Raw genomic sequence first — 56,389 nt, 5'->3', positions numbered from 1 at the left:
CTCCGGCTGGCCGCTCTTCGCGCTCTTTGCGCTCTGGTGCGCCGGACGCGCCGTGCTGCTCGTGCCGGATGCGGTCGGCGTGACCACGGCCGCTATTATCGACGCACTCTTTCTGCCGGTGCTGCTTGCCATCTGCACGCGCGAGGTCGTGGCGGGGCGCAAGTGGAAGGACCTGAAGGTGCTCGGCGGCCTCCTCGCCTTGTCGATCGCCAACGGCATCTTCCATGTGGCGGCGATCGACGGCGAACATGACCGCATGGCGATCCGCCTGGCCGTTGCCGCCTATGTCGTGTTGGTGATGATCGTCGGCGGCCGCATCCTGCCGAGCTTCACCCGCAACTGGCTCAACAAGTCCGGCCGCACGGATTTTCCCGTGCCTTACAACCGCTTCGACATGGTCGCGATCCTTGTCGGCGTCGGCGCGCTTGCCGCCAGGACGCTCGTGCCCGAACACCCCGGCACCGCCGGCCTCGGCCTGGGTGCAGCCGTGCTGCATTGCATCCGTCTTCACCGCTGGCGGGGCTGGACGACGCGGCCGGAAAAGCTGCTCGTCGTCCTGCACATTGCCTATGCCTTCGTGCCGATCGGCTTCGCCTCCATCGCCCTCAGCGCACTCGGTTTCCTGGAGGAGCGCTCCGTCCTGCATCTCCTCTCGGTCGGCGCCATCGCCTGCATGATGCTTGCCGTCATGACGCGGGCGAGCCTCGGCCATACCGGCCGGCCGCTGCAGGCCTCGCGCCTCACCGTCGCAGCCTATGGCGCGCTTATCCTCTGCGCGCTCATCCGCCCGCTCGGCGAGGTTTTCCCGGAAGCGAGCCACCTCGTCTACGCCGCCTCAGGACTTCTCTGGATCGCAGCCTTTGGGCTCTTCTGCCTGGAATATGCGCCGATCCTTGCCTGCAAGCGCCGCACACCACTCTGAACGCGAAGCGGCCCGGAAGCATTTCCGGGCCGTTTTCCTTACCTAGAGTTCCGCCGCCATCATCTCCGGCGTCCAGGGTGGCTCATAGGTCAGCCGCACCTCGGCATATTCGACGCCCGGCACGTACCAGACGCAATTGCCCACGGCATCCTTGAGGTAATCGCTCGCCGGGCAACCGCGTGTCGTCGTCGTCATGGCGATGCGCACAATGCCACCTTCTTCCACCGAAATCTCGTAGATCAGGCCGAGATCGACGATGTTGCGGCCGATCTCCGGGTCAATGATCATGCGCAGGGCATTGCGGATGGCCTCGGTCAATGCGGCCTTCTCGTCCTCGTCCATCGGATCACCCCCTCGCCCGGCCGATCCGCACGAGAATGCGGTAGGCCGAACCCGTCTCGTCGAAATTGCCGGCCCACTGGTGGCCACGCTTCGTCAGTTCGGGGAACAGGAACAGCGGCTCGCGGGACAGGAGCGCGAAGAGAACCTCTCCCGGCTCCAGCGTCTCGGCCGCTGCAAGGATACGGACCATGGGCTCGGGCGGGTCTAGGTCGCTGAGGTCGAGATGGAGGGAGGGATCGGGCCAGGCTTCCGGACGGTCCGCATCGCCGGAGGTTTCGACGGGCGCCGTCACCTGCTGCGGCGTGAAGAGGACCTCCCAATCGCCGCCCTCGATCTCATGGGCATCGTGGTCGAAACCGCGGCTTGCCATGACGCGGAACAGCGGTTGTGGGCGGAAGGTGGCGAAGAGCCGGAGCCCCTGCCCGGGGCCGAGCGACTGCACCGCCTCCATGATCGCCTGGAACGGCTCGCCGCCGCTTTCCAGGATCGGCCGCACATCGAGGGTCTTGGGGGCAGTGGCGTTTGAAACGTCGGACATCAGTTATCTCCTTGAAACAGGTAAAGGCAGGAAGAGATGGGGGCGCACCATGCCGGCCGGCACTCGCAGCGCCTGCGGCACGACACAAAGCCGGCGCGCGCGAATGAATTCTCCGATCAGCCCCAGCGTCGCTGCCAGTTGCACGAGGACCGCCCATCGGAAAGCACCGGAAGCCTCCGCGAAAAGTGCGAGCGTGGCCGCTGCAACCGCGCCGTAGTAGAACCAGAACAGGACACGCCCGCGCCGTTCATCGACAAGATCCTGCACGCGCGGCACCGGGGCACGGCCCAGCACCGGCCCATAGGCCTCCAACCATGTCAGGAAGGCGACGATCTTGTAGAGCTGGGCAAGCCCCAGCCCCGTCAGCCAGCCGAAGACGAAGAGGTAGACGGCCGCTGCAAGCCCCCCGCCCGCCCGGACGGCCGGCAGGTTGACGAGGGCGACGGACAGCACAAGTGCACCAAAGGCCGCGAATGTCGCCCGGATGTTCAGCTCCGCCTGCCTGCGCTTGCGCGTCCGGTAGAGATGCACGACATCGCCGCCATAGAGCAGCACCGCGGCAAGCGTCAGGAGGAGGGCGACGGCAAAGAGCACCGTCGCGCCGGGGGCGGCAACAAGGGCGACGGGAATGCCGGCCGCGACAAGCCCGATGGCAAGGCTTGCCGCCCACCAGACGATGCGGCTCGTCAGCCGCTCCGTCTCTGGCGCCAAAAGGAACATGGCAAGCAGTCGGTAGCTGACGCCGACCGCGGTAACGCTCAGCCAGCCGCCAAGGCCAAGCGCCGCATGCAGATCCACGCCATCGGCGACGAGCCGGACAAGCAAGAGATTGTCACTGGTGCCGGAAAGAGCCAACGTGAAGGCGAAGCCGGCAAGCGCCGCCCCAATGAGCGCCGCCAGCCCGACGGCGACGAAGCGCGCAGGTAGCGGCAAGGGCCGCGCCGCAAGAAGCGTGGCGGCCAGGATGGCGGCGAGAAGAACGAAACCGGCCAGCAGCAATCCGCCCCCCAACGGCAGAAGGGCAAGCGGCAGGTCGATGGCGCCGGACAGCGCCACGAAACCGCCGACCAGCGCGCAGAGCCCGGCGACAAGCAGCAGCAGAGCGGGCGCCGCAAACCGCCCGCCGACCAGCGGACGGGCGATCAGCACCGGCACGAATTGCAGGAGCGCGCCCGCCATCAGGAGGCTCAGCCAGCCGATGGCGAGGACATGCACGAGCACCAGGGTTTCCGGCGCACTGACGGCAGCGCCCGGATAACCGTAGCCCGCCAGCATCAGGCCCTGTCCCGCAACGAGCATCAGGCAGGCCAGGGCGAAATAGGACATGGTCCAGCGGGAGAGCGTTGCACCCTGCATGTGGTTTCCCTTTCGCCGTACACCGTCTGCCGCCTAGTGGTCCGAGCCGCAGCAGCAATCGCAGCCACGGTCCTCGATCCGGTCGATCTCGACGCGCCAGACCTCCGGCCCCTGTTCGAGATAGTCCCAGCCGAACTGCCCCGGAAAATTCGTCTCCAACTGGTAGTGCAGCGGCCGCGGGTCATGATCGCTGGTGATCAGTATCGATTTGCCCGGAAGCAGCGCGCCGAGCATGCCAAAAATCCGCGGATGACGCTCGCGCGGGGCAATGGTGCGGACATCGATGGAGGGCTTGGCCTGGTCGTCGTCTGACATGGTTTTCTGTTCCGTCCCGGCCGTTCCGAATCTCGTTCCGGAAGGCACGGCTCGACCGACCGGAACCAGCCGACGCTAACCCCGCGGCCGGCCCACCACTTTGACGTTGCGCAAACAATTCCGGAAATACGCGACCGCGATGCCCTGCTGCTTGGCTTTTCGCAAAGAAGCACTCCCGTCTGGCCCCTAGGCTCCTGCCACCATCCATTCCGGACAAAGGAAAGCGCCATGCAACAGGCCCTGATCGAAAAATACGGCGAAGCGCGGCTACCGCGCTATACGAGCTATCCGACGGCTCCGGGCTTTTCGCCTACGGTCGGTGCCGGCACCCACAGCGACTGGCTTGCCGCCATCAAGCCCGGCACCGATGCCTCGCTCTACCTGCACATCCCGTTCTGCCGCTCCATGTGCTGGTACTGCGGCTGTCACACGGCAATCACCCAGCGCGACGAACCGATTCTCGACTACATCGACATGCTCCGCAAGGAGATCGACCTCGTCTCCAGGACGGTCGGTGGTCGGCCGAACATCCGCCACGTCCACTTCGGCGGCGGCACGCCCACCATCATGCAGCCGGAGGAATTCCGCGACCTGATCGGCCTTCTGCGCGCCCGCTTCGCCTTCGCCGCCGGCGCGGAAATCGCCGTCGAGATCGACCCGCGCACCCTCACCGCCGAGATGGCGACGGCGCTCGGCGAGGCGGGCGTCACCCGCGCGAGCCTCGGCGTGCAGAGCTTCGACCCCGTCGTGCAGAAGGCGATCAACCGCATCCAGAGCGAGGCGCAGACGGCCGAAGCCGCAACAAGACTGCGCAAGGCCGGCATCACCGGCATCAATTTCGACCTCATCTACGGCCTGCCGCACCAGACGGTGGCTTCCTGCATCGAGACGGCCCAAGCGGCGATCCGCATGCGGCCGGAGCGTTTCGCCGTCTTCGGCTATGCGCATATCCCCTCCTTCAAGAAACACCAGCGGCTGATCGACGAACGGGCGCTGCCCGACGCCGCCATGCGCAGCGAGCAGGCCGAGGCGATCGCCGAAACGCTTGCCGGCACCGGTTATGTCCGTATCGGCCTCGACCACTATGCCCTGCCGGACGATAGCCTCGCCCTTGCCGCCAAGCGCGGCCGGCTACGCCGCAATTTCCAGGGCTATACGACGGATGCCTGCACCACCCTCATCGGCTTCGGCGCCTCGTCGATCGGTCGCACAGCGGACGGTTATGTGCAGAACGAGGTGCCGCCCGGCCTCTACGCCCAGCGCATCGCCTCCGGCCGCCTCGCCACCGCCAAGGGCTACCGGCTGACGGCGGAGGACCGGCTGCGCGCCGAGATCATCGAGCGCCTGATGTGCGATTTCCGCGTCGACGTGACGGGCATCGCCGCGCGGCACGGTTTCGACTCGGCCCCGCTTCTCGACGGCAATGCCCGGCTGGCGGCGCTGAAGGAGGATTGCGCGATCGATATCCGCGGCGGCACCGTCACCGTGCGACAGGACCATCGCTTCATCATCCGTGCGGTCGCCGCCGCCTTCGACGCCTATATCGACCAGTCGGCCCGCACGCACAGCAAAGCAGCTTGAGACAAAAAGGGCCCGGCATGGTGCGGCATGCCGGGCCCTTCCTCGCCGATCTTGCGCCTCTATCCGACAAGACCGCGATAAATCGCCGGCAGCGCCGCAGGCAGCCGGGCGATATTGCTGACGATGGCATAGCCGTTGCGGCCGAAGATCGCCGGCACATAGGCCTGTGCCTCCCGGTCGACCGTCACCCCGAACACGCTGACGCCGGTGCGTCGCGCCTCGTTCACCGCCCGGCGGCTGTCCTCCAGCGCGAAGCGGCCCTCATAGTGGTCGACGTCGTTCGGCTTGCCGTCGGTGAGCAGCAGGAGGAGCTTTCGGCGGTTCGGCTGCTCGCGCAGCTTTGCCGCCGCATGGCGGATCGCCGGGCCGATCCGGGTATAGAAGCCCGGCTTCAGCGCCGCGATGCGCGCCTCCACGGCGTGGTTCATCGTCTCGCCGAAATCCTTGACCGTCTCGACCCGCACCCAGGAGCGGCGGCGCGAGGTGAAGGTGAGGATCGAATGGCTGTCGCCACAGGCCGCAAGACCGTGCGCGAGAACCAGCAACGCCTCCTTCTCCACGTCGAGCACCCGGCGGTTGTCGAACCAGGCGTCCGTCGAAAGCGAGACATCGACGAGGATGGTGACGGCAAGATCATGCGCCTGCGGCCGGCTCATCAGGTGGATGCGGTCGCTGCCCTGTCCGCCGGCGGCAAGGTCGCACCGGGCGCGCACCACGGCGTCAAGGTCGAGTTCCACCCCGTCGAGCTGCGCGCGCAGCATTTCATGGCGCGGCCGCAGCACCTCGAACTGCCGGCGCACGCGGCGGATCAGGCTCTTCGTGTCCGCATCGGCCTCGGGCACGGCGGCCATATCCGGCGCCGGAGAGGCAACCACACGGCAATGATCCGGCAGATAGGTGCCCGTACGGAAATCCCATTCGGGATAGGTGTGTTCGCCAGTCAGGCGCGTACGGTCGAGCGCTTCCGGCGGCAGGTCGAGATCGAAATGGAAGCGGGCGGAAGGTCGGCCCTTGCGCTCGCCGAGCGTCATGTCGTCCAGCTCGTCGGCAGCACTCGAATCGTGGTCGTCGCTGTCATCGCCGGGACGGTCGACATTGACCATCTCCGCCATGGCGAGGATCTTCTCGAAGCGGTTGAGGATAAAGGGGCTGCGCTCGTTCTTACGGTTCTCGGCCTTTTCGCGCAGCGCGACATGGCGACCGGTCTCCGGCGTCTCGGGCGTGCCGCCCGTCGCGGGCTGATCCTCCTCGCCACGCCCCTCGCCCTCTTCGCGCAGAAGCGCATCCGGCCACAGCGGAACCGGCAGCATCGGCAGGTAGCCGGCCGGTGCGCGGTGCGGGAAGATGACCGGCAGCGTATCGTCCGCAAGACCGGCGCCCTTCCTCAGAAGGCTGAGGATACGGCTCTCCACATGCCGCTCGATGGAGGGCAGCGGCCGGCTGCGACGCGCGTCCAGCACGGCGGCCGAAAGCCGCCCGTAACGCCGCGCAAGACCCGGAAAGGCCAAGAGCACCGCCTTCACCGTCGCCTCCGCCCGCTGGAGAACAGCAAGGTCGCGCTGGAGCGGATCACTCTCCGTGACCGGATCCAGCGGCATCACCGCCATCGCCGCAGCGAGCCAGACATAGAGGTCCCGGTTAAGGCCGCGATCGGCGAAGAGGTCGATCGCGCCGGGCAGCATCAAGGCCGCATGGTCGCGGCCGGGCTGCACCAGCTTTTCCTCGCCGAGCCCCATACGCTGGCGCAACCGGAGGCGATGCGCCGAGGTGCGCCCCCGGGCGGGCGCGATCTGCACCGCCCCCTCGCCGCCGAAACCGCGGAAGCATACGGCGAGCACCGGCCGGACATCCTCCAGCCGCACGGCATGCTCCGGATAGCGCGGCCAGGTGCCGGTCTTGCCGACGAGCCGGTGCCAGGCCCGGCCGACCGTTTCCTCAAGCTCCAGGAAATCCAGCATGGCGGTTCCTCAGCGGATCATCGCATCGGCGATTTCAAGAAGGGCGACGCGGACATCCGGCTCGTCGGTCAGCGGCTCGACCATCGCCGCTCGCACCGCCTCGCGCATGGTCATGCCGCTGTCGATGAGGCAGGCGCAGTAGACGAGGAGACGGGTGGAAACGCCCTCTTCCAGGTCGTGACCCTTGAGAGCCCGCAGCCGATGCGCCAGTTCGACGAGCGGCGCGACCTGCGCTTCGTCCAGCCCGCTTTCCGTGGCGACGACGACGATTTCCTGGGGCTTCGGCAGAAAATCGAACTCGATGGCGACGAAGCGCTGGCGCGTGGAGGGTTTCAGCGCCTTCAGGAGATTCTGGTAACCGGGATTGTAGGAGACGACGAGCATGAAGCCGGACGGCGCCTCCAGTACCTCGCCGGTGCGCTCCAGCGGCAGGATGCGCCGGTCGTCGGTAAGCGGATGCAGCACGACGGCAACGTCCTTGCGCGCCTCGACGATCTCGTCGAGATAACACACGCCGCCCTGGCGCACCGCGCGGGTCAGGGGCCCGTCCACCCAGACCGTATCGCCACCCTTCAGCAGGTAGCGGCCAGTGAGGTCGGCGGCCGAAAGGTCGTCATGGCAGGAGACGGTGGAGAGCGGCAGGCCAAGCCTTGCCGCCATATGGCTGACGAAGCGGGTCTTGCCGCAGCCGGTCGGCCCCTTCAGGAGCAGCGGAAGCTGACGCGTCCAGGCCGTCTCGAACAGGGCGCATTCATTGCCGGAGGGGCTGTAGGCCGGGATCTCCGAAACGGGACGGGGCGTATCCTTGAGCAGGACGTTCATTCTGATCTCCAAGAAACTGTCGGGAAAAGGTGCCGGCCCCGTGGGATGACGGGACCGGCCAGCACTCACTCGGCCGGTTGGACCATGCGGGTGAGGCTGTCGCTACGCTCCCGGCCTGGCACGAGCACCGCCCAGATGAACATCAGCGCCGAGACGAGCACGACGACGCCCGAGCCGAGGCGGACCCAGTAGAACAGCGCAAGCTGGTCCTGGACGTCCATGAAGCCCTCGCCGAGCACGCGCTGCAGGTGGACCTGCACGACGCCGGCAAAGGTGAGCGCGAAGGTCATCACCGACATGGCCGTGCACATGATCCAGAAGCTGGCGATCGAGAGCCACTGGTTGAACGGCGCCCGGCCGCGGATCTCCGGGATCGCATAGGCCATCATGGCAAGGTTCAGCATGACATAGGCACCGAAGAAGGCGAGGTGCCCGTGCGCGGCGGTGACCTGCGTGCCGTGGGTGTAGTAGTTCACCGACGACAGCGTGTGCAGGAAGCCCCAGACACCCGCGCCGAAGAAGGCCATGACCGAGCAGCCGATCGACCACAGCAGCGCCGCCTTGTTCGGATGGTTGCGGCCGGCCTTCCAGGTCATCACGAAGGTGAAGATGACCATGGTGAAGAAGGGCGCCACTTCCAGCGTCGAGAACAGCGAGCCGATCCACTGCCAGTAGCCTGGCGCGCCGATCCAGTAGTAATGGTGACCCGTGCCGAGGATGCCCGAGAAGAGGGCGAGGCCGACGATGACATAGAGCCACTTTTCCACGACCTCGCGGTCGATGCCATTGAGCTTGATCATCAGGAAGGCGAGCACGGAGGCCATGATCAGCTCCCAGACACCCTCGACCCACAGGTGGATGACGTACCACCAGTACATCTTGTCGAGCGCGAGGTTGATCGGGTTGTAGAAAGCGAAGAGGAAGAAGAGGGCAAGGCCCCACAGGCCGAACAGCAGGATGTTGATGACCGTGGTCTTGCGACCCTTCAGCGCCGTCATGGTGATATTGAAGAGGAACATCAGCACGACGACGACGATACCGACCTTGGCGATGAAGGTCTGCTCGAGGAATTCGCGGCCCTCATGGATGCGGAACATGTAGCCGACGACCGTCAGCCCTGCCGCCACGAAGAACATCCAGAACTGGAGGACGGCGAGTTTGGGGCTGTAAAGCTCCGTCTCGGTCTCCTCCGGGATCATGTAGTAGGTCGCACCCATGAAGCCCATGAGCAACCAGACGACAAGCGCATTGGTGTGGATCATGCGCACGATGTTGAAGGGCAGAAGCTCGGACAGCACGTTCGGCAGCACGTAGATCGTGCCGGCCACGACGCCGAAGAGAACCTGGGCGAGGAAGAGGCCAAGCGCGCCGTAGAAGTACAGCATCGCGACCTTTTGCGTTTGATATTTCATCTTTTTTTCTCCTGAAACGCGTGTCGCTCAACCGGCGTCGTTCGGCGGCCAGTTCTGGGTCAAGATGCGGCTCGTCCATTCGAGGAAGTCGGCCAGATCGTTGAGTTCCTGTTCGGTGAGGTTGAACTGCGGCATCTGCCGCCGGCCTTCCGCCCCGCTCGGCTGCGCGGCCATCCAGGCTTTCAGCGCTTCGCGCGCACCTTCAGGGTCGTCGACGCCGCCGTAGCGCTTCCACACATTGCCGAGTTCGGGCGCGAAATAGGCGCCTTCACCCAGCAGCGTGTGGCAGTTGATACAGGCGTTCTTCTCCCAGACGTGCTTGCCGCGCGCCACGCTGTCGGTCAGCGTCGTCTCGTCGGTGGAGGTCGTTCGTATGAAATAGTGCGAGTGGGCCGTCAGCCCCACGAAGATCGCGAAGAAGAAGATGGACCCGCCATAGAAGACGTTGCGGGCCCCGGTCTTGGTAAGGCGCTCTGCCATCCCATGGTCCTTTCCTTGCCGGAAACCCCATGGCCCCGGCGAAAACCCCCGCCGACTTTCTGCCGGCGATCCCCTCGCCGACACTGCGGGACGTCTTCGTTCTAGCGGGAGGAAAAAAGCCTTCTTTGCGCATTGGCAAAGAGCCAGGCGGTTCGTCAGCCGATAAACGCGACGACGACCGAACGGGCAAGCGCCAGCGACAGAAGCAGCGCCGGCCAGGCGAGGAGGGCAGGCCGCAGTGCGCTGCGGCTGGTGCGCAATTCCATGAAATCGAGGATGACGAAACGGCCCTTGGCATAGGCCATGACCAGAACAGCGGCAATCGGCACGAGAAGGCCGCCGCTGAGGCCGCCCACAAGGGCGCCACCGACGGCGAGCGTCAGCAGCATGGCAAGGGTGGCGATGAACTGTTCGCGGGCCTGTCGGGTCATGGCGGTCTCAGGTGAGATAGACGATCGGGAACATCACGAGCCAGACCAGGTCGATCGCATGCCACAGCGTCGCGATCATCACGACATTGCCGCGCGACGGGCGCCAGGCGACGAGGAAGAGGACGACCGCGCCGAAGACGACATGCAGCAGATGAAAGCCGGTGACGAGAAAATAGAGTTCGGCCAGCGTGCCGGCTGCGCCGATGCCGGAGCGGACCTCGATCCCATATTCAGTGAGTTTCACCGCCGCGAAGACGAGGCCAAGGAGGCCTGCAAGGACGAGAGAACGGCGAACGCCCGAAAGGTCCGCGCCGCGGCGCACTGCCAGCGCCGCCTGCCAGCCGCTGAGGACGAGGAGAACCGTGTTGAGCGCGGCAAGGCCGGGATGGAGATGCGCCCGCAGGAGTGACGCATTTCCGACATCCACCAGCGTCAGCACCATGAAAGCGACGAGCAGCGCGCCGAAGGCCGCAAGTTCGCTCCACACCAGGATCCAGAGAAGAAGGCAATCGCCCTCCCCGCTCTCCGTCTCCGCAATCGCCGTGCGCATATCGTCCATTGTCGCCATGAGCCAGCCCTAGCTCATGAAGCCGCGGGCTTCTTTGCGCCGGCGCAAAGAGCGGCGATGCCGGGCGCCGCATGATGGCGGCAACAGAAAGGACCTTCCCATGACGGATGCACAGTTCGGTCTCCTCATCGCCGCTCCGATTATCGCCGGCTTCGCCCTGATGCTCTACCGCATGGGCGTGCTGCAGGGCGCGGGAACGCTCTCTGCCGTCAGTGCCTCAGTGGTCATCGCAGCCGTGCTCTTCTTCGGCCAGTAGGAGGCGGCGATGGACGAACCGACGCTCAACGCCGCCGACATCGGCCGGCTGGAAACGCTTCATCAGGCCCTGCTCGGTATCTGCCTGCGCCTTGAAGAGGCCGCAAGCGAGCCGGGCACCGCCAGTGAACTTCAGGCGCTTGCCGAGGCCATTCCACCCGCGCTCAAGGCCGTGCACGAGCTGGAAGAGCACCTGCTCTTTCCGGATTTCGATCGCCATGCCGGGTCCTGTTTCGCCGCCTTGGCGATTGAGCGCCTGAAGGCGGAACACCGCTGCGACCGGCTCGCAGCCGAGGAACTCGCGCTGACGCTGAAGGCCGTGGCCAACGGTCGTTGCGGACTGTCGCCCGAGACCGTGTCGCGCATGATAGGCGGCTTCCAGGAAAGCCTGCGCAGACATGTCTTCTCCGAACAGATGATCCTCGAAACGCTCCTCGCCGCCAAGGCGGAGGCACGCGACGTCTTCGCCTGACGGCCGTCAGTCCCGCCCCATCGCCGCGTTGCGCCCGCGCGAAACCCAGGCCGCGCCCTCCTGCCGGTGCAGGAAACCGTTCGAAAAGCGCACGCCGGGATAGACTTTTGCCAGGTCTACAATCGCCTCCTCGCCATCGATCCTGCCGTCGAGTACCGCGCGGTAAAGGCTCGCAACCTTCGCCATGTCGCAATCCTGCGGCGAGAGCCGCACGCGCGACAGGCCCGCCTCGACGAGCGGCGCAAGATCGTCGACAAGCACGACGCAGCTGTTCGACAGGGTCTGCACACCGTTCAGCACAAGGAAGGACTGACGATCGAGCGTGCGCAGCGGCAGGCCATCAGGCTCCTCGCCGCAGACGAACTGGCAGTTGTCCTTGGTCAGCCCCTTGGAGCGGGCATGGGCGCAGCGTGCGGAAATGGCAAGTGGCATGCGGCCGAAGGCGAAGACCTCGAAGGAGAAATCCGGCATGGCCTCCAGCATCTGCCGGATGGAGCCGGCGGGCAGCTCCGGCGGCAGACAGATGTTCTGCGCACCGCGGGCGGCAAGCGTGCGGGCCGTCGCCGCATTGTAGACATTGACCAGCGGGCCGATCGAATGCGGCCGGTCCTTGAGAAGGCCGAGCGCGGAAAGATCGTTCGCCTCCACCGGATGCAGGCTATCGGCGATCAGGTCGCGCACATGCCGGCTTTCGCGCGGCAGCGTCACCATGGCGAGCGTCGAGAGCGTCACGCGCTTGCCCGCCGCCTCCAGCCGCTCGATGACCTCGGCGACATGCGGCTCGCTGAAATGCTGGCGCTTGGAACAGACCGTCTCACCGAGTGTGACATGTTCCACCGCCGCCTCATCGGCTATACGGAAGTAGAAATCCCGCCATTTCGGTCCGTCCCAGAGGAAATAGACCGGCCCGAGGCTCAGCGCCGGTTTGCCTGTCGTCGCCATCATCGTCTCCTATCGCCAGCGTTTGTCATAAGCGCCCGTCGTCGTGCGCTGGCCCTCGCTCATCGCACGCAGCCGGGCGACAAGCGCGGCGCGCTCGCCGGACGATGCACCGAGCGCCTTCTTGAGCGACGACACCACCTCGGCGACATAGGCCTTGCCGCGCTGGCGCCCCTCGATCTTCAGCGCCGAGACGCCGGCCTCCCGCAGCGCGTCGATCTCGTCGATGACATCGAGCGAGACGGGATCTTCGAAGGCGTAGCCCTCGACATCGCCGATCTCGAAACGCCCCTTGCAGAGCGTCGGATAGCCCGACGCTTCGTCAGGACCGAAGCGGTTGATCGTGTAGGCGCCGAGCTCGGAGACGAGGTCCGCGCCGTCCTGCCGGTAGCGCACATGGCTCGCCGGCGAGCAGACGCCGTTCATGTTGGGTGATTTTCCCGTCGCATAGGAGGAAAGCGAGCATCGCCCCTCCGCCATGACACAGAGCCCGCCGAAGGCGAAGACCTCGACCTCGCAGTCGATCTGGCGCGTCAGCCGAGCGATGTCCTGCACGGTCAAAACGCGCGGCAGCACGACACGCTTTGCCCCGAAGGCCTCGACAAGAAAGCGGATCGCCTCCGGGTTCGAGGCGGAGGCCTGTACGGAAACGTGCAGCCGCTGGTCCGGATATTTTTCCGCCACATAGGCCATCAGACCGAAATCGGCGAGGATCAGCGCATCGGCACCCATCGCCACCGCGTCATCGGCGGCCGAATACCACAGCGCCTCGTCACCCGCGCGCATGAAGGTGTTGAGCGCGACGAAGGTCTCAACATGCTTGCAGCGGGCGAGCGTGATCGACTGGCGCAACTCCTCGCGGCTGAAATTGAGGCCCGGGAAGTTGCGGGCATTGGTCTCGTCGCGAAAGCCGCAATAGACGGCATCGGCACCGGCCTCCACCGCCTCACGGAAGGCGGCGGGGGTGCCAGCGGGGCAGATCAGTTCCATGTCGCGTCCCTTCCTTCGAGCGCCTTGCTGCGAATGTAGCGCGCCGTGCCGGCGATGAGCGGCGACAGCGGGCCGGCCAGCGCACCGAGTTCGCGCGGCAGGTCGATGGCGCTGTCGTCGAGTGCGTTGCGCAGCGCCAGCATCGCCTCCATGTCTCCGGTGACCGAAAGGTCGCGCGAGAAGAACAGCGCATCGGCATCGCAGCGACCTTCGAGCAGGCCGAGAAGCAGCACCAGCGGCCCCTCGATGCGCGCATCGACCAGCGGAGCCGCGCCGCGCGAGACGGCCAGCGCCTTCATGGCAGGCACGACAGTGAAATGCAGCGGCAGATCGACCGGCGAGAATCCGTAGCGGGTCTGGCGATACTCACCAAGTCGTTCGAAGAGATCGGGATGGGCCTTCAGCACACCGGAAAACAGGTGGCGCGCCACCCGTTCTACGAGCCAGAGAGGCGCAAGATCGACCGGTTTGACGAGAAGGGGCGGAAGCGATGGCATGCAGGACTTTCCAGAAACGAACGGCCGGACCCTAGGCAGCCTCGGGCGCCAAGAGTTTGCGCCAGCACAAAGACCGTGACGTTTTTCCCCGGCAAGGGAGCACCATGAAAGCCGATGCCCCCGTTCCGCGCCGTTTCGACAGTCTTCAGGATTTCGTCGCCCTTCTGGAGCGGCGGGCGCGGTTGACGCGCATCCGCGAGCCGGTCTCGCTCGTCCACGAGGTGACGGAAATCCATCGCCGCGTTTTGGCCGAGGACGGGCCGGCGCTGCTCTTCGAGCGGCCGGTGGATGCCGCGGGCCGCATTCAGCCCATTCCGCTTCTCGCCAATCTTTTCGGTACACGCGAACGCATCGAATGGGGTTTCGGCCTCGAGGCCGGCGACCTGCCGCACCTTGCCGCCTTCCTCGCCGACCTGCGCGACCCCAGGCCGCCACGCTCCCTGCGCGATGCCTGGCAGAAGTTGCCGCATCTGAAGGCCGCCCTGTCGATGAACCCGCGCACGGTCCGTCGCGCCCCCTGTCAGGCGACCGTCTGGCAAGGCGAAGACGCCGATCTCGACCGCCTGCCGATCCAGACCTGCTGGCCGGGCGAACCCGCCCCCCTCGTCAGCTGGCCGCTCGTCATCACGCAGGCACCGGACGATCCGGCAGACATCAATGTCGGCATCTACCGCATGCAGAAGCTCGGCAAGAACCGGCTCATCCTGCGTTGGCTCGCCCATCGCGGCGGCGCGCGTCACCATCGCCTCTGGCAGGCGGCAGGGCGCGACATGCCGGTTGCGGTCGTCATCGGCGCCGACCCGGCGACGATCCTCTCCGCCGTCATGCCGCTGCCCGACGGCATGAGCGAGCTCAGCTTTGCCGGCGCGCTCAGCGGCCGCCGGCAGGAGACGGCCTGCGGCCTTACCGTGCCGCTGCCCATTCCCGCCAGCGCGGAGATCGTGCTCGAAGGCACAGTCTCGGCCGACGAGACGGCGGAGGAAGGCCCCTATGGCGACCACACCGGCTACTACAATGCCGTCGAGCCCTTCCCGGTCATGACGCTTTCGGCGATCACCCTGCGCAAGGACCCGCTCTATCTTTCCACCTATACCGGCCGGCCGCCGGACGAGCCGTCAAGACTCGGCGAGGCGATGAACGAACTCTTCGTGCCGCTGGTCAAACGCCAGTTCCCGGAAATCCTCGACCTGTGGCTACCGCCCGAGGCCTGCTCCTACCGTGCCATGGTGGTTTCCATCGACAAGCGCTATCCCGGCCAGGCGCGGCGGGTGATGATGGGCCTCTGGTCCATGCTGCCGCAGTTCAGCTACACCAAGCTGATCATCGCCGTCGACGGCGATATCGACGTGAAAAGCTGGCCGGACGTGATCTGGGCGCTCTCCACCCGCTTCGATGCCGGCCGCGACCTGATGCTCGTGGAAAACACGCCGATCGACTATCTCGACTTCGCCTCCCCCAAATCCGGCCTCGGCGGCAAGCTCGGGCTGGATGCGACGCGGAAGATCGGCACGGAGAGCGAGCGGGAATGGGGGCGGGTCCTCACTATGACACCCGACGTCGTCGCGAGGGTAGACCACCTCTGGGCTTCTCTCGGCCTTTCGGAGCCGTCTGCATGAGCTTAGAACGGGTGATCGTCGGCGTAACCGGCGCCTCCGGTGCAGGACTTGCCGTGCGCATCGTCGAGCGGCTCGCCGCGCTCGGCGACGTCGAGATCCATCTCGTGGTCTCCGATGCCGCGCACCGCACGCTGGATCTCGAATGCGGCACGGACGCGCTGGAACGCCTGCTGCCGCTCGTCCATCGCCACCATCCGACAAACGATATCGGCGCGTCGATTGCCAGCGGCTCGTTCCCCGTCCGCGGCATGATCGTCGCGCCCTGCTCCATGCAGACGCTCTCGGCCATCGCCACCGGCCGGACGGACACGCTGATCGGCCGTGCTGCCGATGTGCAACTGAAGGAACGCCGCCGGCTCGTTCTTCTCGCGCGCGAGACGCCGTTGCATCTCGGCCATCTGCGCAACATGTGCGCCGTGACGGAGATGGGTGCCATCGTCATGCCCCCGGTGCCGGCCTTCTACCATTGCCCGCAATCCGTGGCCGATATCGTCGACCACCTCGCCGCCCGCGCCATCGATCTTCTGGCAATGCCGCACCCGTCTCTTGCGCGCCCCTGGGAGGGGGCCGAGGGCGCGGGATAACGGAAAAGGCAAGGTATGAAACCGGGCCGCTCGAAGGAGCAGCCCGGTTTTTTGATGCCTTAGCCGATGCTCATCAGGCTCGCATTGCCACCGGCGGCGGCCGTGTTGATGGAGGTCGAGACCTCCTCGAGCAGCCAGTTGAGGCAATAGGCTTCCGCGCCCGCCCGGATTTCCGCCGTGGTGGCGGCCTGCGTCAGGACAAGCGGGCCGGGCAGCGCCGCGATGCGGCGGGCGGCATCGACCACCCTCTCCCCGTCCCCTTCGATGAGCGCACCCGCATAGGGACCATCCGCCGCCCACTCGGTCGACCAGGAAGTCAGGGCCGCAAGGCTCGCCGGAAGGCCGGCAAGTGTGGACTGGAGCCCGGAAGCGGCATCGATCACCGCCCTGTTGCCCGTGGCGAACACCGCGCCGAGCTGGGCGAGCAACCCTTCTTCCGTCATCGGCGCGAGAAGGATCCAGCCGCGCGGATGGAGCGCGTAAAGGTTCTTCTCGCCGACGGGGCCGGGAAGTTCGAGGTCCAGTCCGAGCGCCGAATTGCTGCCGAGATCCCGCACTCGATCCGAAAGCTCCGACTTACCATTTCCGCGCAGCCACTGCGCAAAATCGAGCACTGCCGGCTGGATATGGACGGAGCTGTGTTGCGGGGGAACCGGCGGGACCTGCACGAGACGGCCGATATAGAGAGGGCCGCCGGCCTTGGGCCCGGTGCCCGAGAGCCCCCGGCCGCCGAACGGCTGCACGCCGACAATGGCGCCGATGATGTTGCGGTTGACGTAGATATTGCCAGCCTTCACACGGCCGGTGACATGGGCAATCGTCTCGTCTAGGCGCGTGTGCAGGCCGAAAGTCAGGCCGTAACCCGTCGCATTGATGTCGTCGATCAGGCGGTCGACGTCTTCGCGCTTGTAGCGGATGACATGCAGGACCGGGCCGAACACTTCGCGCTCCAGATCGGCAAGCGACTGCAGCTCGATGATGGTGGGCGAAACGAAGGTGCCAAGGGCGGCCTCCGCGGGAAGCGCCACCTGCTCGATCTTGCGACCGCGCGCACGCATTTTCTCGATATGCGCCTCAATCGTCTGCTTGGCCTCCGCGGTGATGACCGGGCCGGTGTCGACACTGAGCTTGTCTGTGCGGCCGATCTTCAGTTCGGCAAGCGCGCCCTTCAACATGGTGAGCGTACGATCGGCGACGTCCTCCTGCAGGCACAGCACGCGCAGCGCCGAGCAACGCTGGCCGGCACTGTCGAAGGCCGAGGCGATGACGTCGAACACCACCTGTTCGGCGAGCGCCGAGGAATCGACGATCATCGCATTCTGTCCGCCAGTCTCGGCGATCAGCGGAATCGGCTTGCCCACAGCCGACAGGCGGCCGGAGAGTTCCTTCTGGATGAGGCGGGCGACTTCCGTCGAGCCGGTGAACATCACGCCTGCCGTTTCCGGCGCACCGACAAGCGCGGCGCCGACGCGGCCGTCGCCCGGCAGCAGTTGCAGCGCACCGACCGGAATACCGGCTTCATGCAGAATGCGCACGGCCTCGGCGGCGATCAGCGGCGTTTCCTCCGCCGGCTTTGCCAGCACCGGGTTGCCGGCGACGAGCGCGGCCGCGATCTGACCGGAGAAGATCGCCAGCGGGAAGTTCCACGGGCTGATGCAGACAATGGGGCCGAGCGGCGGATGGCCGGCACCCAGCGTGCGCCGCGCCTGTTCGGCATAGTAGCGCAGGAAGTCGATCGCCTCGCGCACTTCGGCAATGGCATTGGCGGCGGACTTGCCCGCCTCGCGGATGGCAAGGCCGATCAGGGTCGCGATCTCCGCCTGCATCAGGTCGGCGGCGCGATCGAGCCGGTCGCCGCGCTCGCGCGGCGGCACCGCCGCCCAGGCCGGAGCCGCTTCCAGTGCAAGCCTCGCGGCCTTCGCGACGCCTGCATCCGTGGTCTCGATGACGGTACCGACCATGTCCCTGTGATCGGCCGGATTGAGCACCGCCCGCCGCTCGCCCTCGCTGGAACCGTCGGCGATGACAGGTACGGCCTGCCATTCGACGGCAGCTGTCTTCGCAAGGTCCTGCGCCAGCCTCGCCAGTACAGTCTCGTTGGAAAGATCGAGGCCGGCGGAATTCAGGCGGCCCTTGCCGTAGAGGTCTGCGGGAAGCGCGATCTTGTCATGCTTGCCGCCCGGCACTGGCATGGCGCGCACCACGGCCGCCGGATCGGCGATGAGCTCGTCGACCGAGATGGCCGGATCGGCAATGCGGTTGACGAAGGAGGAATTCGCACCGTTTTCCAGCAGGCGGCGGACGAGATAGGCGAGCAGCGTCTCATGCGTGCCGACCGGTGCATAAATACGGCACGGGCGGTTCAGCTTCTCCTGGCCGACGACCTCGTCATAGAGCGGTTCGCCCATGCCGTGCAGGCACTGGAACTCATAGTCGCCGACGCGGAAATCCGGACCGGCAAGCTGGTAGATCGTGGCGAGCGACTGGGCGTTGTGCGTGGCAAACTGCGGGAAGACCACATCCTTCGCCGCCAGCAGCTTCTGGGCGCAGGCGATGTAGGAGATGTCCGTGTGGATTTTCCGCGTGAAGACGGGGAACTCTTCCAGCCCGTCGAGCTGCGCGCGCTTGATCTCGGCGTCCCAATAGGCGCCTTTGACGAGGCGCACCATGATGCGCCGGTTGGAACGTCGGGCAAGATCGATGATGAAATCAAGCACGAAGGGGCAGCGCTTGCCATAGGCCTGCACCACGAAGCCGACGCCATCCCAGCCTGCGAGGGCCGGATCGTGGCAAAGCTCCTCCAGCAGATCGAGCGACAGCTCCAACCGGTCAGCCTCCTCGGCATCGATGTTGAGGCCGATATTGTAGGACTTCGCGATGGCGGCCAGCGCCTTCACCTTGGGCAGCAGCTCGCCCATCACCCGCTCTGCCTGGGCGCGCACATAGCGCGGATGCAGCGCGGACAGCTTGATCGAGATGCCGGGGCCTTCATAGATACCGCGGCCGGCCGAGGCCTTGCCGATGGCGTGGATGGCGTTTTCGTAGTCGCGATAATAGCGCTCCGCATCCGCGGCCGTCGTCGCCGCCTCGCCGAGCATGTCGTAGGAATAGCGGAAGCCCTTGCGCTCCATGGCGCGCGAATTGCGCAGCGCCTCGTCGATCGTCTCGCCGGTGACGAACTGCTCGCCCATCATGCGCATGGCCATATCGACACCGCGGCGGATGACAGGCTCGCCGCAACGGGCGATGAGGCGCGTGAGGGCAGCGGAAAGGCCGCGATCATTGACGGTGGAGGTCAGCTTGCCCGTAACCACGAGGCCCCAGGTGGCGGCATTGACGAAGAGCGAACGACCGCCCCCCATATGCGACTTCCAGTCACCTTCCGAAATCTTGTCGCGGATCAGCGCGTCGCGGGTCGCGTTGTCGGGAATGCGTAGCAGCGCCTCGGCAAGGCACATCAGCGCGACGCCCTCCTGGCTGGAGAGCGAATATTCGTGCACCAGCCCCTCGACGCCGGAGCCCTTGTGCTTGGCACGCAGCGCGACGATCAGCGTGCGGGCGGTCTCCCGGATGCGCGCGACTGCATCAGCCGGAAGGGTAGCCTTTTCGAGCAGAGGGCGAACAGCGTCCTCTTCCGGCGTACGATAGGCGGCGGTGATGCGCTGGCGCAGCTCGCTCTGCGGCCGGATCGGCGGCGCAAAATCAGCGAAAGCGGAGATTTGTTGTTCGTTTGCAGACTGGACCATTTCCATCACCATCTCGGGTTCGGCCACTGGATGCGAGGAGAGGATACACCGCTTGCCGATGCATTCCAGCCTCATGGCGCTGGCGCGGAAGATAGTCGATTGCCTTGCGATTTTCTCACCATTATGGGAACATAAACAGGATCTATCTCCATATATTCGCGCCAGAAGTGAGATTAATGTCCAAGATAAAGCCTATCTATAGTGAAATAGACGCGATCGACCGCAAGATCCTCGATCTTCTCGTTGAAAATGCACGGATTTCCATCACAGAAATGTCCGAAATCGTCGGGCTTTCGAAGACCCCCTGCACGCTGCGTCTGCAACGCCTGATCAATGACGGCTATATCGACAGCTTCCGCGCCGTGCTCAACCCGAAGAAACTCGGGCTCGACCATGTCGCCTTCGCCGAGGTGAAGCTTTCGGACACCAAGGAAGCGGCGCTCAACGCCTTCAACAGCGCGGTGCGCAAGATCAAGGAGGTCGAGGAGTGCCACATGATCGCCGGCCGCTTCGACTATCTGATCAAGATCCGCACCGCCGATATCCGCCGCTACCGGGAGGTGCTGGGCGAGAAGATCTCGAGCCTGCCGAATGTCGCCAGCACCTCGACCTCCGTCGCCATGGAATCCATCAAGGAAGGTGGGCGATGAACCCGGTCAGCCGTTGCGGCGGAAGCCTTCGCTGGCCGTGAGCAGGCTGCGCGTATAGTCCTTCGTCACCCGGTGCGCCGCAAGGTCCGTGGAGGCGAGTTGTTCCACCGCCTGCCCGTGCTGCATGACCATCAGCCGGTCGCACATATGGGTGACGACGGCAAGGTCGTGGCTGACCATGACGAAAGTGAGCTTGCGCGCCGCGCGCACCTGTTCGAGCAGGTTCAGCACCTCGGCCTGCACCGAGGCATCGAGTGCGGAGGTCGGCTCGTCGAGCAGCAGGATGGACGGTTCGAGGATCAGGGCCCGGGCGATCGCCACGCGCTGGCGCTGGCCGCCGGAAAGCTGGTGCGAATAGCGGAAGCGGAAGCTCGCGCCGAGCCCCACCTCGTCCAGCGCCCGCACGATGCGGCTTTCAGAATTGTCGAAGCCGTGGATGGCGAGCGGTTCCAGCAACAGCCGGTCGACCGTCTGGCGCGGGTGCAGCGATCCATAGGGATCCTGAAACACCATCTGCACCTGTCGATAAAAGGCCTTGTCGCGTTTGTCGCCAAGCACCTTGCCGTCGACGGTGATCGTGCCACCGGAAACCGGCGCGAGCCCGGCGACCGCCCGCAGCAGCGTCGACTTGCCGGAGCCGGATTCGCCGACCAGCCCGAAAGATTCGCCCGGCGCCACCGCGAGGCTGACATTCTCAAGGGCGACGAAATCGTCGAAGACGACGCTGAGGCCGTCGATGGCAAGAGCCGCGGTCATAGCGCCCACTCCGGCTTGCGGTCGAGAACCGGCAAGGGATGCCGGTCGACACCGATCTTCGGCATGCAGTTGAGCAGGCCCCGCGTATAGGGGTGCTCGGCCTCGGAAAGCCGGGAGGCCGGCAACTCCTCGACGATGCGCCCGGCATACATGACGATGACCCGGTCGCAGAAGGACGACACCAGCCTGAGATCGTGCGAGATGAAGATCAGCCCCATACCGCGATCGGCGACCAGCCGGTGGAGGATGCCGAGTACTTCGAGCTGGACGGTCACGTCGAGCGCCGAGGTCGGTTCGTCGGCGATCAAAAGCTCCGGTCCCGCCACCAGCATCATGGCGATCATCGCACGCTGGCCCATACCGCCGGAGACCTCGTGCGGATAAAGGTCGAAGACACGTTCGGGGTCGCGAATCTGCACGGCGGCCAGCATGTCGAGCGCTCGCCTGCGCGCTTCCGCCTTGCCGACCGGCTCGTGTGTGCGCAGCGTCTCGATGATCTGGCGGCCGATGCTCATGACCGGATTGAGCGAATATTTCGGATCCTGCAGGATCATGGCGATGCGTTTGCCGCGCAGGGCGCGCCGCTCCGCCTTCGAGGCCGCGGTGAGATCGATGCCGTTGAAATCCAGCTTTTCCGCCGAGATCCGGCCGTGCTCCGGCGTCAGCCCCATGATGGCGCGGCCGGTCTGCGACTTGCCCGAGCCGCTTTCGCCGACAATGCCGAGCCGTTCTCGGCCGAGCGTGAAGGACACGCCACGCACCGCCTCGACTACGCCGGTGCGGGTGGGGAACGTGACACGCAGCTCCTTGACGTCGAGAAGCGCGCTCATTGGCTGCTCCCGCGCGGATCCAGCGCATCGCGCAGGCCATCGCCCAAGAGGTTGAAGCCGAGGCTGACGACGAGGATGGCAAAACCCGGCATGGCGGCCACCCACCACTGGTCGAGGATGAAGCGGCGGCCAGAGGCGATCATCGCGCCCCATTCCGGCAGCGGCGGCTGCGCGCCGAGACCGAGGAAGCCGAGGCCCGCCGCCGTCAGGATGATGCCCGCCATGTCGAGCGTCACGCGCACGATAAGCGAGGAGATGCAGAGCGGCATGATGTGACGCAGCACGATGCGCCAGGGCGAGGCGCCCATCAGCCGCACGGCCGAGATATAGTCGGAGTTTCGCACCGTCAGCGTCTCGGCGCGGGCAATGCGCGCATAGGGCGGCCAGGAGGTGATGGCAATGGCGATGATGGCATTGCCGATGCCGGGCCCGAGCGCCGCGACGAAGGCGAGCGCCAGCACGAGCTTCGGGAAGGCAAGGAAGATGTCGGTGATGCGCATCAGCACGGCATCCACCCAGCCGCCGGCATAACCGGCGACGGTGCCGACCAGAAGGCCGAGCGGCGCGGCGATGATGGCGACCAGCAGCACGACCTGAAGCGTCAGGCGCGAGCCGTAGATGAGGCGCGAAAGGATATCGCGGCCCTGGTCGTCCGTGCCGAGCCAATGGGTGGCGTCCGGCGACAGCAGGCGGGACTTGGCAAGATCCCCGACATAGGGCGAATGCGGCGCAAGCAGCGGCGCGAAAACCGCAAGCACGATCAGTGCAAGGATGATCAGCAAGCCGATAACGGCAAGCCGGTTGGCGGCAAACCGCCGCCAGGTGACATAGGCGCGGCCGAGCCGGGCCTGCAGGCGCGATTGCGGCCGGTCGGTCAAAAGCCATTCACGGCGGGTCATGGCAGTCTCGTTCATCGTGTCCTCGTCCGCGGATCGAGCATGCGGTAGAGCACGTCGGATAACAGGTTGATGGCGATGAAGACGGAACCGATGACGATGGTACCGCCGAGAACCGCGTTCATGTCGGCATTCTGCAGCGAATTTGTGATGTAGAGGCCAAGGCCCGGCCAGGCGAAGACGGTCTCCGTCAGCACCGAGCCCTCCAGCAGGCCGGCATAGGAGAGCGCGATCACCGTAACGAGCGGCACGGCCGCATTGCGCAGCGCATGGCCCCAGATGATGCGGGTTTCCGACAGGCCCTTGGCGCGCGCCGCGACGATGTATTCCTGGCCGAGTTCATTCAGCATGAAGGACCGCGTCATGCGGCTGATATAGGCAAGCGAGAAATAGCCGAGCAGCGAGCCCGGCAGCACGATATGCGAGACGATGTCGCGGAAAGCCGCCCAATCACGGTTGAGGATCGCGTCGAGCAGGAAAAAGCCGGTGATCGGCGTGAAGGTATATTCGAACACCACATCGATGCGGCCGGGACCGGATGCCCAGCCGAGGCGGGCATAGAACACCAGGAGGGCAAGGAGGCCGAGCCAGAAGATCGGCACCGAGTAGCCAACGAGACCCACGATGCGCACGATCTGGTCGGCAAGGCTGCCGCGCCGGACGGCCGCAAGCACCCCGAGCGGAATGCCGAAGGACGCCCCAATGAGCGTACCGACGGTGGCAAGCTCCATGGTCGCCGGGAAGACGCGGCGGATATCGGTCATCACCGGATTGGTGGTAAGCACCGAGGTGCCGAAGTCGCCCTGCAGCACGCCTTTCACATAGAGGAAGAACTGCTGGTAGTAGGGCAGGTTAAAGCCCATTTCCTGCCGCACGCGTTCAACGACATGGGCGGGCGCCCGGTCACCGACGATCGCCAGCACCGGATCGATCGGCACGACACGGCCGATGAAGAAGGTGACGGCGAGAAGGCCGAGATAGGTGGTGGCGACGACCACGACGAAGCCGGCGATCGACTTGAGGGTCGCAAAGGCGCGCCGGTTGGCGCGCCTTGCCGGCATTTGTCTTTCAGCAGTGCTCAAGGAACCGATCCTTCCGGGTCATTCCTTGGACACGGTGGCGAGGAAGTTCGTGTCCATGGTCGGGCCGAGCTTGTAGTTCTTCACCGCGCCGCGCACACCGGCCACTTCGGTCTGCTGGAAGATCATGACGAAGGGGCTCGTATCCAGCGCCTGCTGCTGCAGCTTCTTGTACATCTCGGCGCGCTTGTCGTTGTCGCGCTCCAGAAGCGCAGCTTTCGCCTCTGCGGTCAGCTCAGGGATATCCCATGCGTTACGCCAGGCCAGCGTCTTGACCGAGGCCTCGTCGCCATTGTCGGGGTTCGACGTGAAGGCTTCCGCGTTCGAGTTCGGATCCCAGTAATCCATGCCCCACTGGCCGATATACATATCGTGGTTGCGGGCGCGGTACTTGGTCAGCGTCTGCTTACCATCTCCAGGGATGATCTCGACCTTCACGCCGGCCTGGCCGGCGGTCTGCTGGAAGGATTCGGCAATGCCGGTCACGGGCTGCGTGTTGCGCACGTCGAAGGTGACGGAGAAGCCGTCCTTCAGGCCCGCCTTTTCCAGAAGCTCCTTCGCCTTGGCAACGTCGAACTTGTAAGGGCTCGCATCGAGCGCACCGAGCACGCCCTTGGCCTGATAGGTCTGGCGAATCTCGCCGATACCCTTGATCAGCGTGGCACCGATCGCATCATAATCGACGAGATATTTGAGCGCCTCGCGCACTTCCGGCTTGGAGAGGTTCTCGTTCTTCTGGTTGAGGCTGATATAGTAGACCGTGCCCTTTGCCGCGCTGGTGGTAGCAAGATCGGCATTCTTGGAAACGGCCTCGAAATCGCCCGGCTCGAGATTACGCGCGACGTCAATATCGCCGGCCTCGAGCATCAGGCGCTGGGTCGCGCTTTCCTTGACGTGGCGGTAAATGACGCGGGTGAGCGCCGGCTTGTCACCGTAATAGTTGTCGTTGCGCTCCATCACGAGGATTTCGTTGGCGCGCCAGTCGCGAATCTTGAACGGGCCGGAGCCGGCATAGTTGGTCTTCAACCATGCATAGCCGAAATCGGTATCGTACTTGTATTCGTCGCTCGGCGTCTTGGCTTCGGCATGCTCCATGACAAGCTTCTTGTCGAGCACCGCGCCCACCGTCGCGGTGAGGCAGTTGAGCACGAAGCTCGGCGCATAGGCCTTGTCGACGGTGAAGACGAATGTGCCCGCGTCCACTGCCTTGGCTTTTTCGGCGACATTGTCGCCGGTCAGGCCGAACTGGGTGAGGATGAAGGCCGGGCTCTTGTCGAGCTTGACGACACGCTCGAACGACCAGGCGACATCCTCGGCGGTGACCGGGTTGCCGGACGCGAATTTGATGCCGGGCTTCAGCTTGAACGTATAGGTCAGGCCGTCCTCGGAGACCTCCCAGCTCTCGGCGATGCCACCCTTGACCTTGGTCGTATCCGCAACATCAAGGCGCACCAGCATGTCATAGCCGTTGCCGAGGAATTCGGCAGGGCTCAGCTCGAAGGATTCGGCCGGGTCGAGCGTGATCGTGTCATCGATCGCCCAAGCCTGCACCAGCGTATCGGCCGGCGTCTCGGCAAAGGCCGGCGCCACGCCGCCGGACGCTAGCAACAACGAAAAGGCTACGCCGGCAAGCAGCGGACGAACGCGTACGGTGATGTTTTCCCTGATCATTCCAGTTCCCCGTTTCACACGATTTTCCCTTGGCGCCCCATGCACGCGCGTGCACCCGATGCCATTTTTAAAATTCAATCACGATATCGACGGCAAAGACAATCCCCCTTCAGGACGATACAGGGGAAATCACCCGGCGCCACTCCTGCGGGAACGACAGGAATGACGATTGCCAAGCAATATGAAAGCCTTTACTAACGAAAGCAGTGCGGCACCGCTTGCATCACACGGCCGAAAGACGCAACCATTCCGCGCAACCCTGAAGTGCCGTGCGGTCGTCAAGAAGCAGGTGAACGGGGAAGCTTTCCATGAAATCCGCCTGACGGCCCTTCGCCAGGAAGGCTTCGAGGAACGTCTGATCTTGCGCGAGAGGCCCGGCAAAGGCGCGGGAGACGCCGCCCGAGAGATAGACGCCCGAAAAGGGCAGATAGGCGAGCGCAAGATCGCCGCAGACACGCCCGAGCAGGCGCATGAACATATGACCTGCCTCTTCACAGTCCCTATCCGCCTTCGCGACCGCAAGCCGCGACACCTCAACCGCAGTCGTTGCAAGGGGCCCGCGCCTGGCTTGGGCGCATTGCCATTGATAGATCTCGAAGAGGCCGCGGCCCGACAGGGCACGCTCCACCGACGCCCGCCCGCGCCCCACCGAAAGCGCGGCCTGCAGCGAAAACTCCACTTCGCCGGCGAGCGGCAGCGTCATGTGCCCGCATTCCGCCGCCACGACATGGGGCGCTCCACCAAAACGGGAGGGGCACCAGGCCGAAGCGTTGAAGCCCGTACCGGCACCGAGCACCAGCCGTGGCCCCGGCTGCCCGGATGCCCTGCCCGGCGTCAGGCATTGCGTCTCCAGCCTTTCCACCTGACCCATCGCGTAGCCGAGCGCCTCGAAATCGTTGATGAAATCGACCCGGTCAGCACCGGAGGTCAACGCCACGCGATCTCGTCTGATGGTCCAGTCCCGGTTCGTCAGCGTGGCCCCTTCGGCCGTCGCCACGGCCGCAAGTGCGATGCAGACACGGTCGACGCGGCTTTCCCCGCGCTCGCGCAGGAACGCCGCCGCCACAGCATAAAAGTCCTCGAAATCATCATTGGCATAACTGCTCGTGCTCTCGGAGAGCAGGACGCCGTCACGAACGAGGCCAAGGCGGGTATTGGTTCCACCGATATCGCAGGCAAGTGCAAGCATGGGGATCCGCCTATCGTGCAATCGGCTGGGCCGTGCCGGCGGCAGCGGCCCGATAGGCCGCATCGATCATCGCGAAGGCCCTGCGGCCGTCTTCCAGGGTGACGGGCATCGGACCACCGTGCTTCAGGGCATCGACGAAAGCCCAGGCGACATGCTCGTGAAACACGCCCGTCTTGAACGAAGGCACGATCGGCGAGGCCGACCATCCCCCCTCCTCGCCGCGCCGGAAAACACGCAAAAAATCGGTCTCGCGTGTCGGACGCGAGGCAATGTCCACGCCGGAAAGCAGGATCGATCCTTCCGTGCCGTAGATCTCGATCGATGTATCGGCGCCGGCAAAACACCAGCTCGTCGTCACCTCGGCAATCATGCCATCCGCATAGCGGAAGGTGGCGACTGCCGTATCCTCCACCAGCAGGCCGAGCGTGGAGGAGAGGGTGGCATAGGCGGTTTCCGGCTCGCCGAACATCCAGCGCAGGAAATCAGCGGCGTGCACGCCTTCGTCGAGCAGCGTGCCGCCGCCCGAGCGCGCCGGATCGACGAACCAGGCAGAGCGGAAGGTCTCCGTCAGGCCGTGACTGTGGCCGTGTCGCACACGGCACAGCGTTATCCGGCCAAGCGTCTTCTCTTTCAGGAGGCGCGCGATCTCATGGTTGGCGGGATCGAAACGCTTCGGGAAACTCTGCATGAAGCGGATGCCCGTGCGCGCCACCACGTCGGCGATGGCATCGCACTGCGCCTGATCGATGCCGAGCGGCTTTTCGCAAAGCACCGGCCGGCCGGCCGCGGCGGCGGCCTCCACCAGTGGCAAATGCGCATCCGTCGCCGAGCAGATGGCGACCGCGTGGCTCTTGCGGATGAGGGTCACAAGATCGTGTGCAACCTCAAGGCCATGACGGGCGGCAAAGTCCGCAGCCGCCGTTTCGGACGCATCCCAGACGCCGACGACCTTCACCTCGGGCCGCTCCAGAAAGGCACGGGTCCAGAAGTTGGCGTGGTAGTGCTCGACGCCGAGTATCGCGATCTTCAGGCGCATCCGGCCTTCTCCCCTTCCCCGCCGACCGGCATTCGCGTGCCGGCCTGCGCTGCTGCATAAAGTGTTTCCGCCACCTCGATCGAGCGCAGCCCGGCGGCGGCCGTGTCGTCGGCCGGCGCCTCGCCACGCACAGTCGACAACCAGTGGCGATGATGGGCCGCACCAAGCGGCTCATCCGGCAGGTCGGGCCCCGACCAGCCCGCCATGCCGGTAACGGATGGCGCGTTGATGGCTGCTCCGCCACGCTCGGTGCGCAGCCAGACCGTGCCATGCTCGGCATAGAGTTCCAGGCGGAAACGGTCACATCCGGCAAGTTCGGTGTAGCTCATCTCATGGCTCACCCGTGTGCCGCCGGCCACCCTGTAGGTGGCGAGTACATTGTCTTCGAGCTCCGTCCGCACCGTTCTCCCGTCGGCCAGCCGGCGCTCGGGCTGCGCCGTCATCATATCGGCGGCAACAGACTCGATCGGGCCGAGGAGATGTTGCATGAGGTCGATGCCATGCACCCCGAGCTGCATGACGACGCCGCCCGAAACGTTGCCGGGCTTGAAGAACCAGTCGTTCCAGTCCGCTCCCGGCGTGGCGTTGCGAAGGCGCACGGAGTGGATGGCGCCAAGCGTGCCGGCCTCGATCTGGCTGCGCAGCCAGCGCACCTCGGGAAAATAACGATGCATGAAACTGACGGTAAGGTGCCGCCCCGCCCGCTCATCTGCGGCGAGGATGGCACGGCATTGTGCGCTGGAGAGCGCCATCGGCTTCTGCAGGAGCACCCGCTTGCCAGCCCCCAGCGCATCGATCGCGATACGCTCATGCGTGTCGTCGGGCGTCGCGATGACGACGGCGTCGATTGCGCCGTCGTCCAGCACGCGGCGATAATCGGTCTCGGCCCGGCCGATGCCGAGCGCCGCAGCCTTCGCCTCTGTTGCCTCCGCTCGCCTTCCGGCAAGAACGGCGATATCGGCCCCGCCGGCGGCACGAAGACCGTTGATGTGGTAGTCGGCGATGAAACCCGCGCCGATGACAGCGACGGCGATCCGATCGGCAGCCGAACGGGACATGATGATCAATCCGCTTGGGTGACAAGGGAACGCCCGCCATGGCAGGCGCCCGGTTTCTTCAGGAGGTCAGGGCGCCCATTGGCCCTCAACCGACACAGCTGCGGCGTTCGCCGCCTTCAGTGGGGCGGTGTAGGTGTACGTGAGCACATCCTTCGCCTCGCCTGGAATACGGTTCGTCGCCTTGAGGTAGTCGGCAATTGCCGCCATGTCCTCGACATAGGACGTATCGATATCCGGCTTGAAGGTGTAGTCGCCGAGAAGCGTGGTGTTCATCTCGACCGGCTGCTTCTGGAAGTCGGAGAAGATCTTCAGGACCTCGTCCTTGTTGGCGGGGTTGGCGACATAGGCTTGTGCCTTGGTGAGAACCTTCACCAGCGCCTCCGTCGCGACGGGATGGGCGCGCACCCAATCCTGCGAGGCGACCCAGACGGTTCGGTTGTTGGAGACGGCGACATCCTCGCCGCTGTTCTTGGCAAAGAAGCTCTTCGTGCCCGTATGCACGATCTTGGCGCCCTGCTCCTGCACCGCACGATAGGGGAAGGGCTCCCAGAAGATGATGCCCTGGATCTCGTTGTTGGCCATGGCGGCCATGGCCTCCGGCGGCGCAAGGTTCACCGTCTGGAGCTTTGCGGCATCGAGGCCGTAGTGCTTGGCGACATTGGCAAGCAGGGCGCCCGAGGTGGAGGAGACCAGCAGGCCGAACTTCACCTTTGCGAGGTCCTCCGGATTCTCGACGCCGGCATCCTTGCGGACCACGATCTTTTCCAACCCGTGGCTGACGGCATTCGTGCCGAGGATCACGACGGGTACGCCATTGTGCGCCATCGAGACCGGCGGCAGGTTGCCGGGCGTCCAGAGCTGGATCTCGTCGGCGAGCAGCGCCTCACCGGCGAGATTGCCGGACGCGAAGGTCTTGAACTCGACGGTCTTGAAGCCGGCCTCGTCAAACCAGCCTTTCTCCTTGGCAACGATATGGACGAGGAACGGCAGGTCCGGACCGATGCTGATGGACAGCGTGTCGGTTTCAACCTCCGTGGCGGCGGACGGGCCGGCTGCAAGGAGCAGGCCGGCCATGGCGGCGGATATCAGGGATTTCAAGACGATGCGCATGTGGTTCTCCCTCTTGTTGTGTGAATGAGGCCTGCGTTCAGGCGCCATGCCAGCGCCCGATCCAGCGTTTGATCGCGGCGCCGATCGCCGCGTCGGTGACAAGGTTGAGCGCGCCGATGAGCAGGATGCCGACGACGATGACGCCAACGGAACCACCGGTGTTGCGCTCGTTGATGATCATGTAGCCAAGCCCCCGGTCGGCGGCGATCAGCTCGGCGGCGACCACCACCCCGAAGCTCAGCCCCCAGCCGATACGCACGCCCGTTGCCAGATCGGGCGCGGCGGCCGGTACGGCGACACGCAGGAGAAGCGGCACGCCGCTGAGACCGAAGGTCTGCGCCGCCTTCAGCAGCATAGGATCGATGCTGCGCATACCCTGATAAGCGGCCGTGACGACCGGGAAGAAGGCGCCGAGGAAGATGATGAAGAACTTCGATGGCTCGCCGAGACCGAACCAGATGATCGCAAGCGGGATCCAGGCGAGCGGCGGGATCGGGCGCAGCAGCTCGATCAGCGGCCGCGCGATGGCGCCGAAGCCACGATACCATCCCGCCGCGATGCCGACTGTCGCACCCGCCAGCGCACCGAGCACGAAGCCGGAAAAGACGCGCAGCAGGCTCCAGAACAGGTTGTCGGCGACAGTTTCGGCCGTCAGGCGCTCGGCCGCGGCGCGGATCGCGAGCGACGGGCTCGGGAAGATCGCCGGATCGATCAGCCCGGTGCGGGCGCTGATTTCCCAGGCGGCGACGGCAAGGACCGCGCCGATGACGCCGAGGGTCAGGTCGCTTGCTGCGGAAAGGCAGGAAAACGACTTCATCGGCGCACCCGTTCGAGCTCAGCCGCCCAGGGCAGCATGGCGCGCTCCAGCGCCATCAGGCCGGCGGAGATGACAAAGCCGATGAGGCCGATGACCAGCATGCCGATGATGGTGATCTCGCTGCGGTAGAAGGTACGGGCCTCCATGATCAGCGCACCGAGCCCCTCGATGGTGCCGATCATCTCGGCCCCGACGATGACCATGAAGCCGACGCCGAGCGCCATGCGCGCGCCGGCGAAGACGCGCGGCAGGGCGGCGGGCAGCACGACGCTGCGATAGAGCTCCAGCCCCCTCAGCCCGAAAATTCGCGCCGCGCGGACAAGCATCGGATCGACATAGCGTACGCCGGCAATCACGTTGGACAGCATGACCCAGAAGCAGCCGTAGCCGATGAGGAAAACCTTGGTCAGCTCGCCCGCGCCGAACCAGACGATGACCAGCGGCAGGAGGCTGAGCGTCGCGACCGAGCGGCAGAAGACGATCAGCGGTGCCGTCAGCTTGTCCACGACAGGCAGGGCGCCGACGACGAGACCGAGCGGGATCGCAAGGACCAGCGCCGCGCCGTAGCCCTGCAGCACACGCAGGATGGTGGTCAGTGCATGCGACCAGATCGAGACGCCGGTCGGAAAGCCCGTCGTCGACAACTCGACGAAACCCTGCGCGATACGGCTGACGGGCGGGAACTGGTAGGGCTTGAGGACACCGTAGCGCACGCCGGCCTCCCAGAGGAGGAGGAGCGCCGCAAAGGCGGCAAGCGGCGGAAGTGTCCGGACGAGTTTGCGCGTCATGTCGAAAGCTCGTTCCAGATGGCCTGATAGAGCGCATTGAAGGTCGGATCGGTGCGCAGGCGCGGACGCGGCAGGTCGACCGGGAAGATGCGCTTGATACGTCCCGGATTGGGCGCCAGAAGCACGATCCGGTCCGACAGCATCAACGCCTCGCTGATCGAATGGGTGACGAAGACGATCGTCTTGCGCCGCGCCTCCCAGATACGCAGCAGCTCCTGCTGCAGTTCGATGCGCGTCAGCTCGTCGAGCGCACCGAAGGGCTCGTCCATCAGGAGGATCTGCGGATCGAGCGCCAGCGCGCGGGCAATGGAGACGCGCTGCTGCATGCCGCCCGACATTTCCCGCGGATAGCGCCCCGCCGCCGCTTCAAGGCCGACGAGCGCCAGGAGTTCCAGGGCGCGCCGCCGGCGCTCGGCCTTGGCAAGACCGGATTTACGGAAACCGAAGGCGACATTGTCCACCGCCGTCAACCAGGGAAACAGCGCATGCTGCTGGAAGACGACGCCCTGCCCCTGTCCCGGTCCAGTGACGACCTTGCCGGCAATGGTGATCCGGCCGGCCGAAACATCCTCAAGTCCGGCGATCATGTTGAGGAGGGTCGTCTTGCCGCAGCCGCTGCGGCCGATGAACGAAACGAATTCGTTCTCTGCGATGGAAAGATCGATGCTGTCGAGCACCGGAACGGCGCCGCCGCTGCGCTGCGTGAACACCTTGCGCGCACTGTCGATGCGGATGAAGTCCGTTCCGGCAGGATTCTGGCCTTCCGCCCGGCCGACCGGGCTGCGTCGTTCGATGACTTGGCTTTGCGACACGACGGACTCCCCTTCCGATCGCTGCGACGGACGGTCTTTGCCGATCCGGAAGCCAAGCGTATACGTGAAAATCAAATTGTAAAGTGCAATTTGTATCCGCTATAATACAATCAAACACGAACAGGAGGCCCGCCTCCCTCGACCATCCGCGGGAACGGCGGGATTGCCGGGGCGGGATTCAAAATGTATCCGGTTAGAAGCAACAAGAAACACACACGAATCGACGAACGGGGCAGACCCTTGCGCGCAGCCTCTTCACATGCGGTCCTTGTGTCCCTCAGGGACCAGATTGCCCGACTCGACGACGGCGCGCGGCTGCCGACGGTGCGCGAGCTGATGCGCAGCCATCAGGTCAGCCAGGCGACCGTGCAGGAGGCGCTGACGCGTCTGCGCGAAGAAGGGCTTCTCACCTCGCAGGTCGGCCGCGGAACCTATGTTGTCAAGGACGGCGACGCGGCCACGCCGGATGGCGCCGGCCCCGCCAGACACCTCGACAGCCTTCTGATCCTGTCGAATGCCAGCCTCAACGAGCGCTGCGTGCTGGTGCAGAACCACATCGTCGGGCACCTGTCGCGCACCGGCAGCAAGGTGGTGCAGATCTCCTATCACAATACGGGCCATCTGCTGGACATCCTGACATCGGTTCCGGATTTCGACGCCGCGATCCTCCAGTCCCACTACGAGAACATCCCGATCCGGCTGCTCAATCTGCTCCAGGGCAAGACGCGCGCCCTCGTCGTCGACGGCAACTCCGTCGCAGGCGTCGATATCGACCGGGTCGGCACCGACTGGGAGGAGGCGCTGGACCTGGCGCTCGAGCATCTTTCGGAGCTGGGACACCGCTCCATCGCCCTGGTTTCGCTGGATTCAATGGCGCAGCCGATCCTCTCCGTGCGGCGCGCCTTCGACCGTATTGCCCGCCACCACAAGACGGGCTGGGAGCACACCGAAAGCATCGCGCTCGGCGGCGTGCTGCACCCCACGCAGCGGGTCGGCGACGCCTTGAAAACAGCGCTCGGCGCACTTGTCGACCGGCACGGCCGGCTTCCTTTCACGGCAATGGCAACGCTCGGCATTTCCGACTCGCTCGGCATCCGGCAATGCCTCACCGAAATGGGCATCTCCTGCCCGCGGGACCTCAGCCTCGTCGTACTCGGCCACCACGACGTTCCGACCGAACATTTCGGCTTCATGAGCATGGCCGGCAGTTCGTATCTGGCGGCCGCAAGGAGCCTGATCGAGGTCATCCACAAGCGTATCGAAGCGCCGCGCGAGGCGCCCCAGATCGTCTATCTCGACTGCGTTGCCGAGTTCCGCGAAAGCACCGGCGCACCGTCCCGCTGACAGACACACGCCAGCCGGACGACGACACGCATCATCAGCCCAAAAACACGCTTGCATCAAGAAATGCATCTGCTACGGTACAATACATATTGTATCAGCCGAATTTGCCTGGAGCACGACGCTTCCTGGCCATTCGCAATGGGGAGGGGTGCGATATGTTGGGTGAGCGTCTGCCGGAACGGCTACAGCCACTTGCCTCGCGCTTTGGCGTCCGGCCGTTCTATGGCGACATCCACAATCACTGCGACATTTCCTATGGCCACGGCAGCCTCGAGCAGGCTTTGCGCCGCGCCCGCCGCCAGCTGGACTTCGTCTCCGTCACGGGGCACGCCTACTGGCCCGACATGCCGGTCGACGACCCGCGTGTCGCCCATATCGTCGATTTCCACGTCAAGGGTTTCGCCAAGCTCGAAAAGCTGTGGGATGCCCATTTCGATACACTGGCGGCAGCCGACGAACCCGGCGCCTTCACCGTCTTTCCGGGTTACGAAATCCATTCCTTCGCCCATGGCGACTACACGATCGTCTATCGCGACATCGCCCGCCAGGAGGTCATCAAGGCCGATACGCCGGCCGAGCTGCATGCCAAGCTGCGCGCCACCTATGGCGACGGCGTTTTCGCCTTTCCGCACCATATCGGCTACCGCCTTGGCGCGCGCGGCGTGAACTGGGACACGGTCGTCGAAGACCTGTCCCCGGTCATGGAGATCATCTCCATGCACGGCTGTTCCGAGACATCGGTAATGGACCGGCCGTTCCTGCACTCCATGGGCCCGAGCGACGGCCAGTCCACCGCCCGCCATGGCCTCAACCGTGGCATACGCTTCGGCTTTCTCGGCAATACCGACCATCACAGCGGCTATCCCGGCTCCTACGGCCATGGCCGCTCGGCCGTCTATGCACCGGAGAATTCCCGCACGGCCCTCTGGAACGGCATCCACCGGCGCCGCACCAATGCCCTTACCGGCGATGCGAGCCACCTCTTCTTTGCGATCGGCGACACCATGCAGGGCGGCAGCGTTGCGGCCGGCGGCCAAGCTGCGCTTGAACTCGAAGCGGTCGCAGGCGGCGCCATCGACTATATCGACCTCATCCGCAACGGCGATGTCATCGGCCGGGTGACCCCGGACCTGCAGCAAAACCCGATCGACAATGCCGGGAGCGGCATGGAAACCCTGCTCGTGCTGGAACTCGGCTGGGGCGCGCGCGGAAAATTCCACGACTGGCAAGGTTCTTTGGAACTTGCCGGCGGCGACATCCTCTCCGTCGAGCCGCGCCTGCGCGGTTCCGAAGTGGTCTCGCCGCTCGAGGGCGACGGCGACGCGAAGGACGAAAACGATATCCGCCTTTCCGGCAACCGCATCGACTTTGCGATCCGCTCGATCGCCAACCCCAACAACACCACAGCCTCGATGCAGGCGATCGCGGCGCGCATCCGCATCACACCGGATGCGAAGGTCCGACTGGTGCTCGACGGCCAGAATTTCGAGGTAAGCGCCGAGCGTCTGCTCCAGGGCGCGCTTTCGGGCAATCTCGGCCCGATCGACAGCCCCGCCTTCCGCCTGCATCCGCTGCCGCGCCCGCATCAATGGCAGTGGCGCGGAAAGCTCGCCATCGACCCCTTGCGCACGGGCGACTGGATCTACGCCCGCATGCGCCAGGCCAATGGCCAGTGGAACTGGGCAAGTCCGATCTTTTGCGAATAGGAAGGCGGAGAAGCCCTCCGTTTTCCGCGACGTTGAAAGCAAGCAGTGAACATTCATGAGGCAATGGGAGACTCATCGATGACCTCTACGACCCGCATTCCAAGACGCAACGTCCTCAAGGGCATGGGGCTGGCCGCAGGCGCCAGCCTTGTCCCGAGCGCATTCCGGCCGCTCTACGCCGCCAGCGTCGCGCCGATCACCATCGTGATCAACCAGTCGCCCTGGTTCGAAAGCTTCCGCAAGACGGTGGAGGCCTATGAGGCCGAGACCGGCAACAAGGTGGAACTTGACGTCAACCCTTTCGCTGGCTCGCTTGAAAAGCAGCGCAACTCCGTGCGCGCGAGCGAGGGCCAGTACGATATCCTGATCATGAATTCCGGCTGGTTCGCCGAAATGTATGCCGGCGGCTTCGTGGAGGCCATCACCGATATCGACCCCGGCTTCAAGCTCGACCCTGACGTTTATACGCTCGGCGACACGATCTATTACGACGCCGCCAACAAGACGATGACCAAGGCCGGCAAGCTGATGTCGATGCCAGTCTCGCCGTTGATCCCGATGCTCTACTATCGCGGCGACCTCTACCAGGAGGCCGGCCTTTCGGCGCCGAAGACCTTTGCGGAACTCGAAGCCAACGCGAAGAAGTTCCACAACCCGCCGGGCATGTACGGCATCGTGCAGCGCGGCGCGCGCGGGCCACATACCGTCGCCTACGACTTCTACCCCTATCTCTACGGTTTCGGCGGCGGCATCTTCAAGGACCAGTCGGCGGGCGACTACTCCGTCACGCTGAACTCCGATCACGGCCGCGAAGCACTCGACTACTATGTGCGACTCGCCAAGGAGGCCGGTCATCCGAAGACGGCGGCCGCCGACCAGGCCGAGGTCATCCAGGCCATGGTCACCGGCCATTCCGCCCATATCATGATGGTCATCGCCGCCTGGTCTCAGATGGACGACCCGAACAAGTCGGCCATCGTCGACAAGGTCGAGTGGGCGCCGACGCCTTCCGTGGAAGGCATCCCCACCTCGCCGGGCCTCGGCCACTGGCTGGCCGGCATTTCCAGGAACGTGCCCGACGACCGCAAGCGCGCTGCCGTGGAGTTCCTGCGCTGGTTCCAGACAAAGGCCGCGCAGCTCGAGACGGCCAAGGCCGGCGGCATTCCCGTCAATGCGGCGGTTTACAAGGAACCGATCGCCGACGAGCGCCGCTATCGCTGGATGAAGCCGCTCGCCGAAGCCCTGCCGCATGCAGTCAACATCTACCAGTTCCCGGAGGCAAGCGAGGTCATCTCGGTGCTGGAGCTCGGGCTCAACCGGGCCGTCGCCGGCGAAATCATGACCATCGACGCCCTGAACGGCATGTCTGACGAGATCGAGAAGATCATGGCCGGCCATTCCTACAAGACCGGCAAGCTCGATCCGCTGAAGTAAGGACCGGACCATGGCCGCCGCGCAAGCACAGATACCATCGTCCCCGCGGCGGCCGGCAAAGGTCTCCGAAGACCGCGGCCAGCGTCTCTGGCGCTGGCTGACCTTCGGGCCTGCCCTCGCCATGATGCTCGCCCTCAGTGTCCTTCCCATCGCGAACCTGTTCCTCACCAGCTTCCAGAACATCACCTGGGTGGACGGGCAGCAGGTGCGCAGCTGGGTGGGCCTTACCCATTACCAGGCGCTGTTCTCCGACAGCCTTTTCGGCGCCGGCATTTCCAATACGCTGATCTTCGCCTTCGGCGCCGTCGCTGGCCAGATGATCCTCGGCTTCGCCATGGCTCTGCTCTGCACCAAGATCGTGCGCGGCCGCGTGCTCTACAGGGCGATCTTCATCCTGCCGATCCTCATCCCCGGCATCGTCATCGGCGCCATCTGGAAGCTGATGCTCAATTTCGATTTCGGCCTCGTCAACAAGGCCTTCGGCCTCCTTGGCATCTTGCCGCACGACTGGCTGGGCAGTCCCGAGACTGCGCTGCTCTCGGTCATCGCCGTCGATATCTGGCACTGGACGCCGTTCTGCTTCCTCCTGTTTCTCGCAGGGCTCGAATCCCTGCCGCAGGATGTCTTCGAAGCCGCCAAGATGGACGGTGCAGGCGCCTGGCAGGAGCTGATCTACGTCACGCTGCCATTGATGATCCCGACGATCATCGTCACCTTCGCCTTCCGCCTCGTGCTCGCCTTCAAGGTCTTCGACGAGGTCTACCTGCTCACCAGCGGCGGCCCCGGCACCTCGACGGAGGTGATCAGCTTCACGCTCTACCAGCGCTTCTTCACCGAGGACAAGGCGGGCTACGGCTCGGCGATGTCGGTCGCCGTCATCTTCCTCGTCTCGTTGCTTCTCGTCGTCGCCCTTTCGGCACGCCGCCGCACGGGAGCCGCCTCATGAGCCGGCGCACCAACTCCACCCTTCCCGTCCATATCGTGCTGGCGGTCACCGCCGCCCTCGTCCTCGTGCCGATCTTCTGGACCGTCGCCGCCGGTTTCCGCACGCAGATCTCGCTTCTGATGGGGGACGTGCTCTTCACACCGATCGGCAGCAACTTTGCCGAGGTGCTCTGGTCGAAGACCTCCGACTTCCTGCTCAACTATCGCAACTCGATCATCGTCGGGGTCGTCAGCACCGTCCTTTGCGTTGTCGTCGCCACGCTTGCCGCCTTCTCGCTGAACCGGATGCGCTGGCCGACCTGGACTGTGCATCTCTTCCTCGCCTGGACGATGATCTTCCACATGATCCCGCCGGTGGCGCTGGCAAGCGCCTGGTTCTCCATGGCGCGAGCGGTGGGGCTGGAAAACACCTTCACCGGCCTGATCCTCGCCCATGCGACGCTCAACCTGCCGATGGCGATCTGGCTGATGGCTGTCTTCGTGCGCGACGTGCCGAAGGAGCTGGAGGAAGCCGCGATCATGGATGGAGCCGATACGCCGCATATCCTGTGGCATGTCATCCTGCCGCTGATCACGCCGGGCCTCGCGGCCACGTCGATCCTCACCTTCATCTTCTCCTGGAACGAATTCGCCGTCGCCCTGACGCTAACGATGAAACAGACGGCCACCGTACCAGTCGCCATCGCCAAGTTCGCCCAGGATTTCGAGATTCAATACACCCAGATGGCGGCCAGCGCCGCGCTGGCAATGGTTCCGGCCATTCTCGTGCTGCTCGTTGCGCAGCGCTACATCGTCAAGGGCCTCACGCAAGGAGCGGTGAAATAGTATGAAGGCGGTTTTTGTCCTGTTCGATTCCCTCAACCGGCACCTGCTGGGACCCTATGGCGGAACACGTATCCCCACGCCGAATTTCGATCGGCTCGCCGCCCGCAGCGTGACCTACGACAAGCACTATGTCGGCAGCCTGCCCTGCATGCCGGCAAGGCGCGACATGCTGACCGGCCGCCTCACCTTCCTGCACCGGAGCTGGGGACCGCTGGAGCCCTTCGACAATGCCTTTCCCGAAATCCTGCATCGGGAATGCGGTACCTACAGCCATCTGGTGACCGACCACTTCCACTATTGGGAGGATGGCGGCGCGACCTATCACAACCGCTACGATTCCTATGAATTCGTGCGCGGCCAGGAAGGCGATCGCTGGAAGGCGATGGTGCAGCCGCACTGGGAGCGCCTGCGCGAGAAATACCATGCCCGCCAGTTCAGCGACCAGCGGCGCTCCTATTTCGGCCAGAACATCATCAACCGCGAGTTCATCAAGGAAGAGAAGGACTTCCCGTCCGTGCGCTGCTTTGCCGAGGGTTTCGACTTCCTCGACCGCAACCGGGATGCAGACAACTGGATGCTGCAGATCGAGACCTTCGATCCGCACGAGCCCTTCACGGCACCGGAGCGCTTCAAGGCGCAGTTCGACACCGGCTGGGAAGGCCCGCTCCGCGATTGGCCGCGCTACGGCCGTGTCGACGAGCTGCCCGAGGAATGCGAGGAGCTGCGCGCCAACTACTATGCGGTGGTGGCCATGTGCGATCACCTGCTTGGCGAACTGCTCGACTACTTCGACCGTCACGACCTGTGGAAGGACACCGCCCTCGTCGTCACCACCGACCATGGCTTCCTGCTCGGCGAGCACGATTTCTGGGCGAAGAACCGCATGAACCTCTATGAGGAAGTGGCGCATATCCCGCTCTTCCTGCACGACCCCCGCCATGCCGAGCGCGCCGGAAGCCGCACGGAGGCGCTCAGCCAGTCGATCGACCTGGCAGCCACTTTCCTCGACCTTTTCGGCGCCACGCCACCGGCCGAGAACGAAGGCTTCTCCCTGTGCGCAATGGCCGACGGCACATCGCCGCGCCAGGGCGCCCTGTTCGGCTATTTCGGCGGTGCGGTGAATGTCGCCGACGGCCGCTACACCTATCACCGCTTCCCGGAGGACCTGTCGCAGCAGGAGCTCTACCAGTACACGCTGATGCCGACACATATCTTCTCGCCGTTCTCACCGGACGAGCTAGCCAATGTCGAACTCTCGCCGCCGCTCGATTTCACCAAGGGCGCGACGCTGCTGAAGGTGCCGGTGATCGAGCGCTCGCCGATGTACAACAATTACGGCCCCGGGGCGCTGCTCGAATCCGAAACGCGCCTCTACGACCTTACGAGCGACCCGGGGCAAGAAAAGCCGCTCGCCGATCCCGACGAAGAAAAGCGCCTCACCGAGCTAATGACCCGCCTGATGCAGGCAAACGGGGCGCCACCCGAAGCCTTTTCCCGCCTCGCATTCAACACCGTCTCGGGAGGCGACCGTGGCTGAAGTCCAGATCCGGGATGCCCGCAAATCCTATGGTGCCGTAGAAGTCCTGCGCGGTGTCGACGTCGAGGTCAGGGACGGTGAATTCGTCGCGCTGGTCGGCCCGTCCGGCTGCGGGAAGTCCACCCTCTTGCGCATGATCGCCGGGCTGGAGGGCATTTCCGGCGGCGAGATCCGCATCGGTGCGCGTGTCGTCAACGACATCCCGCCGAAACAGCGCGACGTCGCCATGGTGTTCCAGAACTACGCGCTCTATCCGCACATGACCGTCGCGAAGAACATGGGCTTCTCGCTGAAACTTGCCGGCAAGCCGAAGGAGGAGATCGAGAGGCGTGTGGCGGCGGCCGCCGAGATCCTCGACCTCTCGGCCCTGCTCGACCGCCTGCCGCGCCAGCTCTCCGGCGGGCAGCGCCAGCGTGTCGCAATGGGCCGCGCCATCGTGCGCGATCCGCGCGTCTTCCTGTTCGACGAGCCCCTGTCTAATCTCGACGCCAAGCTGCGCGTGCAGATGCGTGCGGAAATCAAGGCGCTGCACCAGCGCCTCGGCACCACGACGGTCTATGTCACCCATGACCAGGTCGAGGCGATGACCATGGCAGACAAGATCGTCGTCATGCGGGCGGGCATCGTCGAGCAGGTGGGATCGCCGCTCGAGCTCTACGACAGCCCCGCCAACATGTTCGTCGCCGGCTTCATCGGCTCACCGGCGATGAATTTCGTCGAGGGGCGCATCGAAAGGGGGCATTTCGTCGCCGGCTGCGGCCTGTCGGCTCCAACCGGCACCGCTGTAGACACCGCCCGGGCCGTACTCGGCATCCGACCCGAGCACCTGACGCTCGATCCCGCGGGCACGGCGGCAACCGTCGTGGTGGTCGAGCAGACCGGTTCGGAAACCCTGCTCCTACTCGACATGGCCGGGCAGAAGCTCACCTATCTCGGCCGCGACCGCCTGCATATCCGGCCCGGCGAAACCGTGCACATCCTACCCGACAGCGCGCACTTGCATCTCTTCGACCCGCAAGGCGGTCATCGATTAGGCGCCACTTCGGCAACGTGAGCATCCCGCACACGGCTGCCGCAATGACGTCCGGAGGCGTACACCTCCCCGATCCCGGGGAGGTGTTGCCGTTTGCGCAAATGCCTGGGTTCAGGATTTGTATTCGAAACGGTGCCTCGCTCCTGTTCACCGAAGCGTCGGCAACGGACCCACTCCAACCGTCGGATTGCCTTGTCCTGGCCTCTGAAAGCCTTGGGTCACAGCACCGCATAGCTTCTGTTGTTTCTCTTCCGAAAAGAGAACCGGCAGACCTTGGCTTTCCTATTCCGCCAGGTAGGCCCTTATCCAGGCGCGGACCAGGCTTGAATAAGGGGCCTGCGGCTGGGCCATCTCGCGGATACGTGCCTGCGCCTCCTCCGCGTAGCGGCCGATCTTGCCTGCAATTCGCTCATCCATGGCGATATCTTCGGAAAGGCGCTCTCTTGCTGCGCCATGCAGGGTAGCAAGTTCGGTCGACCGGGCTGCTACCCTTTCGGCCAGGTCCGCAGCGATCTCATGGAGATTCAGGCTCATTGCCAGAAGGAACTCGAGGTCGCGCAGCACGCGCGTGCGCGCCTGCACCAAGCCAAGCCGGTTCAGCCCGTAGATCTGGATCGACACCGCGCCCGCAGCACTGCTCCTTGACGCGACGGCTGCGCTCGCGATCGCGGCAGGATCAGCCAGGGCATCGGGGAGACCTGCGGCTCCGCCGGGATCGAGGGGTTTTGGATGGATGAGGCTGATCAGGTGCGCGCGATCAACGTGGAAGGCGAGGTGCAGGTCAGGGTCGTCACGCGTTGGGTCGAGCAAGAGACGCTTCTCGGCCTCGATGTCGTCGCCGGGGCGGGCCACGTGCACACTCCCCTCCTCGAGCGGGAACGCGCTCTGCTTTCCGGTCAGGATGCTGCGGGAGCGGTCGAAATCACCGTTGGCACGCAAGGCGACCAGCCGGTCCTCGCCCGGCTTCGGCGTCTTCTGACTGCGGCGCCGGTTGCAGTCGATGCAGCTCGGCAGGAGGTTGCTCCACTCCATCGCCAGCCACCAGTAGCCGGGATGGCCGGGAGCGCCCTCGACTTCGCCTTTGGGCCGGTAGTGTTCGACATCCACCGGCTGGAGGCCGGCATAAACGCTCTCGCAGTAGGCACATTTGCCATGGAACAGCGTCTCGAGGGCGGTCTTGACAGACGCTTCCTTGTATCGGGCGAAATCGAACGCCTCCAGTTTCTCCCCGGCCGCGATCCTTTCCATATGCTCCGTAACGAGCTGAAGTTCGGACTTGCCGTCCGACGGGCGCGGCTTGCGCAGGATCGCCGGTTCCGTTGCCAGCGAGCGGTTGGCGCGCCTCATTCCAGCAATCCTTGAAGGAATTTTTTGACTTCCGTCTTCGCAGCCTCGCGGGCCGCACTGACGCGCGTGCTGGCGGCGGTGCGCCGCATCGCAAGGTACTCGGCGACCGCCTCTTGAACGACGCGCGTCACCTCGGTGCGGCCATAGGGCAATCCGTCGGCGATGGCGGCGTTGAAATCGGCCAGAACGGCCCGCTCCCTTTCGTCGAGGATACTCCTGTCGCGGGCCAGAAGGTCGGCCACCGCGGCAAAGGTATGATCGGTCCGCCGGTCGTCGGCCGAGAAGAGCTGGAACATGTCCGAGGTCAGAAGCTGCTCGACGGTCATCGTTTCGATATGATCGAAATCGGCAACGCGCTCGACCACTTCGGGCATCGAACTCGGGCCGTCACCGGTGTTCTGGTAACGGTGCAGCATCATCACCTCACCGTCGCGCATGCCCCTGACACAGAGCGGATCATGCGACGTGAAGATGAAGGTAACGCGCGGCAGCGCCTTGCGCAGGCCCGCAACGATCTGCAATTTCCAGCGCGGATGTAGATGCGCTTCGATCTCGTCGACAAGCACGATCGCCTCGCCATGGCGCGCGTCACGCGGGGAAAGATGTGGCGCGGCATCCATCAGCCCTTCGAGCACGTCGCAGACCAGCGCCAGAACGGCCCGATAACCGGACGAGACGATGTCGAGCCGCTGCGGCACGATATAGTCGCTGCCATCCTGCTTCTTCTTGCGCACATTGATGATGCAACGGCCGGCTTCGCTTTCCTTGCCCGGCTTCACCTCGATGTCACGGAAATCACCGTCGATGCGGATGATATGGCGCAGCGCACTGACCACCTCGCCGAGTGCCTCCGGCCGCCGCTTTGCCAATCCGGCAAGCCATGGCTCGGGGTTGGAGATCTGGCGGTCGTTTCGGAACAGCGTCTCGATCCGGCGGGCATGGCTTTTCTGCCGTGCCCTGCCGAAAAGCCGGTGTGCGCCATAGGCGAAGATCGGCGGCCGCAGGCTCTTCAGCTTCGATCGGGTAAGCATGCGGCCATCCTTCGCACCGATCGTCAGGCTCGTGCCGCCGCCGTCGCGAAACTCCAGTTCGATACGGCAGTCACGCGTGGCGCTCGTTCCGGTTTCGCCCATATATTCCGGATTGAGCGTCATGTTGCGGCCGTTCAGATCGAGTTCGTCACGCATGTCTTCCGGGATTGCGGCAAGCACGATCGCTTCGAGGATCGAGCTCTTGCCGGTCGAGTTTTCTCCAAGGATGAGCAGGCATGGGGTCGGCGGCAGTTCGTCGGGGTTGCTGCCCATGGCCGGGTCATGCGGCGGGTCCGGCAAGGCGAAGGAGATCGCCTCCAACGATTTGTAGTTCTTGATGGTTGCGGCGCGGAGTTGCGAGCGTGCCGGGCGCGGCTGGGAAACTGCCTTCTGTTCGTTGGTGTCTTGCAGCCCCCGTGCCATGTCCTTGTCTTCACGGCGCAATTCGCGAAGGGTTTCGCGAACCGCCGCCGCAAAATCACTCCGCCGAGACCAGCTGCTGAGGGTCGCGCCGATGCGTTCGGTGGACAACGGACCGGATGCTTGGAAGCGTCCGGAAAGTTTGTCCGCAATCCGGCGCAGAAGCAGGTAGAGCGCTCCGCCGAATTCGACTTCCTTGTAGGAGCGGTCCTCTTCCATCCACCGTGCAAGGTCGAAGAACGCGAGCGGAGCGCGGCGTATCTCGCCGATCCACCCCGTCAAGGCTGCCGCGCGGCGGCGGACGAGATCGGCACGGTTGAGATTGAACTGGACGATCGTCGGCTCGGCACGGCGGTTCTTGCCGAGCAGAAAACCATCAAGCTTCATGTTGAAGGCGGCGGCCGGTTTCGTGACTTCACCGGGAAAGTAGAGGCGCGGCGTCTCGTCGATCTGCAGCCCCGCCGTGCCGAAGGGTGCCAGGGAGGAAGGAGGAGGCGCGGCGCGCGGGCCATCGACGGGGAAATAGGCCTTGTCTTGCGGCAGGCATCCCTCGCAGATCGGGAAAAGGTTTTCCCATTGAAAGGCGAGCCACAGGTAACATTCCCTGTCTTCCGGCCGCTTCATCGGGGTCGCATAGGCCGGCGGGCGAAACCGGTATGGCTGCAGCCGCCGATCGGCCTGCTCACAGAAGGGGCACTTGCCGTAGGAAAGCGCTGCCAACGCGTCGAGAACGTCGCGCCCGAGCGGAGACTTCCAGACCCAGGGCACATCGGTCTGCAGGCGCTCCCTCCGATCGAGCGCATAATAGGCGGTCATGTCGTGCAGCCCGCTGTCTCGCCCTTGCAGGCTGCCGGGGAATACCCGGTCCCGGCTCCCATGATCGAAGAAGAACACCGTCCGCTCCTCCTTCGCCTAGTTGGAGGACGACGTCTTGCGCACCGGCGCACGGTCGGCACCGGCGACAAGGCGCAGATTGCTGTCGGCGCTCGGCACCGCACCCTTGCGCACAGAGCCGGCCCCGTCCGCAGCCTGGGCGTCGGCTGCCTTTTCGCCGATCCCGGCCAAAGCGGTGACAAACGGCACCAGCACCTCCTCGCGCCATTTCTGGGTATTCCTGTAGGCGCGGGGGGTGTGGTCGGTCAGCAGCGTTTCGTAGATCGGCCCGCCACCGGCAGGTGGGGCGCGATAGGCGGTCGCCATGCCGTCCAGCGCGCCTTCCAGCTTGGGCATCAGCGAGACCGCGCGCAGCCAGCGATGTTCGTCAAAATCGAAGCGTTCGACCAAGGCCCGTCCCGCCTGACGGCCATAGTCACCGAGCTGGCGGATGGTGCTCTCGTCCATCGCAAGGTTCATGCCACCCTCCCGGCTTTCGTCGAGGCGGATCTCGACGATACGGTCTGCATAGCCGGGCAGCAGCGACTGCAGCGTGTCCTGCCAGTCCTTCGCAGTGTTGAGGATCGAGCTCAAGGCGTTGCCGATACCGGTGATGGTCCGAACCGGAAGGTGCGTGCTCTGGCGCGGATGACTGGGGAGCTCGACGCGCACGTCGCCGTGACGGGCCTCCTCCCAAGGGGAAAGCGTAATGCCGAATGTCGGCCGCGACGGCAGGAAGGAATCGAAGAAATGGATGGGGAAGTTGCTGGAGATGCCGCCATCCGAGAACAGGCAGCGCCGCACCTTTGACCGGCCCGGCCCTTCGGGAAGCAGGTCGTCGAAACGGTAAAGCGGCACCGCACTGATCAGCCCCGGGAAGCTCAGGCTCATGCGCGCGACCAGCAGGACCGGAAAATCCCTGCCACTGGCAAGCGGATAGAGATCGGCTGGGAGCTGCGGGCCGACATCAGCCAGCGGCGCCCTGCCGCGGACCAGATAATCAACCACGCGCTTTGGAAAAAGCGCCTCGAATTCGCGCCGGGAGAAATAGTGGTGGTCGCTTTTCAGCGGCAGCTGGTAGGGCCGGCCCGACGACAGGTCGGTCGTCATGGTTGCGACCTCGATGCCGTGATCGGCAAGCTGGCCGATAGTAAGCGGGTCGCCAGCAATGCCGTCAGGGTCGAGATTGCCGGCCACCCTGTCGATGCGGTCCGCAAGCCAGTCGGTCAGCGCGGGCTTGCCATTGCCCTTCTGGGTCAGGCCGGGGCAGATCCCGAAATCGTGCGCCGGCAGGTCGGCCTTGACTGCACGCCACAGGGCCAAACCCATGGCGGTCACCAGCAGGACGATCCCGGCAACGATCCCCAGGACAGCAAGAGATACGTCCGAACGGCAGATGCCAACCACCACCACGGCAAGGCCAAGGACCGCTGCGGTCAACGCCCGGCCGCGGTAGGCTGCAAGCATCGCCTTCATCACTGCCATCGGTTTGCCGGCAATGCCGGCGGCCGATGCCGCCATCAGGATGTCGAACAGGGGCTTCAACTTCGGCGCGGGCTGGAACAGCGAGGCCATGTCACGGCCGATCTCGTCGGCAATGGCGACAATGCCGTCATAGCCGGTAAAATCATTCTTGCCGGCCGAGCGCTCGCGGCGGTACTCCGCGGCGGCGGCCACCGCTGCGGCGATGGCACCCGCCGAAGTCCCGCCGATGCTGCGCAGCCGGTAGGCACGGGCGATTTCCACGATCGCGTGCGGGTAGACCACCCCTGACGTGATCCCGCCTTTCATGACCAGGTCGCATTCGCGCATGACGCCTCCGTTCAATGCAAACCCGCTTCGGTGTGCTCGGACTGAAAGAGATCAATTCAAGATTGCTAACCCAGTTGCCGCCCATCGTACAGAGCCTTCGTTCCGCTCCCCCGAAAGCGGGGCGTGCCTGCAACGGGCAGAACGGTGGAAATCGGCATTCATGCCGTGGATATCTCGACGAGATCACCGAGAGGCCAGGCTTCGGACAAGGCTTGCCTGAGAGCCACCTTCAAGCGTGCGAGGTCATCGTCGGCGGTATCGTGAAAGGCTTCGGCGACGACAAGGACGGACCGCGTTTGCGGCCTTATGACGGAACGGCCGCTCTGACGGTTGGACCAACGGCGTGCATGGGCATGTCCGGTACGGTCCGCAAAAATCACCTCCCCCGCATCCGGCGTCTCGATGGCACCGGAGAAGGTCTCGTAGATTTCTGTTCCCACGGCATGCCGCACTTCGAGATGCCCTTGAACCTTCTCGGTGTCGAAGAGCGCAATGGGGATGGCGAAGGCGACGGAAACCGCGTTGCAGAGATCGACGAGGGGATGGATGGATGGAAGCCCCTCTTCCTTTCGCAGCCGGCGAAGCAGGGCTTCCGAAGCGCACCTGTATTGTGTCGGCTTCAGGCCCATCTTCGCGAAGGTCCGCCGCCATGCCTGAATCTCGGGGAACTCGCCTTCGGGTCCTTCGGCGAGGCGTTGCTGTGCGATGCGGGTGAACATCTGCTGCGGCCGGGACACATCGGCCACGGCCGTGACACCGGTGAAAAGCATGACCTGTGAGGAAAGGTCGCCGAACTGCTGTCTGAGGGCGGCGGAGTAACCGAAGGTGATCAAAGGCATTCCTTTCATTGAGCTGACCTTGCAGATCGCAACTCGAATCCACTTCGGTCTTGAACGAAATTGCGGCAGGTCTGCCGCTAAATCCTTTTCTTGTGCCGAATAGACGGTCGTCGCCGCGCGTGCTGATCTTGTCGCCGGAAACCGCGACACTGAAATCGGGCACGCGGGCGAAAGGCCCTCTCGCGTCGCCCCCGCGAAAGGGAGACGCCGATGCGGTGCGGAACTGGAAATGGGATGCCAGGTGTGTTCGTGCCATTCGCGCTGGCGGCAGGGTTTTCCCTTCTGTCGACGGCAACGATGGCGAGCGGGCCGGAGATACGGGAGTTTCGGGACTGGAGGGCCGGCTGCGACAATGTCGGGCACTGCACGGCGCTGTCTCTGCCCGACGACGAGGACAATGCGATTGCCTATCTGCGTCTCGATCGGGCTGCTGGGGCGGATGCGCCGGTTCGGCTCGTCCTCCGCGTGCTCGGCGACTGGAAAACGGTATCAGTGCCCCTCCGGCTCACACTTGATGGTACCGCTTTTCCGGCTACCGCCGAGGCGGCGCAGGTCGGAACCGATAGCGGCACCATCTCACTGACCTTCCAGCCTGCCGAAGCGTCGGCCTTTGTCGCGGCGGCCCGCAAGGCAACACAGCTTTCGATCAGCACTCCCGACATGACAGCGCACGTTTCGCTTTCCGGATCCGTCGCCGCCATGCTGTGGATCGACGAGCAGCAGGGTCGGCTCGACACCCCATCGGCCCTGATTCGCAAGGGGAGCGGCAGCCATGTTCCTGCGGCTCTCGCTTTGCCGGTCATCACCGCCAAGGTGCCGGATGGCGTGCTTGCAGACGATGCCGGCAAGGCGCTCGCCGAGGCGGTGCGCCAGGAGATGCTGCGGCGCGATTCTGATCTGTGCGAGGACGAGGAGACGCTTGCCGCCCTCGACGAGGCGTGGCTGCTCGATGGTACACGCCGCCTTGTCGGCTTGGCATGTTCACGCGGCGCCTACAATGTCACCACGGGCTTCTGGACGGTGGAGGGCGACGATGCCGCGACGGCACAACCCGCCCTCTTCCCCTCCGGCGCAGGGGAGATGATGGAGAACATGCTGGTCAACGCGCAATTCGACCCGAAAACCGGACGGCTCGATTTCTTCTCCCGTGGGCGCGGCATCGGCGATTGCGGGGCCATTGGCGGCTATGCCTGGACCGGGGACGGCTTTGTTCGAACCCATTTCAGCATGATGGGCGAGTGCCGGGGCATTGCCCCGGACGACTGGATTGCGCTCTATCGCAGCACGGCAAAGTAGGCGCTCCGACAGGCCGCGCTCTGATCAGGCCGCGCCACCGACGATGACGTAGGCGGCCGCGCCCTGTGTGCCTGCGATCACGGTATGACCATAGGGCGCGCGCCATTCGCTGTGGACATGGCCGTTCTCGCTGAGGTCGAGAACGGCGCTTGCCCGCAGACCATCCTGGTGGAAGGCAACGGACTGGCCGTTCACCGTCAGCCAGAGCAAGGGGGCCTGGCTTTGCACCTCGATCGACAGACGCTGGAGCCCGTGACCGTCGGGTGCAATCGAAACGGTCAGTCGCAGCTCCTCCGCTTCAGGCAGCCCGATACCGCCGGGACCCGGCAGCTCCGCAAGCTCGGGCGTTCGCGGCGGTGCCATACGGTAGTCGCCGGTCTTTTCGAAGGCCGCGGCGTAGGTGAGCAGTGCGGTATCGTCGAAAGCCCGGCCGGCGAAGGTCAGGCCTGCCGGCATGCCGATATCGGCCAGCATGCCCATCGGTACGGTCACCGTCGGAATGCCGAGATGGCGGATCGCGAGGTTGCCATTGGCGACCCAGGTGCCGTTGCGCCAGGCAAGGTCGGCCGAGGCGGGATTCATATCAGCATCGGCCGGGCCGATATCGGCAACGGCCGGGAAGATCACCGCGTCGAGCCCCAGCCGGTCCATCCAGACTTCGAGATCGATGCGCCGGGTCTCTTCCAGTCCGCGGAACCCCTCGGCAAGGCCCGATATCTCGTCAAGGGAGGCGATGGGATGCGCACGCATATGGGCGGGATAGTCGGCGATATGGTCATCGAACCCATGGTAACGGTCCGGCAAGCTGCCTTGCGGTGCAGGAAAGATACGCGCACCGTCGATATCACCCAGCCGCCGCAGGGCTGGATCGGCATTGGCTACCAGAAAGTCATGCCAGGCCCAAGCGGACAGGTCGACAATCTCGTGATGAAGATAGTCCGGGCTGACGAGGCCGCGCGTCGCAATGGTCGGCGCGCCTGGCCGGTCTCCCTCATAGTTGCTGACGACCGGGAAATCGGTGACCACGACCTCGGCACCGGCCGCTTCGAGGGCGGCGCGCGCGGCCGCGCACAGCGCGATCATCGAAGCGCGGGTTTCGATGCGCTGACCGGTGGCGCCGCCGATCCCGACCTTGCCGCCGGTTCCCGCCTCGGCGTCGGCGTTGATATACATTGCCGGCAGACCGAAACGCTTGCCTGCAAGGCTCGCGGTCCGGGCGACTGCCGCATAGGAGGCAGGGCGGACATCGGAGGCTTTCGGAATGTCCACCCAGGTCTGGCGACGCCAGAGGTCACCACGGGTGTCCGGATCGTCAGCGACGATGATGTCGAGGAGATCCAGCAGATCCGCCATCGAACGGCAGTGCGGCACCACGACATCCATGGTCGGCACAAGCGGCCAGTTGCCGCGTACGGAGATGACACCGCGGCTCGGCGTATAGGCGCAGAGCCCGTTGTTGGCCGCAGGCGCGCGGCCGCTCGACCAGGTTTCCTCACCAAGCCCGAAGGCAGCGAAGCTCGCGGCAGTCGCGGTGCCGGACCCGTTCGAGGAGCCCGAGCCGAAGGCGGCCGTCAACCAGTCGGCATTGTAGGGCGATTCCGCACGCCCGTAGACACCGCGCTGCATGCCGCCATTGGCCATCGGCGGCATGTTGGTGAGCCCGATCAGCACGGCTCCTGCGGCCCGCAGACGGGAGATCGCAAAAGCGTCCTCCGTCGCGATCAGATCGGCGAAGGCCGGCGAACCGGATGCGACGCTCAACCCCTTCACCTTGTAGCTGTCCTTGGCGGTGTATGGGATTCCGTCAAGCGGACTGAGGCTTTCGCCGCGAGCGCGCCGGAGGTCCGAAGCCCGCGCCTCGGTAAACATCTCGGGATTGAGCACCGGCACCGCATTGAGGCTGATGCCGTGCCGATCGTAACAGGCGATGCGGTTGAGATAGGCCGCGACCAGCCCGACGCTGGTTGTCTCACCCGCCTGAAGCGCTTCGCGCAATGTACCAATCGAAGCTTCGACGACCTTCATCGATGCCCTCCCCTTGACGTCTGGTTCCCGGCTGATGGTGTCCCCACCGCCTGTTTTTATCCGCAAGGCCGGCGACACAGATCTCCGGCAGATGTTGCTAGACGTTTCTAGCCCTCGCATATCGTCCGGGCAATCTCCCACCGGCACGGCGCTGCCCAGGTCGGCTACCGCAAGCCTTTCGCCCGATCCCAGGCCTGCGACCATGTTTTTAGAGCCTTCTGGCTCAATGCCTTCGGCAGGTGCAGGCGCTTCTGATCCGCTTCGGAAGGGTAGAGATCGGGGTTCGTCCTGAGCGTTTCATCGAGAAGCGCGAGCGCGGCCTTGTTGGCAGTGGAAAAGCCCGTCTCGGTGGCTGCGACTGCAGCGATTTCCGGGCGCAGAAAGAAATCGATGAAGGCGTGAGCCGCATCCGGATGGGCCGCATCGGCAGGTATGGCAAGCACATCGGCCCAGACAAGATTACCCTCCTTTGCAAGACGATAGGTGACGGTAAACGGCTTGCCCGCTTCCTTTGCCCGGCTGCTGGCGATCAGCATGTCGCCGGAAAAGCCGATGGCAAGGCAAAGGCCGCCGTCGGCGAGATCGTTGACATAACTGGAGCTGTGGAACTTGCGCACATAGGGGCGGACCTTGGCGACCACTTCCACCGCTTTCTCCAGCTCCTCCTTGTCGGTCGTGTCGGGGTTCAGCCCGAGATAGATGAGGGCAAGGCCCAGCACCTGCTCGGCATCGTCGAGCATGCCGACGCCGCACGAGGCGAACTTCTCGACGACGGCGGGATCGAAGACCATGCGCAGGGAATCGACCGGCGCGTCAGGCATGATCGCCTTGATCTTCTCCACATTGTACCCGACACCGGTCGTGCCCCACATCCAGGGAACGTTGTGGGCGTTGTCCGCGTCGACGCTTGCCCCACGTGCAAGGACAGCAGGATCGAGATTGCCGAGATTGGCTAGGCGCGTGCGATCCAGCGGCGCCCATATGCCGACGGGAAGCTGGCGCAGGAAATGCGGGGAGAGATTGACGGTAACGAGGTCGTAACCCGACTTTCCCGTCAGCATCTTGGTCTCGACAATGTCGTTGGAATCGAACAGGTCGTAGGACACCTTGATGCCCGTCTCCTTCTCGAAGGCGGCGATCGACTGGGCGCTGAAGTAGGATTCCCAGGAGTAGAGGTAGAGAACCTTCTCTTCCGCCTGTGCCGCAGTCGTGAAAAGGCATGCCGTCGCAAGCGTGAGCCAGCGTTTCATGGTCATTCTCCGTTTCTGGTGTCGGTTCAATTTCCACCGCATTGTCCAACGCCGAAGCGCGCCGCTGCAGCGGGACATGCTCTATTCGGGCTGCTGCTGCGTGACGCAGTGGATGCCGCCGCCGTTTTCATAGATGCGGTCAACGTCGAGCTGGACGATGCGGCGACCCGGATGCAGCCGGCCGAGAACATCCTTGGCCAGCGTATCGGCCTTTCGGTCGCCGAATTGCGGCGTGTAGAGCGCACCGTTGCCGACATAGTAGTTCGCATAGCTGCTCAGGAAATCCTCGCTTTCAGAGCGAACCTCGGTCGCCGCGGGAATGGAGACGATTTCAAGCGCACGGCCGCGCGCATCGCGGGCCTTGGCGAGGATAGCGAGGGCCTCCTTGTGGGCACGCCCCCATTCCGACCTGTCGCCGGGATAGCTGCTGGCAATGACAAGGCCGGGCTCCACGAAGCGGAACGAACCGTCGATATGCCCGTCGGTGATATCGAGCCCGCGCACGCCAGGCACCCACAGCACGGTTTCGACGCCGAGCGCGGCCTTGAGGCGCCGCTCGATCTCGGCTCGGTCCAGTCCGGGATTGCGATTGTCGTTCACCCAGCAGCTCTCGGTGAGGAGAAGCGTGCCGTCTCCGTCATACTCGAAGCCGCCACCCTCGCCGCAAAGTGCGGCATCGTGGTGTTCGACGCCGGCCAAGGCCGCGATCTTCGCGGCAAGCTTGCTGTCGCTGGCGTGCGCCTGCTTGCCGCCCCACGCGTTGAAGCCGAAATCGACGGCGGCGACACGCCCGTCGCCCGTGTGCACGAAGACCGGGGCACTGTCGCGCGCCCACATATCGTCGGTCGGGATGTCGACGAACTCGACCCGGGGGCCGCAAAGGCGCGCGGCCAGCGCGTGTTGCTTCGCCGGGGCCGCCATGGTGACAGGTTCGTTTTCGGCAATCGCCGCGGCCAGCCGGCCGAGCGTTTCCTGCACGCTCTCGAAATAGGCGCCGGGGCCACCGTAGAAAGCCGGCGTGCTCGGCCAGGCCATCCAGGTTCTTGCATGCGGTTCGGCTTCGGCGGGAACGGTCGGCATCCAGGTCTTCTCCTCTTGGGCACGGCTCGGCATTGCCGGCAGCAGCGCCAGGCCGGCGCCTGCCTGAACGAAGCGGCGGCGTGTCCAGGCGGTCACAGCGGCTGCTCCTGCGTGATGCAATGGATCGCCCCGCCGGCGGGAACGACGGCGCCGACATCGACGGTCACGATACGCCGGTCGGGGAAGGCCTTGGCAACGGCAGCCTTGGCTTCCTCGCCCGAGGGGCGGCCGAAGGTCGGCATCACGACGCCGCCATTGGCGAGCGCGAAGTTGATGTAGGAGCGCGCGAAGACCTCGCTGGTCGCCTCCACGTCATAGGCTTCCGGGATGGGGATGACCTCGAAGCTGCGGCCGCGCGCATCCGTCTGGCTTTTGAGCGCCGCCAGATTGTCGGCGAGGATGCGACCGTGCAGGTCGGCCGGATCGGGATTGTATTCGAACATGACGACACCCGGGCGCACGAAGCAGCACATGCCGTCCACATGGCCGTCCGTTTCGAGATCGAGCGGATCACCAGGCAGCCAGACGACCTTTTCGACATCAAGCATGCGCAGGAGTTCCTGCTCCACCCAGGCCTTCGAGAGGCCCGGATTTCGGTTGGGATGGAGCAGGCTCGTCTCGGTGACGATCAAGGTCCCGTCACCGTCGCAGGCCAGCGAACCGCCTTCGCAGTGGAGGAACGAACGGAACATCTCCGCCTCTTCATAGGCAAGCACGCGGCCGGCCAGTGTATCGTCAGCGTCGAAGGGTTCATGTTTGCGGCCCCAGGCATTGAACCGCCAGGAAACCCCGGCGAGCCCGCCATCGGCCCGCTTCAGGAAGGTCGGACCGGAATCACGGATCCAGCAGTCGTCGATCGGCAGCGCCACGATCTCGATACCGTCGCCAAGGAGCGTGCGCGCACTTTTCGTGTGCTCAGGATGGGCCACCATGCTGACTGGCTCAAACTGGGCGATGGCTTTTGCGACGTCGGCATAGGCACGCTGCATGTCCGCCAGGCGCGTGCCGTAGAGGTCCTGCCGATGCGGCCAGGCCATCCATGTCTTGGCATGGGGCTCGAATTCGCCCGGACGGCGCAGCTTCACCTGCGGTTGCGGCCGTATCGTCGTGTCCATGATTGACTCCTATTCATGTATGGCGCTCATTATCTGCCCAATGGAGTGCCGATACAAACGAGAAGCATTCCCGCTTAGGATGAATGGATTTCATGTATGATCAAATTCCGACACATTCCCCCGACGCAGTTCCTGAAGGGGTTCGAGGCCGCGGCGCGGCTTGAGAGCTTCAGCCGGGCCGCAGAGGAGGTCGGCCTGACGCAATCGGCCATCAGCCACCAGATGCGCCTGCTTGAAGCCCAGATCGGCCAGCCGCTGTTCCTGCGTATCGGCCGGGAGGTGCGCCTCACGGACGCGGGTCGGGATTATCACCGCACGGTGCGACGCAGCCTGGAGATGATGGAGGAAGGTTACCGGCGCCTGGAGCCCTACCGCAAGCCCGGCAGCGTCGTCATCTATGCACCGCGGGATTTCACGCGGCGCTGGCTCCTGCCGCGTCTTCCATCGCTGAAGGCGGCCGCGCCGGCCTGCGAGCCGTGGCTCGACAGCAGCGGCGCGGCCGTCGATTTCGAGACGATGGAGGCGGACATCGCCATCATCCACGCGCCCGAGCCACCGGCCGGCTGCGAAAGCCTTCTGATCGGGCACGACCATCTGTCGCCCACCGCTCTACCCGCCCTTGCCCGGGAACTTCGAAAACCTGCCGATCTCCTGTCGGCGCCGCTCATTCACGAAGAAGGCCCTGTGGGTTGGCCCGACTGGCTCGGTCATGTGGGCATCGATGCGGGGTCCGCCTGGAAGGGCACGAATTTCAGTGATCGCGACATTGCCCTTGCCGCAGCCGAACTCGGCCAGGGGGTCGCCCTTGCCAGCCTGCTTCTTGCTGACGGCGCACTCTCATCCGGTGCGCTGGCGCGTCCCTTTGGCGAGACCGTCTCTTCTGGCCTTTCCTGGTACGCCCTTTCCATCCCCCGGAAGCTGGCGGACGACGACGTACGGGATGCCTGGCGGTGGTTATCGACGCAGGTCGCCGTCGATCCCCGGTGAGGCCTCGCTGGCCTGGACGTTCGGGCGACGGCCCTCAGACTTCGAAAACGTCGTCGAAGGATTCCGGGAAAGTCTGGCGGGCGGTCTTCTCGTTGATGACGAGCAGGGCCTCATAGGAGAGCGGATCGAAGTCCTTTTCGGCAGGCAGGACTTCGCGGCCGAAGAGAAGGTTGAGGCGCGCAGCATCGAGATTGCCGCGCTCGAAGGGCTCCGCACCGAAATGATGCCAGAGGGCATGGAGGAAGGCCGCGTCGATGCGGTGCTCGGCCGTGCCCGGCCGCGCTCGACGAGGAAGGGCCTTGATCGGCGTCACGCCTCGTGGATTGGCGCGCCTGATGGTGAACTGGACCCCCGTGCCCGGCATGCCGGACGGGAAGCCGCGATGTTTCGTCATGTCGGGTACGTCCGCCATCCGTCTCTCCTTCTTCGAGCCCCTTCTAACCGATCCGGCCCGGTCGGGAAACCTCAGAAACGGGGTCGGACTTCAACAGCGGCGGGGCGACAATACCGTGGAAAGACCGGGACAGGGAGGGCCGCCAAGCCAAATCTTGCCGACCCGAGGCGTATCCGCCGATCCATAGCGACGAGGTGGTGACGCTGTTTTTGCTGGGGGCGTGGCGATGGGCAGTCTGACAAAAACCCTGTCCTGCCGCCTGGATATTTCAGAAAAAATTTCACGCCCTTTCACGTCCTTTTCCCGTATTGCGACGACAACCCTTGTATTGCGATGAAACCCGCAGGCCTTTTCCGGCACCGATTTTCACCCTTCATCAGACACCTCCCGACGGCTCCGATCGGTTGCAACTTCGGCATGCGCCCGGGAATGGCTTGATATTCAAGCGGGATTCGAATGCCGCGAAGGCCCTTGCAAATTTTCTGCTGCGATTGCCGCCGTGAAATTTTTCCCGCCCGCACGGCAAAAAGAAAACAGATTACACGATTGCGGAGTCAACTGGGTGAATCCAATGACTTCC

The 56,389-nt window shown here is 64.8% G+C and carries 51 protein-coding genes (1 of these 51 cut by a window edge); 16 read left to right on the top strand and 35 right to left on the bottom strand.

Annotated elements, in window-relative coordinates:
- Positions 1-922, top strand: partial view of an NnrS family protein gene (locus tag AKG11_RS08915; RefSeq protein WP_050743642.1) — the 3' portion only. 293 nt of this gene lie to the left of the window's left edge; 922 of the gene's 1,215 nt are visible here — the last part of the coding sequence; its start codon lies off the left edge, out of view; its stop codon occupies positions 920-922.
- Between the two features lie 42 nt (positions 923-964).
- Here the strand turns inward: AKG11_RS08915 and AKG11_RS08910 are convergent, their stop codons facing one another.
- From AKG11_RS08910 to AKG11_RS08895, 4 genes are read right to left on the bottom strand one after another with little or no spacing between them, the layout of a single operon-like run.
- The gene (locus AKG11_RS08910; RefSeq protein WP_050743641.1) at positions 965-1,264 is read right to left on the bottom strand and encodes a metal-sulfur cluster assembly factor; all 300 of its coding nucleotides are present in this window, start codon (positions 1,262-1,264) and stop codon (positions 965-967) included.
- A gap of 4 nt (positions 1,265-1,268) precedes the next feature.
- Positions 1,269-1,802 (bottom strand): DUF2249 domain-containing protein, encoded by a 534-nt coding sequence (locus tag AKG11_RS08905; protein ID WP_050743640.1) that lies wholly within the window; start codon positions 1,800-1,802, stop codon positions 1,269-1,271.
- Between the two features lie 3 nt (positions 1,803-1,805).
- Entirely contained in the window at positions 1,806-3,158 is a 1,353-nt protein-coding gene (locus tag AKG11_RS08900) for a hypothetical protein (protein ID WP_050743639.1), read from the bottom strand.
- Positions 3,159-3,191: 33 nt separating this feature from the next.
- Positions 3,192-3,473, bottom strand: a complete 282-nt coding sequence (locus tag AKG11_RS08895; protein WP_050743638.1) for a DUF2249 domain-containing protein — start codon at positions 3,471-3,473, stop codon at positions 3,192-3,194.
- Between the two features lie 228 nt (positions 3,474-3,701).
- On the opposite strand from AKG11_RS08895, the gene hemN reads away from it, so the two are divergent.
- Entirely contained in the window at positions 3,702-5,054 is a 1,353-nt protein-coding gene (gene hemN / locus AKG11_RS08890) for an oxygen-independent coproporphyrinogen III oxidase (protein WP_050743637.1), read from the top strand.
- Between the two features lie 59 nt (positions 5,055-5,113).
- On the opposite strand, the gene AKG11_RS08885 is transcribed toward hemN, so the two are convergent.
- The 6 genes from AKG11_RS08885 to AKG11_RS08860 all read right to left on the bottom strand — a co-directional run bounded on the left by AKG11_RS08885 (position 5,114) and on the right by AKG11_RS08860 (position 10,716).
- The gene (locus tag AKG11_RS08885; RefSeq protein ID WP_050743636.1) at positions 5,114-7,012 is read right to left on the bottom strand and encodes a nitric oxide reductase activation protein NorD; all 1,899 of its coding nucleotides are present in this window, start codon (positions 7,010-7,012) and stop codon (positions 5,114-5,116) included.
- Between the two features lie 9 nt (positions 7,013-7,021).
- Positions 7,022-7,834, bottom strand: coding sequence for a CbbQ/NirQ/NorQ/GpvN family protein (locus tag AKG11_RS08880; protein ID WP_050743635.1), 813 nt, complete (start codon positions 7,832-7,834; stop codon positions 7,022-7,024).
- Between the two features lie 65 nt (positions 7,835-7,899).
- A complete protein-coding gene (locus tag AKG11_RS08875; protein ID WP_050743634.1) occupies positions 7,900-9,246 on the bottom strand; it encodes a nitric-oxide reductase large subunit in 1,347 nt (448 codons plus the stop codon).
- A gap of 27 nt (positions 9,247-9,273) precedes the next feature.
- Positions 9,274-9,726 carry a c-type cytochrome gene (locus AKG11_RS08870; protein ID WP_023514992.1) on the bottom strand — a complete coding sequence of 151 codons (453 nt, stop codon included), beginning with the start codon at positions 9,724-9,726 and terminating at the stop codon, positions 9,274-9,276.
- Positions 9,727-9,881: 155 nt separating this feature from the next.
- A complete protein-coding gene (locus tag AKG11_RS08865) occupies positions 9,882-10,157 on the bottom strand; it encodes a cytochrome C oxidase subunit IV family protein (RefSeq protein WP_050743633.1) in 276 nt (91 codons plus the stop codon).
- A gap of 7 nt (positions 10,158-10,164) precedes the next feature.
- On the bottom strand, positions 10,165-10,716 hold the full coding sequence (locus tag AKG11_RS08860; protein ID WP_088016427.1) for a cytochrome c oxidase subunit 3: 552 nt from the start codon (positions 10,714-10,716) through the stop codon (positions 10,165-10,167).
- A 109-nt stretch (positions 10,717-10,825) separates the two neighbouring features.
- Between AKG11_RS08860 and AKG11_RS35110 the strand changes: the two genes are divergently transcribed.
- Both AKG11_RS35110 and AKG11_RS08855 read left to right on the top strand, forming a co-directional pair.
- The gene (locus AKG11_RS35110; protein ID WP_088016419.1) at positions 10,826-10,981 is read left to right on the top strand and encodes a hypothetical protein; all 156 of its coding nucleotides are present in this window, start codon (positions 10,826-10,828) and stop codon (positions 10,979-10,981) included.
- Positions 10,982-10,990: 9 nt separating this feature from the next.
- Positions 10,991-11,452 carry a hemerythrin domain-containing protein gene (locus AKG11_RS08855; protein ID WP_050743631.1) on the top strand — a complete coding sequence of 154 codons (462 nt, stop codon included), beginning with the start codon at positions 10,991-10,993 and terminating at the stop codon, positions 11,450-11,452.
- A gap of 6 nt (positions 11,453-11,458) precedes the next feature.
- Here the strand turns inward: AKG11_RS08855 and AKG11_RS08850 are convergent, their stop codons facing one another.
- From AKG11_RS08850 to AKG11_RS08840, 3 genes are read right to left on the bottom strand one after another with little or no spacing between them, the layout of a single operon-like run.
- The gene (locus AKG11_RS08850) at positions 11,459-12,394 is read right to left on the bottom strand and encodes a ubiquinone anaerobic biosynthesis protein UbiV (protein WP_050743630.1); all 936 of its coding nucleotides are present in this window, start codon (positions 12,392-12,394) and stop codon (positions 11,459-11,461) included.
- A 9-nt stretch (positions 12,395-12,403) separates the two neighbouring features.
- Positions 12,404-13,381 (bottom strand): ubiquinone anaerobic biosynthesis protein UbiU, encoded by a 978-nt coding sequence (locus AKG11_RS08845; protein WP_050743629.1) that lies wholly within the window; start codon positions 13,379-13,381, stop codon positions 12,404-12,406.
- Entirely contained in the window at positions 13,372-13,878 is a 507-nt protein-coding gene (locus AKG11_RS08840) for a ubiquinone anaerobic biosynthesis accessory factor UbiT (protein WP_023514985.1), read from the bottom strand. The genes AKG11_RS08845 and AKG11_RS08840 overlap by 10 nt, the downstream gene beginning before the upstream one ends.
- A gap of 104 nt (positions 13,879-13,982) precedes the next feature.
- On the opposite strand from AKG11_RS08840, the gene AKG11_RS08835 reads away from it, so the two are divergent.
- Both AKG11_RS08835 and AKG11_RS08830 read left to right on the top strand, forming a co-directional pair.
- A complete protein-coding gene (locus tag AKG11_RS08835) occupies positions 13,983-15,494 on the top strand; it encodes a UbiD family decarboxylase (RefSeq protein WP_050743628.1) in 1,512 nt (503 codons plus the stop codon).
- Positions 15,491-16,078 carry a UbiX family flavin prenyltransferase gene (locus AKG11_RS08830; protein WP_050743627.1) on the top strand — a complete coding sequence of 196 codons (588 nt, stop codon included), beginning with the start codon at positions 15,491-15,493 and terminating at the stop codon, positions 16,076-16,078. The genes AKG11_RS08835 and AKG11_RS08830 overlap by 4 nt, the downstream gene beginning before the upstream one ends.
- A 59-nt stretch (positions 16,079-16,137) precedes the next feature.
- Here the strand turns inward: AKG11_RS08830 and putA are convergent, their stop codons facing one another.
- Positions 16,138-19,824, bottom strand: coding sequence for a trifunctional transcriptional regulator/proline dehydrogenase/L-glutamate gamma-semialdehyde dehydrogenase (putA, locus tag AKG11_RS08825; protein ID WP_050743808.1), 3,687 nt, complete (start codon positions 19,822-19,824; stop codon positions 16,138-16,140).
- A 176-nt stretch (positions 19,825-20,000) separates the two neighbouring features.
- On the opposite strand from putA, the gene AKG11_RS08820 reads away from it, so the two are divergent.
- A complete protein-coding gene (locus AKG11_RS08820) occupies positions 20,001-20,474 on the top strand; it encodes an Lrp/AsnC family transcriptional regulator (RefSeq protein ID WP_050743626.1) in 474 nt (157 codons plus the stop codon).
- A gap of 6 nt (positions 20,475-20,480) precedes the next feature.
- Here the strand turns inward: AKG11_RS08820 and AKG11_RS08815 are convergent, their stop codons facing one another.
- The 12 genes from AKG11_RS08815 to AKG11_RS08760 form a co-directional block, all read right to left on the bottom strand.
- Positions 20,481-21,230, bottom strand: a complete 750-nt coding sequence (locus AKG11_RS08815) for an ABC transporter ATP-binding protein (RefSeq protein ID WP_050743625.1) — start codon at positions 21,228-21,230, stop codon at positions 20,481-20,483.
- Positions 21,227-22,060 (bottom strand): ABC transporter ATP-binding protein, encoded by an 834-nt coding sequence (locus AKG11_RS08810; RefSeq protein ID WP_050743624.1) that lies wholly within the window; start codon positions 22,058-22,060, stop codon positions 21,227-21,229. Before AKG11_RS08810 ends, AKG11_RS08815 begins: the two co-directional genes overlap by 4 nt.
- Positions 22,057-22,974 (bottom strand): nickel transporter permease, encoded by a 918-nt coding sequence (gene nikC / locus AKG11_RS08805; protein ID WP_023517214.1) that lies wholly within the window; start codon positions 22,972-22,974, stop codon positions 22,057-22,059. The genes AKG11_RS08810 and nikC overlap by 4 nt, the downstream gene beginning before the upstream one ends.
- A complete protein-coding gene (locus AKG11_RS08800; RefSeq protein WP_050743623.1) occupies positions 22,971-24,017 on the bottom strand; it encodes an ABC transporter permease in 1,047 nt (348 codons plus the stop codon). Before AKG11_RS08800 ends, nikC begins: the two co-directional genes overlap by 4 nt.
- Positions 24,018-24,056: 39 nt before the next feature.
- Positions 24,057-25,706, bottom strand: a complete 1,650-nt coding sequence (locus tag AKG11_RS08795) for an ABC transporter substrate-binding protein (RefSeq protein WP_024271297.1) — start codon at positions 25,704-25,706, stop codon at positions 24,057-24,059.
- A gap of 223 nt (positions 25,707-25,929) precedes the next feature.
- The gene (locus AKG11_RS08790; protein ID WP_050743622.1) at positions 25,930-26,895 is read right to left on the bottom strand and encodes a glucokinase; all 966 of its coding nucleotides are present in this window, start codon (positions 26,893-26,895) and stop codon (positions 25,930-25,932) included.
- A gap of 10 nt (positions 26,896-26,905) precedes the next feature.
- Complete coding sequence (locus AKG11_RS08785; RefSeq protein ID WP_050743621.1) at positions 26,906-27,931, bottom strand: Gfo/Idh/MocA family protein; 1,026 nt, start codon at positions 27,929-27,931, stop codon at positions 26,906-26,908.
- Complete coding sequence (locus AKG11_RS08780) at positions 27,922-28,989, bottom strand: Gfo/Idh/MocA family protein (RefSeq protein ID WP_156334075.1); 1,068 nt, start codon at positions 28,987-28,989, stop codon at positions 27,922-27,924. The genes AKG11_RS08785 and AKG11_RS08780 overlap by 10 nt, the downstream gene beginning before the upstream one ends.
- Positions 28,990-29,055: 66 nt before the next feature.
- Positions 29,056-30,099, bottom strand: a complete 1,044-nt coding sequence (locus AKG11_RS08775) for an ABC transporter substrate-binding protein (RefSeq protein ID WP_050743619.1) — start codon at positions 30,097-30,099, stop codon at positions 29,056-29,058.
- Between the two features lie 37 nt (positions 30,100-30,136).
- The gene (locus AKG11_RS08770) at positions 30,137-30,916 is read right to left on the bottom strand and encodes an ABC transporter permease (protein WP_050743618.1); all 780 of its coding nucleotides are present in this window, start codon (positions 30,914-30,916) and stop codon (positions 30,137-30,139) included.
- The gene (locus AKG11_RS08765) at positions 30,913-31,704 is read right to left on the bottom strand and encodes an ABC transporter permease (protein WP_023512832.1); all 792 of its coding nucleotides are present in this window, start codon (positions 31,702-31,704) and stop codon (positions 30,913-30,915) included. The genes AKG11_RS08770 and AKG11_RS08765 overlap by 4 nt, the downstream gene beginning before the upstream one ends.
- Positions 31,701-32,516: an ABC transporter ATP-binding protein gene (locus AKG11_RS08760; protein ID WP_023512831.1), complete on the bottom strand. Its 816-nt coding sequence runs from the start codon at positions 32,514-32,516 to the stop codon at positions 31,701-31,703. Before AKG11_RS08760 ends, AKG11_RS08765 begins: the two co-directional genes overlap by 4 nt.
- Positions 32,517-32,786: 270 nt before the next feature.
- Here AKG11_RS08760 and AKG11_RS08755 point away from each other — a divergent pair, with 270 nt between their 5' ends.
- The 7 genes from AKG11_RS08755 to AKG11_RS08725 all read left to right on the top strand — a co-directional run bounded on the left by AKG11_RS08755 (position 32,787) and on the right by AKG11_RS08725 (position 41,361).
- Complete coding sequence (locus tag AKG11_RS08755) at positions 32,787-33,860, top strand: GntR family transcriptional regulator (protein WP_050743617.1); 1,074 nt, start codon at positions 32,787-32,789, stop codon at positions 33,858-33,860.
- A gap of 155 nt (positions 33,861-34,015) precedes the next feature.
- Positions 34,016-35,566 carry a CehA/McbA family metallohydrolase domain-containing protein gene (locus tag AKG11_RS08750; protein ID WP_050743616.1) on the top strand — a complete coding sequence of 517 codons (1,551 nt, stop codon included), beginning with the start codon at positions 34,016-34,018 and terminating at the stop codon, positions 35,564-35,566.
- A gap of 78 nt (positions 35,567-35,644) precedes the next feature.
- On the top strand, positions 35,645-37,000 hold the full coding sequence (locus tag AKG11_RS08745) for an extracellular solute-binding protein (RefSeq protein WP_050743615.1): 1,356 nt from the start codon (positions 35,645-35,647) through the stop codon (positions 36,998-37,000).
- A 10-nt stretch (positions 37,001-37,010) separates the two neighbouring features.
- On the top strand, positions 37,011-37,946 hold the full coding sequence (locus AKG11_RS08740; protein WP_082342384.1) for a carbohydrate ABC transporter permease: 936 nt from the start codon (positions 37,011-37,013) through the stop codon (positions 37,944-37,946).
- On the top strand, positions 37,943-38,770 hold the full coding sequence (locus AKG11_RS08735) for a carbohydrate ABC transporter permease (protein WP_050743614.1): 828 nt from the start codon (positions 37,943-37,945) through the stop codon (positions 38,768-38,770). Before AKG11_RS08740 ends, AKG11_RS08735 begins: the two co-directional genes overlap by 4 nt.
- 1 nt (position 38,771) lies before the next feature.
- The gene (locus tag AKG11_RS08730) at positions 38,772-40,307 is read left to right on the top strand and encodes a sulfatase (RefSeq protein WP_050743613.1); all 1,536 of its coding nucleotides are present in this window, start codon (positions 38,772-38,774) and stop codon (positions 40,305-40,307) included.
- Positions 40,300-41,361: an ABC transporter ATP-binding protein gene (locus AKG11_RS08725; protein WP_050743612.1), complete on the top strand. Its 1,062-nt coding sequence runs from the start codon at positions 40,300-40,302 to the stop codon at positions 41,359-41,361. The genes AKG11_RS08730 and AKG11_RS08725 overlap by 8 nt, the downstream gene beginning before the upstream one ends.
- Positions 41,362-41,622: 261 nt before the next feature.
- Here AKG11_RS08725 and AKG11_RS08720 read toward each other — a convergent pair whose 3' ends face one another.
- The 4 genes from AKG11_RS08720 to AKG11_RS08705 form a co-directional block, all read right to left on the bottom strand.
- Positions 41,623-42,687: an HNH endonuclease family protein gene (locus AKG11_RS08720; RefSeq protein WP_050743611.1), complete on the bottom strand. Its 1,065-nt coding sequence runs from the start codon at positions 42,685-42,687 to the stop codon at positions 41,623-41,625.
- On the bottom strand, positions 42,684-45,032 hold the full coding sequence (locus AKG11_RS08715) for an AAA family ATPase (RefSeq protein ID WP_156334074.1): 2,349 nt from the start codon (positions 45,030-45,032) through the stop codon (positions 42,684-42,686). Before AKG11_RS08715 ends, AKG11_RS08720 begins: the two co-directional genes overlap by 4 nt.
- Positions 45,033-45,050: 18 nt before the next feature.
- Complete coding sequence (locus tag AKG11_RS08710) at positions 45,051-46,823, bottom strand: patatin-like phospholipase domain-containing protein (RefSeq protein WP_050743609.1); 1,773 nt, start codon at positions 46,821-46,823, stop codon at positions 45,051-45,053.
- Positions 46,824-46,981: 158 nt separating this feature from the next.
- The gene (locus tag AKG11_RS08705; RefSeq protein WP_037408692.1) at positions 46,982-47,653 is read right to left on the bottom strand and encodes a B3/B4 domain-containing protein; all 672 of its coding nucleotides are present in this window, start codon (positions 47,651-47,653) and stop codon (positions 46,982-46,984) included.
- A 243-nt stretch (positions 47,654-47,896) separates the two neighbouring features.
- Here AKG11_RS08705 and AKG11_RS08700 point away from each other — a divergent pair, with 243 nt between their 5' ends.
- Positions 47,897-48,958: a DUF1176 domain-containing protein gene (locus AKG11_RS08700; protein ID WP_050743608.1), complete on the top strand. Its 1,062-nt coding sequence runs from the start codon at positions 47,897-47,899 to the stop codon at positions 48,956-48,958.
- Between the two features lie 24 nt (positions 48,959-48,982).
- On the opposite strand, the gene AKG11_RS08695 is transcribed toward AKG11_RS08700, so the two are convergent.
- The 4 genes from AKG11_RS08695 to AKG11_RS08680 all read right to left on the bottom strand — a co-directional run bounded on the left by AKG11_RS08695 (position 48,983) and on the right by AKG11_RS08680 (position 54,428).
- Positions 48,983-50,983, bottom strand: a complete 2,001-nt coding sequence (locus tag AKG11_RS08695) for an amidase (RefSeq protein ID WP_082342382.1) — start codon at positions 50,981-50,983, stop codon at positions 48,983-48,985.
- A 164-nt stretch (positions 50,984-51,147) separates the two neighbouring features.
- Positions 51,148-52,233 carry an extracellular solute-binding protein gene (locus AKG11_RS08690; protein ID WP_050743607.1) on the bottom strand — a complete coding sequence of 362 codons (1,086 nt, stop codon included), beginning with the start codon at positions 52,231-52,233 and terminating at the stop codon, positions 51,148-51,150.
- Between the two features lie 81 nt (positions 52,234-52,314).
- The gene (locus AKG11_RS08685; protein ID WP_050743606.1) at positions 52,315-53,409 is read right to left on the bottom strand and encodes an agmatine deiminase family protein; all 1,095 of its coding nucleotides are present in this window, start codon (positions 53,407-53,409) and stop codon (positions 52,315-52,317) included.
- Entirely contained in the window at positions 53,406-54,428 is a 1,023-nt protein-coding gene (locus AKG11_RS08680) for an agmatine deiminase family protein (protein WP_050743605.1), read from the bottom strand. Before AKG11_RS08680 ends, AKG11_RS08685 begins: the two co-directional genes overlap by 4 nt.
- Before the next feature lie 96 nt (positions 54,429-54,524).
- On the opposite strand from AKG11_RS08680, the gene AKG11_RS08675 reads away from it, so the two are divergent.
- Positions 54,525-55,415, top strand: coding sequence for a LysR family transcriptional regulator (locus tag AKG11_RS08675; RefSeq protein WP_050743604.1), 891 nt, complete (start codon positions 54,525-54,527; stop codon positions 55,413-55,415).
- A gap of 34 nt (positions 55,416-55,449) precedes the next feature.
- Here AKG11_RS08675 and AKG11_RS08670 read toward each other — a convergent pair whose 3' ends face one another.
- Positions 55,450-55,827 (bottom strand): hypothetical protein, encoded by a 378-nt coding sequence (locus tag AKG11_RS08670; protein ID WP_023516767.1) that lies wholly within the window; start codon positions 55,825-55,827, stop codon positions 55,450-55,452.
- Between the last annotated feature and the right edge of the window lie 562 nt (positions 55,828-56,389).

Source organism: Shinella sp. SUS2 (genome assembly GCF_001262505.1).
In the GTDB taxonomy this organism is placed as follows: Bacteria; Pseudomonadota; Alphaproteobacteria; order Rhizobiales; family Rhizobiaceae; genus Shinella.
This window is presented reverse-complemented; position numbering and strand designations above follow the sequence as displayed.

What these genes read in the sequence shown, in the direction of transcription:
- AKG11_RS35110 (WP_088016419.1), top strand. Translation starts at nt 10,826, where the DNA reads ATGACGGATGCACAGTTCGGTCTCCTCATCGCCGCTCCGATTATCGCC.
- AKG11_RS08700 (WP_050743608.1), top strand. Translation starts at nt 47,897, where the DNA reads ATGCCAGGTGTGTTCGTGCCATTCGCGCTGGCGGCAGGGTTTTCCCTT.
- AKG11_RS08690 (WP_050743607.1), bottom strand. Translation starts at nt 52,233, where the DNA reads ATGAAACGCTGGCTCACGCTTGCGACGGCATGCCTTTTCACGACTGCG.
- AKG11_RS08880 (WP_050743635.1), bottom strand. Translation starts at nt 7,834, where the DNA reads ATGAACGTCCTGCTCAAGGATACGCCCCGTCCCGTTTCGGAGATCCCG.
- AKG11_RS08675 (WP_050743604.1), top strand. Translation starts at nt 54,525, where the DNA reads ATGATCAAATTCCGACACATTCCCCCGACGCAGTTCCTGAAGGGGTTC.
- AKG11_RS08875 (WP_050743634.1), bottom strand. Translation starts at nt 9,246, where the DNA reads ATGAAATATCAAACGCAAAAGGTCGCGATGCTGTACTTCTACGGCGCG.
- AKG11_RS08830 (WP_050743627.1), top strand. Translation starts at nt 15,491, where the DNA reads ATGAGCTTAGAACGGGTGATCGTCGGCGTAACCGGCGCCTCCGGTGCA.
- AKG11_RS08820 (WP_050743626.1), top strand. Translation starts at nt 20,001, where the DNA reads ATGTCCAAGATAAAGCCTATCTATAGTGAAATAGACGCGATCGACCGC.
- AKG11_RS08710 (WP_050743609.1), bottom strand. Translation starts at nt 46,823, where the DNA reads ATGCGCGAATGCGACCTGGTCATGAAAGGCGGGATCACGTCAGGGGTG.
- AKG11_RS08870 (WP_023514992.1), bottom strand. Translation starts at nt 9,726, where the DNA reads ATGGCAGAGCGCCTTACCAAGACCGGGGCCCGCAACGTCTTCTATGGC.
- hemN (WP_050743637.1), top strand. Translation starts at nt 3,702, where the DNA reads ATGCAACAGGCCCTGATCGAAAAATACGGCGAAGCGCGGCTACCGCGC.
- AKG11_RS08845 (WP_050743629.1), bottom strand. Translation starts at nt 13,381, where the DNA reads ATGGAACTGATCTGCCCCGCTGGCACCCCCGCCGCCTTCCGTGAGGCG.
- AKG11_RS08860 (WP_088016427.1), bottom strand. Translation starts at nt 10,716, where the DNA reads ATGGACGATATGCGCACGGCGATTGCGGAGACGGAGAGCGGGGAGGGC.
- AKG11_RS08785 (WP_050743621.1), bottom strand. Translation starts at nt 27,931, where the DNA reads ATGCGCCTGAAGATCGCGATACTCGGCGTCGAGCACTACCACGCCAAC.
- AKG11_RS08720 (WP_050743611.1), bottom strand. Translation starts at nt 42,687, where the DNA reads ATGAGGCGCGCCAACCGCTCGCTGGCAACGGAACCGGCGATCCTGCGC.
- AKG11_RS08885 (WP_050743636.1), bottom strand. Translation starts at nt 7,012, where the DNA reads ATGCTGGATTTCCTGGAGCTTGAGGAAACGGTCGGCCGGGCCTGGCAC.
- AKG11_RS08750 (WP_050743616.1), top strand. Translation starts at nt 34,016, where the DNA reads ATGTTGGGTGAGCGTCTGCCGGAACGGCTACAGCCACTTGCCTCGCGC.
- AKG11_RS08670 (WP_023516767.1), bottom strand. Translation starts at nt 55,827, where the DNA reads ATGGCGGACGTACCCGACATGACGAAACATCGCGGCTTCCCGTCCGGC.
- AKG11_RS08800 (WP_050743623.1), bottom strand. Translation starts at nt 24,017, where the DNA reads ATGCCGGCAAGGCGCGCCAACCGGCGCGCCTTTGCGACCCTCAAGTCG.
- putA (WP_050743808.1), bottom strand. Translation starts at nt 19,824, where the DNA reads ATGGTCCAGTCTGCAAACGAACAACAAATCTCCGCTTTCGCTGATTTT.
- AKG11_RS08810 (WP_050743624.1), bottom strand. Translation starts at nt 22,060, where the DNA reads ATGAGCGCGCTTCTCGACGTCAAGGAGCTGCGTGTCACGTTCCCCACC.
- AKG11_RS08895 (WP_050743638.1), bottom strand. Translation starts at nt 3,473, where the DNA reads ATGTCAGACGACGACCAGGCCAAGCCCTCCATCGATGTCCGCACCATT.
- AKG11_RS08790 (WP_050743622.1), bottom strand. Translation starts at nt 26,895, where the DNA reads ATGCTTGCACTTGCCTGCGATATCGGTGGAACCAATACCCGCCTTGGC.
- AKG11_RS08740 (WP_082342384.1), top strand. Translation starts at nt 37,011, where the DNA reads ATGGCCGCCGCGCAAGCACAGATACCATCGTCCCCGCGGCGGCCGGCA.
- AKG11_RS08815 (WP_050743625.1), bottom strand. Translation starts at nt 21,230, where the DNA reads ATGACCGCGGCTCTTGCCATCGACGGCCTCAGCGTCGTCTTCGACGAT.
- AKG11_RS08745 (WP_050743615.1), top strand. Translation starts at nt 35,645, where the DNA reads ATGACCTCTACGACCCGCATTCCAAGACGCAACGTCCTCAAGGGCATG.
- AKG11_RS08735 (WP_050743614.1), top strand. Translation starts at nt 37,943, where the DNA reads ATGAGCCGGCGCACCAACTCCACCCTTCCCGTCCATATCGTGCTGGCG.
- AKG11_RS08770 (WP_050743618.1), bottom strand. Translation starts at nt 30,916, where the DNA reads ATGAAGTCGTTTTCCTGCCTTTCCGCAGCAAGCGACCTGACCCTCGGC.
- AKG11_RS08855 (WP_050743631.1), top strand. Translation starts at nt 10,991, where the DNA reads ATGGACGAACCGACGCTCAACGCCGCCGACATCGGCCGGCTGGAAACG.
- AKG11_RS08680 (WP_050743605.1), bottom strand. Translation starts at nt 54,428, where the DNA reads ATGGACACGACGATACGGCCGCAACCGCAGGTGAAGCTGCGCCGTCCG.
- AKG11_RS08695 (WP_082342382.1), bottom strand. Translation starts at nt 50,983, where the DNA reads ATGAAGGTCGTCGAAGCTTCGATTGGTACATTGCGCGAAGCGCTTCAG.
- AKG11_RS08840 (WP_023514985.1), bottom strand. Translation starts at nt 13,878, where the DNA reads ATGCCATCGCTTCCGCCCCTTCTCGTCAAACCGGTCGATCTTGCGCCT.
- AKG11_RS08900 (WP_050743639.1), bottom strand. Translation starts at nt 3,158, where the DNA reads ATGCAGGGTGCAACGCTCTCCCGCTGGACCATGTCCTATTTCGCCCTG.
- AKG11_RS08865 (WP_050743633.1), bottom strand. Translation starts at nt 10,157, where the DNA reads ATGACCCGACAGGCCCGCGAACAGTTCATCGCCACCCTTGCCATGCTG.
- AKG11_RS08835 (WP_050743628.1), top strand. Translation starts at nt 13,983, where the DNA reads ATGAAAGCCGATGCCCCCGTTCCGCGCCGTTTCGACAGTCTTCAGGAT.
- AKG11_RS08910 (WP_050743641.1), bottom strand. Translation starts at nt 1,264, where the DNA reads ATGGACGAGGACGAGAAGGCCGCATTGACCGAGGCCATCCGCAATGCC.
- AKG11_RS08730 (WP_050743613.1), top strand. Translation starts at nt 38,772, where the DNA reads ATGAAGGCGGTTTTTGTCCTGTTCGATTCCCTCAACCGGCACCTGCTG.
- AKG11_RS08775 (WP_050743619.1), bottom strand. Translation starts at nt 30,099, where the DNA reads ATGCGCATCGTCTTGAAATCCCTGATATCCGCCGCCATGGCCGGCCTG.
- AKG11_RS08795 (WP_024271297.1), bottom strand. Translation starts at nt 25,706, where the DNA reads ATGATCAGGGAAAACATCACCGTACGCGTTCGTCCGCTGCTTGCCGGC.
- AKG11_RS08850 (WP_050743630.1), bottom strand. Translation starts at nt 12,394, where the DNA reads ATGGCGACGACAGGCAAACCGGCGCTGAGCCTCGGGCCGGTCTATTTC.
- AKG11_RS08905 (WP_050743640.1), bottom strand. Translation starts at nt 1,802, where the DNA reads ATGTCCGACGTTTCAAACGCCACTGCCCCCAAGACCCTCGATGTGCGG.
- nikC (WP_023517214.1), bottom strand. Translation starts at nt 22,974, where the DNA reads ATGAACGAGACTGCCATGACCCGCCGTGAATGGCTTTTGACCGACCGG.
- AKG11_RS08780 (WP_156334075.1), bottom strand. Translation starts at nt 28,989, where the DNA reads ATGTCCCGTTCGGCTGCCGATCGGATCGCCGTCGCTGTCATCGGCGCG.
- AKG11_RS08765 (WP_023512832.1), bottom strand. Translation starts at nt 31,704, where the DNA reads ATGACGCGCAAACTCGTCCGGACACTTCCGCCGCTTGCCGCCTTTGCG.